We start from the raw sequence: 55886 nt of genomic DNA, 5'->3' as shown, positions 1-55886 counted from the left end.
GGCCGTGGCTGCTGCTTCAGCCGGCTGTCCCTCGTCCCGGGACAAGCATGTCCCAGCAGGTCAGAACCTTAGGGATCCCGACATCGCGGAAGCAACCGGGACAAGCTTGCGAAGGCTGACGCACCGCCACAAACTCTGAATCCCCGGCTCGCCGGTGCGGTCGCCGGACGGCCGGCGCAGGCAGCATCCGAAAGCCGCGAACCGACCGCGAACCGACCGTGGCCCGCCTGTCGGCCCCTGGGAACACCACCCGACCCGCAGCCGGGACCGTCACCGCTCGCCACCCCATGGGGTGATGAGCGGGCCTCGTCCAGTCGACGACTCCAAGGAGAAACCATGCGTTCCAAACTGAGGGCCCTCGCCGTGGTGGCCCTGCTGTTCACCGGCACCGCTCTGCAGGCCGCTCCGGCCGAAGCGTCGGTGATGCGCCCGCCCGGAAGCGGCGAGTCATGCACGTACTCGGTGAGTGGCGACGGCATGACCGGCACGGGCATCTGCAAAAACATCGGCGACCACACCATCGAGGTCAAATTCACCATCGTCTGCGGGTGGTCGCCCGACCTGGTCAGCGCTTGGTTGGCCATCGCGCCAGGGGAGAGCGACGGAGGCCGTGGCACGTGCGACGGCGGCACCGGCGTCGGCAGCATCGTGGCGGACATCCGTGACCTGTGAACCACGCGCACCGCACCGCATCCATCCGCTCCACCGCAAGGAGAAGAAGACCATGCGAACCCGACGGAGGGCTCTCGCCCTGTGGGCCGTACTGTCCCTGGCCACGGTCACGCAGCTCTCGCCGGCCGAAGCGTCGGTGATGCGCCCGCCCGGAGGCGGCGAAGCGTGCACGTACTCGGTGGGCTCGTCAGGGTACGAGGCGACGGCGGTCTGTAAGAACAACAACAACCACCCCATCGAGTTCCGGGCCGTCATCGTCTGCGGCCTGAGCTGGGACACGACCGGCGGGTGGGTCACGGTCCCACCGGGAAAGCGCAGGAGCTCCAGCGGTCTGTGCGATGCGTTCGGCACGGGCGTCGGCAGCGTTTCCGTGGACGTCCGGGACCTCTGAGCGCGCCTACGACAAGCCATGGGATTCAGGATTCAGGATCGGGAGAGGGAACATGAAGAAGTCGTTGCACCGAATCGCCCTGGCCGGCGCCGTCGTGGCGCAGGCCGTGCTGCTGGCACTGGCCGCGCCCGCGCCGGCCGGGGCGGAGACGGCCGCCGGAGGGCCGGCCCGGCAGCCCGCCGCCAGGGCGGGCACCCACGTCACGGTCAAGGCCGGCTGGGAACTGGCGCGGATCAGGGAGTACGCCCGAGGTGACTCGGCGATCGTCGGGGAGATCAAGCCCGGAGAGTCATGGCCGTGCTCCACAGGCGGGTGCGGATCCGTAAAGGGAGGTCACGTCACCGCCTGTGCCACCTCCAGCGACCAATGGCACGCCATCAAGTACTACGGCTACGTCAGGTACGTATCCGTCACCTGCGGCACCGCCATCTGACCGGCACACGCACCACCCACAAGGGTCCCGGGCCTCGTCCCGGGACCCACCCTCACGTGAGGAAACGAAGAGGAGAACACATGGCAGCCAGGTCCGGACGGAACGACTCCCGGTCGAAGGGGTCGGCACGGCCCGGAAGCGGGGACGGCGCGGCGTCTTCGCCGTGTCGGCGGTCGCGGTGCTGTGTACGGTCGTCACGCTCGTCACCTTGCTGTGCCTCAGCGTCTTCGGCGTGACCGGGTCCGAGGAGGTGGGCAGGGAGACCACACCACCCGCAGGCGGAGAACCCGTACCACCCGACCGGCCGGACGACCTCTTTGGCCGCCCGCACCGCCCGTTCCCCCACACCCGCTGCCTCCCCAGCCCGGGACCTACCGATGACGCGCCGACGCCGCCCCGGGACCAGCGACGCGGCCGCCGGGGGGCGTTCCCCTCCGGGGGCGGGGGCTCGCCCGGCTCGTCCGCCGTTCAGTCGCAGCAGTCGCAGCAGCACTTGCACGGGTTGCAGCAGCCACCGCCACCGCAGCAGCCGTCACCCGAGCCACTGCCGGAACCACCAGAGCCACCGGACCCATGGCCACCCGAACCCCCCGACGAGCCGCCCGAGTTGCCGCCGCCCTGGCCCCCGAACCAGCCGTCGCCCCCGGAACCGCCCCTGTCGGAACCTTCCCGGCTCGAGCCGCCGTTGCGGTTGCCGTCGCCGAACTGCACGGGCTCACCGTCATCCGGGCCGTCGCCCTCGTCGCAGGTACAGCAGTTGAAGCACAACCTGCAATCGCCGCGCAACCGGCGCCACTCGCCACACCGCCTGCACTGCCCCTCCGGCGGCCGACCCGAGGCCATCGACGCGCCCTCCGGGGCCGCGCCCGCAAGCGCCCCGACGCCGCAGGCCGTGCCCGTCCCGGTCTCCGAGGGCGTTTCCGTCGCCGTACGGCGTCCCAGCCAGGGCAGCATGCGCGGGCCCCGCGCCTGACGGCGGTGCTGGTGGTGACGATGCCGCGGGTCGAAGACCCGGTCGACGGCACGCTCCAACTCGACGCCCAGAAGCGCCTGTACCAGCCGTCCGTCGACGAACACGGCATCGGACAGGGCGAGTCGGATCCCCTGGACGGCGTCGTCGCAGAGCCGGCGCACCTCGGCGCGGTCCGCGCCGGTCACGGCGATCGGGTTCCACGCGCCGGACGCCTCGTCCGCGTCCAGGTCCTCCACCGCGTCCAGCAGATGCGCGAGTCGGCCGAACAGACGGCCGGCCTCCACCAGCGGTTCGGCGTTGCCCGCGCGGTCGGCGAGCACCGCGGTGTACGCGAAGGCGGCGGCGGTCGCCGTCTCCGTGGGCTCCGTGACCGTCAGCAGCGAGCCACCCGGGCCCGTCAACCGCTCGATCTCCGGCTGGCGTTCGACCGCCTCGAGCAGCACCGCGGTGTCGAAGCCGAGCCGTTCGCCACCCGCGGCGCCCGCACGGTCCCAGCCGTGGGCGATCCGGCGCGCCGCCCGCGCCACCGGGCGTCGCCCCAACAGGCCGTCGCCGTCGGCCACATGGTCACGCATCTTCGCCGCGGCCAGCACCAGCGACACCGTCGCCGCCAGCCGCGCGCCCTCGCCCTGTGCCACGTCCGCCGACCGCATCCCGCGCAGCGGGCACGGACCGGCGCCTCGCCGCCAGTCGCCAGTACGCTCCGACTGTGCTTCGGTCAGCACCGAGACGATCAGGCCGTCGTAGTTCGTGGCCACCCTCGCGAACTGCCCGTACTCGCTGCGCAACGCCAGACACAGCCCACACAGATGCGCCATCCACTCGGTACGCAAGCCCTCGCCCAGGCGATGACGGCATGGCCTGATGATTCCGAACACCGAAGTTCTCCCCCGTAGAAACAGCTACCCGGACACAGCCAGACGGACGGCTCCCTGACGCAAAGACCGCACATTCGGCGCGACCGTGCGTGACGTCAACCCCATGTGACGTGACGCGCGGCCGACATCCTAGATGGTCCCTTGCGAGGCGTGTCCGCTGTGCTCCTGACACCTGTCGAGATGACCGCGACGGAGGTCCACCGGCACCGGCTCAACCCGGTGGCGTGGCAAGTTGATCTGCGATGTCCCGCGGACCGCGACACGTCGCTTTCCCCCAAGCGACGGGCTCAAGGGCCCGCCTGACGTGGGTGGCAGCGGGCTTGCCGACGGGCACCGGCAGTCGTCACTCACAGTCGCGCCCTGCCCCCCCCCCCCCCCCCCCCCCCCCCCCCGCAGCCGACCGGACAAAGGTGCTGCCGGTGAGGGGCCGGGTGGCCTGCGAGCCTCAGGCTTCCTTCGGCAGGGGAGGCGTGGGTGTCCTCGCCCGCACCCGGCCGTCTTCACCACGACCACGCCGCGTCCGCCGGCGGGCTCGCACCCACCCCGCGTGTGGCTCGACGGCGAGGTCCGCCGGCGGCTCGATGTCCGATTCGAGGTGTCCGAGTAGCCATGGGGTGCGCCCGGTGGCGTAACTGGGCCGTAATCAAACGGCAGCCGCCATGTGATCGCAGCCACATTCAGGGGGATGAGTTACGGCCAGGCTGGCCAGTTCCAGAATGCCGACAGTGGTGGATAGTCGAACATAGTGGGCCCCCTTGTTCGGCGCTCAATCATCACACTGTGTACAGCGGCAAGTGGAAGATTGAGTTCCTTTCCGAGCTCCTCCACACTCTCGGTCGGCAAGATCTGTCCGAATCATGGAGCTCGGGGGAGCCCCTACATGGCGATTCACTCCATTCCGGTCATCAGCTACAGCGAAATACTTTCCGGCGACGTGACACCCGCACACGTCCTCGACACGCTGGCTGACACCGGCTTCTTCTATCTCTCCGACCTTGACCAGGTCATCTCTCCGCTGCTGTTCAAGTCGTTGCAAGACGTCTCGAAGAGCTTCTTCGACTCCACGACCGAGTCGAAGACGGAGTTCTACATCGGGGATTCCGACAATCACCGCGGCTACGTCCCCGTCACCGAACAGGGTGCGTACGGCGACGAATCCATACGGGCCTACGAGGCCTTCGACATCGGCTACGAGGCCGACCCGCTGCCGCCGAGTCGCAGCCTCGGGTTCGAGCTCGTGGGGCCGAACCGGTACCCCGCCCACATCAACGGCATGGCCGAGACCGCGGAGGCGTACTACGCGGCCAACTTCGCCATCTCCCGCCGGATCCTGCAACTCATCGCACAGGGTGTCGGGGAGCGCGAGGACTACTTCGACCCCTGGATCACCCGCCCGGCCTCACAGCTGCGCCTGATCCACTACATGCCCAACGACGTGCTCGTGAACAGCGGCGACACGTCCATGGGCGCGCACACCGACTACGAGCTCTTCACGCTCATCCACCAGACCTCGCCCGGCCTGCTGGCGTACGACCGCGCCTCGAAGTCCTGGCGCAGCATGCCCGTCTTCAAGAACACCCTGCTCGTCCTGGGCGGCGACATGCTCCAGTTCATCACCGGAGGGAAGGTGAAGTCGCTCCTGCACCGGGTCGTCACGACCGGCGAGGAGCGCTACAGCTTCCCCTTCTTCATGAATCTGGACTTCGAGACCGAACTGAGCGTCCTGCCGCAATTCGGGGACAGCGACGAGCGGATCGTCGTCGGACACCACCTGCTCGGTCAGCTCTACCGCGACTTTCCGTACATCAAGGAGCGCATCGACTCCGGAAAGTGGCTTGTCGATTTCGACATTCCGGACCGCAACGTATTCGAGCAGCTGTGACCCGCTCCGACACCCAGGAGAGTTTCTTCATGCAGGGCATCAGAGGGAAAAGAGTGCTGGTCACCGGCGGTGCGAGCGGAATCGGCCAAGCCACGGTCCGGCGGTTCGTCGAAGAGGGTGCGCTCGTCGCGATCTTCGACCGTGACAAGCGCGCGATCGACGAAACCGTGGCGGCGATCCCGCAGATCTCCGCGGCGATCACCGTGGACGTCTCGGACGACGTCGCCGTGGCCGCGGCGTTCCAGGAACTGGAAAAGACGTTCCCGCAGTTGGACGTGGTGATCAACAACGCCGGTGTCAGCACGCGGCACGAGAGCTTCCGCAGCATCACACCCGCCCATTGGCGCGCCGTGATCGACACCAATCTCAACGGGGTCTTCTACGTCGCGAGCGAAGCCGTCCGGCGCATGGACGAGGGCGTGATCGTCAACATGTCCTCGATCAACGGCCTCGCCGCGTTTCCCCACTACGCGGACTACAACGCCTCCAAGGCCGGCATCCTGGCGCTCTCGCGCACGATGGCGGTCGAACTCGCGCCACGGATCAGGGTGTCGGCGCTCTGCCCGGGGGCGGTGCTCACGCCCATGCAGCGAGCGGAGTACACCGACGAGATGCTCGACGAGGTCAACGCCAACATCCCGCTCGGCCGCCATGCCGACCCCTCGGAGATCGCCGGCTTCCTCGTCTACCTGGCCTCCGACGAAGCACGTTTCATGACCGGTCAGCACTACATCGTCGATGGCGGCGAGACTGCGAGGGCAGCGCTGTGACCCGTACCCACATACCCATGCCGACCGTCGACATCTCCTCCTGGTCGGAGGCGATCCGGCGCCACGCGGTACGCAGCAACCCCTACCGGGAGTTCGAGCGCGCGGCGGCGCACGCCGAGGAGGCGCTCGCCTCGCTGGAGCACGACGACGTCCGCGCCCTGCTCGAGTTCAAGCGGAAGGGCGGCCCCGGCGGACGCCTGCTCATACGCAACGGCGCGGTCGACCCCGACCTCATGCCCACCACGGAGTCCACGGAGGACATCGAGAACGGGAAGGGCACCTACTACAGCGAGTTCACGCTGATCATGCTCGGCAAGCTGTTGGGTGAACCCTTCAGCTACAGCCAGGAGCGGAACGGCGCGATCATCCACAACGTGCGCCCGGCCAAGCGCAACGAGTCCAACATCTCCTCGGACAGCTCGGCCGTCATCCTCGACCTGCACAACGAGAACATCTACCACCCGGTCCAGCCCGACTACCTGATGCTGAGCGGGCTGCGGCGCGACCCGGCCGGGGTCGCCAAGACGCTCGTGATCGGGGCGGACGAGATCCTGCCCCTCCTGAGCGCGGAGGACATCGCCACACTCGGCGAGTTCCAGTTCCGTACGAGCGTCGACTACAACTTCGGCAACAGTGACGCCGAGCGCGGCAACGGTCCCGCGATCCGTGTGCTGTTCGGCGACCCCGCCTCACCCATGATCGCGTACGACGACGAGTACATCGCCGGCACGAACCCCCGTGCCCAGGCCGCACTGGACCGACTGCGCTTGATCCTGCACGAGAACATGTACGCGGTCGACCTCGGGCCGGGCGAGACCCTGCTGCTCGACAATCTCAAGACCGTCCACGGCAGAACCGCGTTCAAGGCACGCTACGACGGGACCGACCGCTGGCTGCAGCGCCTGCTGGTCTCGCGCGACCTGCGCCGTGCGGAAATGCTGCTCGGCGCGTCACAGCGGACTGTGACGTGGAACTACGAGCCCGGGAAGTTCTATGGATACGTCGACTATCGATGACCGTGCCGCTCCTCTCGACCCGAAGGGCGAGAGGAGTCGCGACCGCGTCGCTCTGCTGGCGATCTTCGCGATCCCGCTGATCTGGGGCATCGGCTTTCCGCTGACGCACAACGCCGTGGCCGTGGTCGACCCCGGTCTGTACGCGTTCGCACGCTCACTGGTGGCGACGGTGGCCCTGCTTCCCTTCGCTCTCCCGGTCGCGCTGCGAGCCGGCCGCAAGGCTCTCCTCGGCGGGCTCGTGCTCGGCCTGTTCAGCGCGCTCAACATCGTCAGCCAGAGCTATGCGCTGCACTACCTCTCCTCGGCCAGTACGGCGTTCTGCGTGACGATGTGCATCGTCTTCATCCCGTTCGTCTCGGCCGCGCTCGGCCAGGGGTGGCCGTCGAAGGTGGACCTCGCGTCCGTGGTGGTCGGCGTCGTGGGCGCCTTCATCGTGCTCGGCCCCGACCTCGACGACATATCCGTCGGTTACCTGTGGGGCGGGCTCGCCGCCTTCGCCATCGCGATGACCATCTCGATCATCGGAAAGCTGACGTCCGAGCCCGAGTCCGGGCAGGTCGACCGGATGGCGCTGGGCTTCTTCCAGGTGCTGTTCGGAACCGTCGCCCTGCTCTACTTCCCGTTCCGGCGGGACCTCGCACCACTGACCGACACCAAGGTGTGGATCGCGATCGTCTTCATGGGGGTCATGTCGACCGCCGTGGCGATCTACCTCCAGACCCGTTTCCAGCGGCGCGTCGGCAGCGCGCGCACCTCGGTGATCTTCAACCTCGACCTCGTGTTCGCCAGCCTGTTCGGGCTCGTCAACCGCGAGTCGCTGAGTCTGTCGCAGATCTTCGGCGGTGCGGTCATCTTCCTCGCGTCGATGCTCGAAAGCCTGCGGGACATGTGGACGAAGGCGAGGGCGAGGGCGAAGCCGGGGCCGGAGCCCGACGGGAGTGCCGGTGGCGGGAAGGCCGTCCAGGAGGACGGGCGCACCCCCGCCAAGTCCGCACCGGACCAGGTGCCGTAGCCGGTACGGGGGTCCGGGGCCGAGCTGTCGTGACAGCTCGGCCCCGGACCCCTGCCTCACCATGAGGACGTCCGCGCGAGCGCGTCCACCCGGACGTCGACCTCCGGTGGGAATTCCGAGGAGGGGCGCCGTTCGCGGCGCACCGACCACCACGCCCAGACCCCCGGCAGCACCGCCGCGCCACGTTCACCCGCGTCGAACAGACCAACACCGACCGCACACGCGCCCTGGAAGAACAGCAGGCCGAACTCGACGCGGCTCGGGAGGCGAACCGCGACCTGACCCGAGCTCTGAACCAGCGCGGATGGCGTGCTCGAGCCGCTGACTCGGTCCCCGTGTCCGGGCACGGCCATACGGAGCTACGCCCGGACGACTGACCTGGCGCTCTGCCAGTTCCCGCTGGTCCGCGGCCTTCCCGCGGGGGATCGCGATGCACCCCTGCGGCGTGATCCTGTCCACGCCACGTTGCTGGACCGGCTTCCGGTGCAGCCGCCCCCGGGCGGCCAGTATCCGATGGTGCAGGCCGACAAGGAGGACGGCCGACCCGGGAGACTCCGGTCACGGTGGCGCCGTAGCGGACCTGTCGCCGAGTACGTCGGCCAGCGGCTGCAGGTAGTGCTCGGCCCCTTCTGCACCGGACGGGTACATCAAGCCGTCCGGCTTCACCCAGCCAGTCGGTGCGAGGAGCTTCTCGGCGGCCGGGTCCACGACCTCGGACCAGGTGGAGAACGACCGTACGTAGCCGCACTCGCGGACCGCGCTGCCGGCAGTCGGACCCGTCTCCAGGACGAGCGGCTCAAGGCCCCGCTCGGCGGGCTGGGCGGCGGCGGCAAGACCGGACGGGCCGATGCCCTACCGCGGAGAGGTCCTGGAGGGGCCGCTCCCCGTCAGGGCGATGCGCAGGTCGGCGACGGCCGGGGCGCCGTCGGTCGTGCCGTCGGCGTGGCGGTAGAGCCGACAGGACAGGCTCGGTGCGGCGCCGCTGTGGGCGAACGGGTCGACGCCGTCCACCAGGAGGGTGGGCGAGCCTGTCATGCGGTGCCGGACGGCCTCGTCCGCGTCCTGCACCTCGATCCATTCCACCGGCACGGTCCGGCCTTGGAGAGCTTCGGTGATCCGCTCGCGGATGAGCGGGGCGCTCGGGCAGTCGGGCACGGTCAGCACCGTGACGCGTGGTGTGTCGGAGTGGTTCACGGCGCTCTCTTTCCTGACGTGGTTCTTCTTGCTGTGTGTGGACGGTAGACCTTCCAGTGCGGTGGAAGGTCAAGAGCTAGCCTGGAGGTATGCGCATCGGGGAGCTCGCCGCGGTCTGCGGGGTGACGGCGAAGACGCTCCGGTTCTACGAGCAGGCCGGGCTGCTGCCCGCCCCGCCCCGTACCGCGGGCGGTTATCGCGACTATCCGGAGCAGACGGTGAAGCGGCTGGCGTTCATCCGTGATGCCCAGGGCGCGGGTCTGAGTCTGGCCGAGATCCGCTCCGTGCTCGCTCTGCGCGATGCCGGCGCCTCTCCCTGCGCCCACGTCACGGCACTCGTCGACCGGCATCTTCAGGACATCGAGCGGCGTCTGGCCGAGCTTCGCGCCACGAGGGCGGTGCTGCGTGGCCTGGCGGAGCGGGCCGCCGCGACCGATCCGGCCGACTGCACCGATGCCGAGGTGTGCCGGATCCTCACGGGGGCGACGAGCCGGGTCGAAGGTGAGCGTGGTCACTGAGGAGGCGAGTCGGGTCTGCCTAGCGTGAAGGCTCCTGGGGCATCCCGCCCCGTTCACGGTGAGGAGCGTGGCCATGCTGCGTGCGGTGTGGAACGGCAAGGTGATCGCGGAGGCCCCACGCACGGTGATCGTGGAGGGGAACCACTACTTCCCTCCCGAGTCGCTCGACCGGCAGTACGTCAGGGCGAGCAAGACCAGGTCGCTGTGTTTCTGGAAGGGGGTGGCCCACTACTACAGCCTTGAGGTCGACGGGCGGACGAATCCGAACGCCGCCTGGTACTACCCCAAGCCGAGCCCGCTGGCCCGGAAGATCAAGGACCACGTGGCGTTCTGGCAGGGCGTGCGCGTGGAGGGCGCTCCGGAGCGTGAACTTCCCGCAGAGGGCGGGAATTGACGGTGAACGTCAGTCAGCGGCGGGTGAGGTACCGGAAGGCGACGACTGCCTGGAGGGCTGCGGCCGGCCGCAGCAGGACGGGGCGTGGCCGTTCGGGCATCGAGCCGCGCCGCCCGGCGACGCCGGTGAGGGGGACGACGGGGAGCGCCCAGGCGGCGATGGCCGCCGTTCGTACGGTGCGGCTGGGCTCGCGGCGTGCAGGGTGAACGCGGCGTCGTCGCCGAACGGGGAGACCGTGCCCTGGCGGCGAGCCAGGCGTCCGTCGGCGAGTTCGAGACCGATCGCCAGCACCCCGGAGGCTCGGCCGGCTCCGCCGGCCAGCGCGTACAGGGCTCCAGGGCTCCGTGCAGGGCAGTGAGCTCGGCCGGGGCCCGCGGGCGGCGCACGGCCTGGTGCACCGATCGGCTGGCGGCGTGACCGGGGAAGCGTACGAAGGCTGCCGGGGCGAGGCGCCCTTCGCGCACTTCGCTCAGCAGCGCGTTCGTGGCGTCGCGTCGTCGTAGGTGTAGGTGTAGGTCACGTCCATCGGCATCGGCATCGGGCCGGCGATCGAGACCATGTCCAGCAGCCTCGGCGCTCGTACCCGGCGCCACTCAACACGCAGTCGATCCGCTTGCCCAGGAGATAGACCGTCCGCGCCAGCTCCGCCCCGACCCGAAGCCGCCCGCATCTGCCTGCCGCGTCAGCTCCGCCGTACGAATGCCCTGGGTCCACTCGGCGTCGTGGCGCCAGTCCGTCGCGTACCCGGCCACCTGGTCGCACGGCAGCGGGATCACCCGCTCCGCGGTCACGTCGATAGCCATGCGCAGCCCCGTTCCCTGAAGACAGTTCCATGGATCCATCACCGGCGCGCACCGGCAACCGGACGCCGAGGGGGATTACCGGCGCGTAGGTAAGGGCGCTCACATACCTGCCCACACCACCCGATCTAGCGTCGTCGGCGAAAGCGGAAGAACGACCCCACGGATGGGACGATCACCATGACCACGGCAGCACACGTCTCCCCCAAGATCGCTTCGATCCCCGTGCACGCCGTCTGGGGCGCCGCGGCCGGCCTCGTCGGCGGTGTCGGCATGGGCATCTGGATGTCCGCCTCCAGGCCCGTCATGGACACCGCGATGATCACGATGGTGGCCGGGCTGCTGGGCTCGACCAACGCCTTCGCGGGGTGGCTGATCCACCTCTCCATCGCACTGTTCGCCGGCACCACCTTCGGTATCGTGCTCGGCCCCCTCGCGCAGCGTCTCGCACCGGCCGTCGGCCTCGGCCTGGCCTACGGCGCGGTGTGGTGGACCATCGGAGCACTGTGGATCATGCCCGCCAACATGGGGATGCCGGTCTTCGAGTGGAACGACGTCACCTCCTCCAGCCTCGGCGCCCACCTTGTCTTCGGCCTGCTCGCCGGCGCCACGTTCGCGTTCATCGCCAGGGCGATGGGCAAGCGCAGCGGCCCGGCCCGATGAACAGCGAGGCGCCCGCGTCGTCCCCCAGCCCGGCCGCAGCTCCTCCAGGCGCGGCGCCGCGCCGTACAGGTCCGGTCGACGGCGCGGTGCCCTACTGTCTGGCCAGCAGCGCTGAGGCGCTGGCCAGCCCGGTGTGGGGCGCCGCACCACCACCGTGGGCCCCTGGACGACGCGAGGAGACGTACACCATGACCGACGCCGCAGCAGGCGACGAGGACGCGGAGCGGACCTGGTGCCTGGCCGAGGTCGACATCTTCTGCGACCTGTCCGAGCAGGAGATGGAAGCCATCGCCGCCGCGGCGCCGATGAAGACCTACCACGCCGGTGAGATCCTCTACTCGCCCACCCAGCCCTCCGAGGTGCTGTTCATCCTCAAGAAGGGCCGGGTCCGCGTCTTCCGGGTCTCCGCCGACGGCCGCGCGCTGACCACCGCGATCATCAGCCCCGGCACCATCTTCGGCGAGATGGTTCTGCTCGGACAGCACATGTACGACAACTACGCCGAAGCCCTCGACGACACCGTCGTGTGCGTGATGAACCGCGCGGACGTCAACCGGCTCTTGCTTGCCGACGCCCGCATCGCAGCCAGGATCACAGCGATCCTCGGCCGCCGCCTGGCCGACCTCGAACAGCGCCTGTCCGACAGCGTGTTCAAAACCGTCGCCCAACGTGTCGCCACGACGCTGACCACCCTGACCAGCGCCCAGCCCCCGGCAGGCCCGCTGCGGCCGGTCGGACGCCACCCGCAGATCGCCCTCACCCACGAACAACTCGCCGCCCTCGCCGGCACATCCCGCGAGACCTGCACCAAAGTGCTGCGCGAGTACGCCGACCACGGACTGCTCCGCCTCGCCCGCGGACGCATCACGGTCCTCGACCCTGAGCGCCTCCAAGACGCCGCCGGCTGACGTCACCATTCCATAAGGTCCCGGCCCACTGACCGCTCAAACCGCCACGACACGCAGGGCGATGAGGCGTGAGAGCTGGTGAGCGGACGCGTGACGAGAGCGCGTTGCCCCAGGATGAATATGAAGGGCACGGGATTTGGCCGGTGAGCACCTCAGCCGGCGAACCACCCGCGCACCCTGCCCGCGCCGGCGACCTACGTCATCGGCCGCGACGGCACGATCCGCTGGGCCTTCGTGAACACGGACTACGGACCTACAGACTACGGACTACACCGCCCACGCCGAACCGGCCGATATCCTGGCCGGGCGAAGCGACCTTGGCCGTGAGACGGCAATCCGGTCACGCCGACGCACAGTCGCCTCGCCGCGAGCCAAGGGAAACGACGTTCAGCGGGGCCTTGTGAACGCCGACCGCTCCGCCTCCCCCCGCGGACGGATGACGCACTCGGCCACGTGGTCGTTGACGAGCCCCATGGCCTGCATGAACGCGAAGACGGTGGTGGGCCCGACGAACTTCCAGCCCCGCTTCTTCAACTCCTTGGACAGGGCGACCGACGTCGGTGAGGTGGAGACCGTCTGCGGCGGGTCGACCTCGTCCGGGTCGGGTTCGCTGCGCCAGAAAAAGGCGGCCAGTGAGCCCTCCTCGGCAGCCAGATCGACCGCTCGGCGGGCGTTGTTGACGACGGCCTCGATCTTGCCCCGGTGGCGGACGATCCCCGGATCCTGGAGGAGCCGGTCCACATCGGCCTTGGTGAACTCCGCGACCAGGTGAAAGTCGAAGTCGGCGAACGCCCTTCGGAAGTTCTCCCGCTTGGCCAGGATGGTGCGCCAGCTGAGCCCCGACTGGAACCCCTCCAGGCTGATCTTCTCGAACAGCCGCCGGTCGTCGACGACCGGGTAGCCCCACTCAGTGTCGTGATAGTTCAGGAACTCGGGGGCGCCGCCGGCCCACCCGCATCGCGGGTCGCCGTCGGGGGCGATGAACACGGCCATGGGTCAGGCCGTCAGGAACGCGAGCCGGGGATCGGTGGTGTTCGGCGCGATCTCGATGATCTCGGCCGAGACCACTTCGTGGGCGACGAACGGATCGGCCGCGACCCGATCCCGCAGCTCGTCGAGTGTCGTGCGATGGGCCAGCACGGCACCGCCCTGGCCGGGCTGGAGGCTTCCGACCAACAGGAAGACTCCGTCCTCCACGCCTTGCCGGATCCACTCCTGATGTTCTGCCATGTGATCCGGGGCCTGGCTCTTGTTGGCCGCGAAGCGGAGCAGGACGACGAACACGAAGATCTCCTTCGACTGCTGGGTGGTGGAAGAGGTCGGGTTCAGTGCGTGGAGCGCGGTGTCGGGCCGTGCGCGAGGCGCTCCTCGAGCCAGGCATGGAGGCGATCGACCTCCCGCTGCACGAACCGTCCGTCATGGAAGGCGTTGGACAGGGTCGCCACGCCTTGGCTGAAGGCCAGGACGTGCATCGCGAGATCGTCGGCCTCGGCGGCGAAGCCGAGCTCCCCGAACTGTGCCCGGAGCCACGTCCGGAACAAGTCGAAGACGGCGACGGCCTGAGGGCGTGCGGGATGACCGAGTTTGGCGAGTTCGTTCGTGAGGGTCCCGACCGGGCAGCCGAAGTTCTGGATGTCGGCACCGTTGGTGATGACGATCTCCACGAACCGCCGCACCCGCTCAGCGGGATCTGGTTCGTCCCGATCCCACTCCGCGAGCATCGCGCGCGTGCTCTGGAGCCGGGCCTCGATGACCGCCCCTAGGATCTCGTCCTTGCTTTTGAAGTGGTGGTAGAAGTTTCCCCGCGAGATCCCCACCGTCTCGGCGATCGCCGCGAACGACGTGTGCTCGAAACCCTTCACGTAGAAAAGCCGGTTCGCAGCATCGACGATCTGCGCCCGCGTACCCGCGCGCTCAGCCACCACTTGTCCCCCACAGCCCTCACCCATCGCTGGGACGAGCGTCCTAGCGCTTGACGCAAGCTTAGGACAAGCGTCCTAGGCGGCGTCAAGGCAGAGCGGGAACAAGCCGTGTCGACAACGTCGTGAACCGCCGCACCTGGCACGGGAATGCCACGTGACGATCCGCGAGTGCACGCGGTCTGCTCCTGGGCGTCGTACGCGAGCGAGCGTCTGTCGCACCGGTGTCAGGTGCGAGCGGGCGCGGCAGCGTCACAGAAGACGTCGAACCGGTCGCACCAGATGCTGACGCTCGGGCACTTCGACCAGTCGAAGTCGGCGAGGAGCGGGTCACCACAGCTGCTGGAGCCAGAAGCCCACGGCATTCCCGTCGGCGCGGCGCTGCCGCGCCGGTGACGAACACCTACCCAACCTCCGGCCCGATCCCGCCCAGAGTTTCGGCCAAGGTCGCGATCGCGATCGCGTGAGGGCGTCCTCGGTGGCCACCGCAATCCAGCCGGCTGCACTCACGACATCCGCGAGCAGACACACTGTCTCCGCCGCCGGGTCCGCGTGCTCCTCGACACCGGGCCCCGCCGGCTCCACCAGCTCCGCGTGGACGACAACGCAGCCAGCGCCCCGAGGGACACTGCGCGCGGCGGGCACCAGCAGCCAGCCCGCAACTCGGCGACGGCGAGGAGGGCATCGAGCTCCTGGGCAAGGCCTTCGCTCGGGACCAGGCCCAGTTCTTCAGCCTCCTGCTGGAACTCGCCAACTACCACGCGGCTCCAGACACTCAACCCCGCGGCAGGCCCGCTCAGCGGATCGGCGTGCCTCCCACACAGAGTGCATTCCGCAGTCTTCACCGCCGTGCCGGCCTTCGCCGCGGCTGCCGGGTCGGCTTTCGCCTGCCTTGGTCATCCAGTCGGGGTCACAATCAACTGCTGCGCTGAGTTGGTTTGAGGCCCACGTGTGCGCCGCGCAGGAGAAGGCTGCCAGGACGATTTTCGGACCTCTCGTATCTGCTCGCGTCAACAACGCCTCAGCTGTCTCCTGCGTCACCCCCGTGTCCTGAGCGTCCAGCAGCAGGCGGTGGGGGACTTCAGTTACGCCTCCGACTTCGGCCGCTGGTGGAGTGGTACCACCCGCACCCGGAGTCCCGCGGGGACGCCCAACGGCTGGCGGAGGCCGTCGTAGGACTTGCCTTCGACGGCCTCCGCACCGCGGTTCAGCGGCTTTGCGCTGAGCTGCTAGGCGATCTGGTCGTAGTTCCAGTACCTGTCGAAGCGCGGCACCCAGATGGTGGGCCAGGGCACACCGGAGACGTTGCAGGCGCCGAGGGTCACGGGCGAGCGGCGGCCGGTGTCGTGCAGGCACTGCCCGGAGCCCAGCTCCTGGAACTCCCAGTGGTCGCCCTTCTCACCGCCCTGGAAGACCCACGTGAAGGTGGCGCAGTTCCAGCCGTCCGTCTGGATGAGGTAAGTACCGCTGTAGGCGCCGCCGCTCTTGAGGCCGAGGCAGCGCGCGCCGCCCCAGGTGCCGATCACGAAGTTGCCGTTGCCCACGCTGTGGAAGGTGAAGCGCTGGTGCAGCGCGCCCTTGCAGTCGAACGTCTGGATGATGGCACCGACGCTGGTGGACTCGCCCCGGATGTCGAGGCACTTCCAGCTGTACCCGGCCCGCACCTCGTAGATGGGCGCGTAGTACGGGGTGGTGCTGTAGCGGATCGTCGGGTTCTCGGCGGCCTGCGCGGACGCGGGCAACAGCATGACGAACAACGCTGTGAGAGCGGCTATGACCCCGCTGCCGAACCGGCGGAATTTTTGCGCCACGTTCTCTCCTGACTGAAAACAACTGACCGGGGACGAGCTTGACGCCGGAGAAGCTACCGAGATCCACTGAGCCTCCGGTACCCACCCTTTCAGGGGGGTGTGTTCACTGCGGAGGCTGTGGTGAGGGTGGGCTCGGGTCTGCAGCGTGCCCAGCGGTTCATGATGCTGGCGACCGGCCTGTATCGGGCCGGCCACCTGACGGCCCGCTTCGCGGCCGTGCTGCGGAAGGCGCCGCCGGGCGAGATCCTCCCTGGGCCGTGTTCGGCGGAATCCTCGCGTCCAGTGCGTGGCTGTACGGGAACGCGTACGCACGGGGCTGCTTCGACCGGCGCTGGGTGTGGGCCGACGTGCTGGTGACCGGGTGCTCGGTGCCGCTCCTTGTGTGCCTGGGGACCGGTGCGCGGTCGGGCGGCGGCTGGGTGCCCGGGGGCACCGAAGTGGCCGTGTACGGACGGCTGTTCCTGCTGGGCGGGTCGGTGAGCGCGGCGGCGGGCGTCGCTCTGGCGCCGCGACCGGCCGTGGGGGCCGCACTGCTCCTGCTCGGCACCACGCTGGCCGCGTACCTGTGGGTGATCGGGCCGGAGGCGGCTCCGGGGTCCGCGCCCGTCTGGCACCTCAACTCGGTGGTCTCTTCGGCCGTGATGGCCAGGGTCTTCTGGTGGTACCTGCCCCGCCAGGGCACCCAGCTGGACGAGGCCAAGGAGCGGGCGCTGACCGCCGAGGCCGCGCGGGCCCGGCAGGCGGAGCGGATCGCGCACCACCGGACCCTGCACGACACCGTGCTGACCACGCTGACCACCATCGCCGCCGGCCGTGTGGTCGCCGTGTCCGAGGCCCTGAACAACGTACGGTGTCACGCCGCGACCGGACAGTCCGAGGTCGACAGCCCTCCCGGCGAGGGCACCAGCATGCAGCTGCGGTGGCCCACGTGATCACCGTGGCCGTGGTGGACGACGACCGGATGCTGCGCGAGGGCCTGCGCTCCTGGCTGGCCGGGGTGGAGCGGTTACGGCTGCTGGCCGCGGTGGAGACGGTGGACGAGCTGCTCACGGTGGGCGGCCGGCCCGCCGACGTGGTGCTGCTCGACCTGGTGCTGCGCGACGGCTCCGTCCCCGAGGAGAACGTCCGACGGCTGTGTGCGGCGGGCAGCCGGGTGCTGGTGATCAGTACGGTCGCGGACCGGGCCCGGATCGTCGGGACGGTGGCGGCCGGGGCGGACGGCTACCTCACCAAGGACCACTCCCTGGAGACGCTGGTGGGCGCCGTGGAGACGGTGGCCGGGGGCGGTACGGCGCACTCCGTCGAGCTGGCCTTCGCCTGGGCGCACGACACCGGCCCGGCCCGGCCGCAGCTGGCGCCGCGCGAGCTCCAGGTCCTGCTCGACTACGCCTCCGGGCTCACCCTCAAGGCCACCGCGCGGCGGGCGGGCGTCAGTCCGAACACCGCCAAGTACTACCTGGACCGGGTCAAGGAGAAGTACCAGCGGGCCGGTCGCCCGACGTACACGAAGATCGACCTGGCCCTGCGGGTGCGCGAGGACGGGCTGGGCCCACAGGACCGTTCCCAGCACCGCCCTTAGAGGTCATCTCATTTGGTGGCTACGTGTGGGGAATCCGCGACAAGTTGAGCCATCTCGCGCAGGCGGTGCCAGTACTCAGGGGCGTCCGCTTCGCCGAGTACAGGTACGACCCGGTCTAGGCGGGCGATGCAGCGAAGCAGAATGCTTCGACCCCGCGCTTCGAGCTCGCCGCCGTTCTTGATCCACGTGAAAACACAGCCTGCGGTGTCCGAGTCCAGCATCACCAGGTCGAAGCCGGCCCGGTCCGCTCCAGCCAGTCTGGGAGGAAACGGCGATTCCATGAACTCTTGGTACAGGCGTGATACGGCCTCAAACACAGTCTCTTCGCTCACGCGGACCATCATGGCGCAGCTTTCACAACGCCTGGAGTCGTCTCGAGCCTGCGGTAGCAGATGAGGGTGCAGGCGATGCTGGTGAAGGCGAGGAAGTGGTCGGCTTTGCGTTCGTAGCGCCGGTGGAGGCGTCGGCAGCCGGCGAGCCAGGCCATGGTGCGTTCGATAGTCCAGCGATGGCGGCCCAGCCGCTGCGAGGACTCGACACCCTTGCGGGCGATGCGATGGGTGATGCGACGCTGGCGTAACCATCGCCGCAGGTGGGGGTAGTCGTAACCCTTGTCGCCGTGGAGCTTGCCCGGCTTGCGGGGGAAGCCCGCGGCCTTGATCCGACGTTCGGAGCGGCGCCGGGCCCGGTATCGCACTCAGCCAGCAGGAGCTCGGAGAGGAAGCCGAGGCAGGACATCTACTCTCGGCCGGCGGTCTCGACGAGTTCGGGGGACTGTTTCCGGATGGTCGGCAGCCGCAGCACCCTGGCCCCCTCGTCGTGCAGAGCACAACCACGGTCACGAAACAAGCATCCAGGTGCTCTCAGAACTCAGGTTCTGGTCCAACATTTGTGGAGCGGTGACGCTCAGTGTTGTTGAAGGCCTCTGTGTATGGTGACGTGCCACCACGACCGACAGGGGTGTCGGTGGGACGGTCGATAATGCCGGTCATGGCAGATCGCAGTCCGGTCCTCCGGATCATCACCTCGGCGGCACGGGAGTCCCTTAAGCCGCTTGGCCTGGCCCAGCGCGGGCGGTCGCGGCTGTGGATTGATGATCACGGCTGGTGGCTCGGGGTTGTGGAGTTCACCCCGCCGCGGATTGCTGGCAGCGGTCTGTACGTCGGTGCGATGTGGCTGTGGCACGACGTGGACCACCTGGCGTTCCACGTGGACGCAGTCCGGGTCGGCTCCGAGCTGTTTCGCACCGAGGACCAGTTCACGCCGCTGGCACTCGAACTCGGTCGGCAGGCGGCTGCGAACGTGACCGCCTTGAGGGAGAAGTTTCCGGCTCTGCCGGACGTCGCCCGATACCTGACGTCCAGGCCGGTGCGCCGGGGATTCTTCTGGGACAGCTTTGACTCCGGGATCGCAGCCGCCCTGGTTGGGGACCCGGCCACGGCCCGCGATCACTTCGAACGAGTCCTTCGAGAGGACCCGCTGGCCCCGTGGATGGTCGAAGCCCAGGAGAAGGCGCATGAGCTTCACGCGATCGCGGCAGATCGTGACGCCGTGACCGCCTGGGTCACGAGGGCCGTCGACTCATGCCGGAGCAAGCTGGGCCTGCAGCCCGTGCCGCTCGCGATGAGCTGAACGGACCCGCTCGTTGAGCGATAGAGCTGCGGTCAGGCAAGGAGGACTCGCTTCCGCAGCAGGCTGAAACCGGCCCGGCCGTACATTTGGCGCTTGATCATTTTGATCCGGTTGACGTGGCCTTCGACGACGCCGGAGCTCCAGGGCAGCGCGAGGCCGGCGGTGACGGCGGAGAGATCCCGTTCGAGGCCGTTGACGAAGGCGTGGAGGCTCGGCAGGCCGTCGGCGCGGACCGCCTTGATCCACTGCGGGAGCTGGTCACCACCCTGGAGCTGGGTGAGCATCTTCCCGAACGCGCGGACGTGCCCGCTGAGGGCATCCAGTTCGGGGCAGCCGGCGAGGACAGCCTTGAGCTTCAGGCGTTCGCTCTCCGGCAGGGTGTCGGGGTGAGTCAGGATCCAGCTGGCGATCGTGCGTGGGGACGGCGGACGGGCTGCCGGTGCGGTCGGGGATGCGCGAAACGGCTGGAGCTAGGCGCGGACGGCTCCGTAGCCGCCGGTGTAGCCGTGCGTCTTGACCTCTTCCCAGAGGGTCCAGGCGTTCGTGCAACCCTCGGCCCATCGCTCGTGCAGGGAGGGCTTGAAGTCGTCGAGCTTGGTCCTGCGGTTCTGCCACTGCCTCTGGAACACGTCTTCCGGCCTCGCGGCGTCGGCCAGCCGTTGGACGGTGCGGTAGGTCATGCCGAGCTGTCGCTGAATCGAGCGCCGGCTGCGGTCGGCGGCCAGCAGCGCGTGGACAGCGGCGTGCTTGGCGCGGGTGCGGTCGGAGAACCGGTGCCCGATGGGCCATGGCGACCCGCTCTCGGCCGGTGCCGGAGCCGGAGCCTTCTCCGGCACCGACTCGGCGAAGGTCGCGCGGAGGCACGAGCGGCGGCGGGAGACGCACCGCTCGGCCGCTTCGCCGAGGTTGCGCCAAAGGTGGAACCGGTCGGAGACCGTCCTGCCACAGGAAGGTCAGCGGAAAACCGCAGGTAAGAGCCGTGCACCCGCCTGGACCAGCTTCCACAACCCGGGCGCCGAGCCCCGGCCGTCCGGCATCTGACACCGACTCGGATCACCTCGCCATCGTCCTGCACGGACACCACTCTGATCCCCGGATCCGCCAGGAAGAGCAGCTCTTCCAGCCGGAGCAGTACCTCGCGCACAGCCCAGAACCATCAGCCCGAACGCGGTCAGCACCGGCAGTTTCCAGAGGATCTCGCGAGACCTCCCGGCAAGACCAACAGTCACAGGGAGTAGGCACACCACAGAAGTTGGACCAGAACCCTCAGCGACATCACTCTCCCATGGAAGAGGGCGCTATCCACGCTGAGCTACAAGCGCTCTCGCAACTCGCAAACAAGGCCAGGTCGGTGAGCGGGAGGGACGGGTAGCGGGTGAGGTGGTCCATCCAGGCGGCGAAGTCACGAGTTGGCACACTGCCGTCACTCCAACAAAAAAGTTGATCCAGGCCCGAGAGACACATCAGTGGCAGCGGCGAGCAGTCGGCCGACTGTGTTGTCACAGCGACGGCGGTCGCCGGTTGCCTCATCGACGAGAATCCTCACAGATTCTCCCTTTGGCCGACGTGCTGCGGGTCATGTCAGCAGTGGTGCATGGCAGGACCGGCCTCAAGTCTCCATAATTCCTTCGGATTTGTGCACAGCATGTGTCCAGCACCTTGACTGGCGTCATTTGACTGCCAGAGGATCTGGCGCACCATCAACCAGCGGAAGGCACCAGGTCTGATATGTCCATGCGCCGCATCGTCAGCATCGCCACCTCGACGGCCCTCGCAGTTCCGCTCGTCACGCTCACCGCAACACCCGCCCAGGCACTGACCTGCGACGGCGCCCACGTAGGGGTGTACGCCACCGTCCGCAGTGTCGGACCGGTCTACACGCCCACCGACGGGGGCTCGACCAGCATCAAGCTGGAGTTGAAGAACGAGCGCATAAGCGACTGGTCTCACGCCCTGATCACGCAAGGCTACCTGTCGGGCGCGTCGATGCGCGTCTGGGTGGAGCGGTCCTCGAACAATTCGACCTGGACCGCCTGTTCCAAGACTACGGGTTACAGGTCCTTGGAGGCCAACAACATCAACTACTACATGCGCGCCTGCATGGACTACCTGTACAACAGCACCCGGTACGGGTTCTGCACCAGCAGCTACTTCGACAAGGACTAGCAGCGCCGGGCTCCAGTTGCTGCGGCCCCGCAACCACCGGCGGGGCCGTTGTGCTGTGCTGGCAAACGGGTCCGCGCGCCGCAATCCCGGGGCACCTATTCGATGACCCTGCGCAGCCCGGGTGCTCGGCTCCAGCAGACCTGCGCGTCGCGCGATCCAGACCGCCTCGCCGTCCTCCTCCGCCGAGATCATTCGCGACCTCGCGATCCGGCAGCAACAGTCACGCGGCGTTGACGCACCACAGAAGTTGAGCCAGAACCAAAACTCAGCGACATCACTCTCCCGTGGAACAGGGTGCTCTCGCCCCTGGGCTACAGGCGCTCTCGTCACTCAGCAACGAAGCCAGCCGTGTACCGGTCCTGGTGAACGCGGTCCGTTCCTATTCCCAGGACCCTGGAGATCTGCGTGTCGTTCAGGCCCTGACTCTACAGCTGCACCACCTTCCGGGGCCGGGCTCAGCGGCATGGCGTCGATCGTGGGTACGACCAGCTCCTCCAGCGGATCGAAGTCGTCGGCAGCCCGCCGCTGGCAGGAGACCGCCACGACGAGCCCGGTGTCGTCCAACGGGTCCAGCCGCGCTTGGGCCCGCAGCATGTCGATCGCCAGATTCCTCGACGCCCTGCGGAAGTACGCCGCAAGCTGCCCCGCGGGACCCAGCTGGCCGTTCATGACCTTCCTCGCCCCCTCTAGGTACGGCCTCGTGGGCACCGTCCTCGCACGCCCGCCAGCCGCCGACCGTCGGCCTCATCACCAGGAAGCGCCGCACCGATCAATCTGCGCACACCTCCGGGAAGCCACCGATCCCACAACAGACCGGCCAGCGCAGCACTGTCCTCCAAGTGCTGCCACAACGGCGCCCACCCGTCGCAGTCCCGATCGTGCTTGGCCCAAAGCGTCAGAACCGGCCCACCAAGCATGCTCCGAAGGCCGGATCGACCCTCCCCCACACCCGTCATGCCAGATCAATTCAGGCAAGTCCTGGCGCAGGATGCCTATATGGCGAGACCGGACAAGATCTCTTCCGGATCTGTCGGTACAAGCGAGGAACCAGCGAAACCGTGGCCGTAAGATGATCGCTTTACACTGACACCCATGGGCCATACTGCCCCACATGTCCGCTCCCCGCACCCGCGGGGATGGTCCCACTTTGCGTAAGCCCGCGGGGTGCCGAGGGCCGACGAAGGAGCGCGAGCGGCATCGAAAGGCCGGCGAAGAGGGGTGTCAGACGGTCCGTTCGGCACCGTAGTAGCCGTGACCGGCTGTTCACTCTGCTGTGGCCGAAAGCACCGCGGGATACCGGGCTGGTCGAGGAGATCTTCGGCGCCCCCTGGACCGGCACACCGTCACCGGTCCAGGGTGAGGCAGCCGCGCCGATCGTCCCGAGCCTCGCCACTTCGCTTGCTGCCGTGCTTGACCAGCGGAAACTACTGGCGGAGCGGATCGAGGAACTGCTGGAGGCTCACCCTCTTTCGAAGACACCTCATGGTGCCAACTCGTCAAGGCACTGGCTGCGGTATTCGAACAGCGATTGCCCGTAGCGCTTCTCAATAGGTGTGGCTCCGGCCGCGGCTTACTGATCGTTTCAGAATGAAGCGCTTGGCCAGAGAGTTAGGCGCTGCGATGATGCGAACTCGACTGGGCGGTGGGGGACGGGGACACCAGATGACGCGGTGGCAGCTCTTGCAGGGAGACGTCCTGGTCGGTGAGCTCAGTGAGTACGGCTGTGATCAGCCGTTCTTCCTGGCGCGCTTCACCCCGGGACCTGGCTGGGAGAGCGTGAGGCCGTTGTTCGAGGCATGGGCGACCTACAGGGGCCCGGACCCGGATGGGCTCAGGTTCGTCTCCCTGGCCAAGCCGTTGCAGGATTTGGGGCTCACACTGGCTCCGGTTGACGGCCAGCAGACTCCGTTGCAGCTCTTCAAGGACTGCATGGTGCGTATCAATGGGGCTGAAGCCCACCTCCGCTACTGACCGAGCAATTGGCCGTTCGTGGGAGTCGGCGCAGGCATATGAGGCTGCAGGCCAGGTCGAGCAGGCCCTGGTGGATGTCAGTGCGTCGTTCGTAGCGGGTGCGGAGTCGTTTGAACTGGTGCAGCCAGGCGAAGGTGCGCTCGACGACCCAGCGCACCTTGCCCAGTCCGGAGCCGTGAGCGACGCCGCGTCGGGCGATCAGCGGTTTGATGCCGCGCTTCCACAGCAGGCGGCGGTACTTGTCGAAGTCGTAGCCCCGGTCGGCATACAGGCGCCGGGGCTTGCGGCGTGGACGTCCCCGCCTGCCCCGGATCGACGGGACGGCGTCGAGCAGCGGCAGGAGCTGGGTGACGTCGTGCCGGTTGCCGCCGGTGAGCGTGACGGCAAGCGGGGTTCCGTGCCGGTCGACGATCAGGTGATGCTTGGAACCGGGGCGGGCACGGTCGACGGGCGAGGGGCCGACGTGATCCCCCCTTTGAGGGCCCGGACATGTGATCCGTCCACGGAGCAGTCGTCCAGGTCCAGCAAGTCGGCGCGGCGCAGTTCGGTCAGCAGGGCGGCGTGCAGGCGTGGCCAGACGCCGGCCTCGGTCCAGTCCCGCAACCGGCGCCAGGCCGTCACCCCTGAACAGCCCACGGTCTCGGCCGGGACGTCGCGCCAGGCGACGCCGGTCCGCAGAACGTACATGATGCCCGCGAGAGCCGCCCGGTCCGGAACGCGAAGCCGCCCGGGATGCCGGCGGCGCCGTTCGGGGGCGGGCGGCAGCAGCGGGGCCACCCGCTCCCACAGGTCGTCAGGAACAAGATCAGCACGCACCCGGACACCCTGCCGACCAAGATCGGCAAGTGCAAGACCCGCAGCTCAACTCATTCTGAAACGATCAGTTAGACGTCGTTTCTTATGGCGGTTTCTGGGGCCATGGGCTATGCGGGGATACTGCTGTGGTGCTGTTGACGTGGATCGCCGAGGTGGCGTACGAGCCTCTGGTACTGGAGCCGGCTGACCGTCGGGTGGAGTGGGAGACCAACACCTGGTGGGTGAGTGCAGAGGACGAGGACAGGAGGTCGTTGTCCGTCTCCACGGTGGTGGCCGCCTTCGAGAGGACAGCGTCAGCCATCCAGGTCCGTATCCGCGAGCTGGGCTTTCCCGGGGTGGCGACGTTCTACGTGTGGCACGACGAGCAGGCCGGGCAGCTTCGGTGCTCGACGGGATCGGTTCCGGCGGATGCGTTGCCGTTCGACGGCGCCTACGCACTTTCTGACGGCCTCGGGCCAGTCATCGAGAGGTTCCTGGCCGACAGTGAGGCGGGCGCGGCAGAGTCGGAGGTGGTTCCCCTCCGGGTCTGGGCGTTCAGCGTTGGAGCAAGCTCACGCTGACCGGTTTTGCGCGTCCGCACGGACGAGACGGCGGTGGCAGATGAGGGCCGCGGAAATGCCCGCGAAGGCGAGGAAGTGCTCGGCCTTGCGCTCGTATCGCCGGTGCAGGCGACGGCAGCCGGCAAGCCAGGACATCGTGCGTTCCACGACCCAGCGATGGCTGCCCAGGCGTTGGGAGGACTCGACGCCGCGGAGGGCGATCCGCGGCACGATGCCGCGCTCGCGCAGCCATCGGCGCAGATGGTCGTAGTCGTAGCCCTTGTCGCCGTGCAGTTTGGCGGGGCGGCGTCGACGTGGTCCACGGCGTGAGCGGATCAGTGGGATGCCGCGAACCAGGGGCTCCAGGGCCTGGCTGTCGTGCAGGTTGGCGCCCGAGATCGCGAGTGAGATCGGCAGGCCGGTGCGGTCGCAGATCAGATGGATCTTCGATCCCTTCTTGCCGCGATCGGTCGGATTCGGTCCCGTCAGATGCCCCCTTTGAGGGCTCGGATGCTCACCGAGTCGATCGCGCACCTGGACCAGTCGAGCTGCCCGCGTGAGCCGAGCTCGTCCAGGATGACCCGGTAGAGACGGGCCCACACACGCTCGCGGCTCCAACGCGCGAACCGCTTGTACACCGTTTGCCAGCAAGCCCCGAAGACCGGCGGAAGCTGCCGCCAGGTGCAGCCCGACGTCGCCACGAACACAATCGCGGCCAGCACCTCACGATCCCCGGCCCGCCGACGTCCCCCACCCTGCGGCCGATGCACCACCGTCGGCGGCACCACCCGCCGAAACAGCTCCCACAGATCCTCCGGAACCAACTGCTCAACAAGACGGTCCACGCACCGTCAACGACCGTCGGACACCAAAGGAAACGACGTCTTAGAAGCCGTATTTCTATCGATCACGAGGACGGTTCTGATCGAACAGGGTGCCTGGTCGGGTGCCGTACGACCCCAGCTCCCTCTCCCGCGACGCGGCCAAGACCCTGCGCCAACTGTCAGAGGACCTTTACAGCGGCAAGGCCGAAATCGACGACCCCCGCAGGGCGGCCTCCTCCTGCACGACCTCCACAACCTTGCGCAACATCTGCCCCAGATCCTGCTGCAAACCTCAGCCGCCACCGACCGGATGGCCCGCGACGACGCCACCGCTGTCGCCCGTGTCATCAGTGAGGCCGCCACCACCGCCACCAACCTCGAAGACCAGCTTCGCCGGGTGCACAAAGCGGCAAGCGACGTCCGGGGGCGCTAGCACCAACGCCACCGGCCTGATCGTGTGTGAAGCAGTGACTTATGGGTGAGTTCGCGGTTGGCGGCGAGGAGGAAGGCCACTGGAGAGGACGCGATGCTTTGACGGCGTATCTGGAATCTACTGGCAACGTACGGCAGGACAGTGATGGCCACTGCCGCACTGGCAACGGTAAACTGTCCTCCTGCGGCAGCCACCCCTCCAACAATCGTGCCGGCAGCAGCGTTGATGTCAATCTTCAGGTCCATCGCCCCAGTGGTCGACTCGATACCCATCCCTCGCAATGCCCTGCGGAGTTCTTCGAGCTGCGGCTTGGTGACTCGTTCGTACAGGGACTCCAGGTGAGCCTGCGTAACCACTAAGTTCTCGACTGAGGCAATGATTTGCAGTTCGCTGGAGAGATCGGCGATGTGCTGACGGAAAGCGGTAAGCTCGGCCCGATAGCGTTCCCGGAAGTTGATCAGCTTCGCCAGAGGAATGTCCATCAACTGCCGAGGATAAATGACCGCTTGCAGAGCGACGTGCAGGTAGGCGCTATCAGCGTTCTCGAGTCCAATCGCTGGGTCCTCGTCGCTGAGCAGCATCTGGGGCAAGCGGTCCAACGCACCCATAGCGCGGTGCATGCGGGCGTCATCGGTGACGGGCGAGAGCATGTTGTGGCGAGCGATCGCGTCAGTCAACGCAGCAAGGTAGACAGAGCCGAGTTGGCGGCGAACGCCAATCGAGCAGCGATCGCCACGCTGGTTTCGTCGAAAGTCGTCAGCCAAGTCTGACGACACGAGCAACTCGCCGAGTTCCCAGCTAATCAGTGGGTCGTTGGGGCCAGCGTGTAGATCGTGTCGAGCCGACCCCACAACCAATACGTTGCTGGGAGCCATTGCCCAACGTTCATCGTCGTCGATCCGTGCATGTCGGCCGTATCGGTCCACAAGTTCCTTCCTGTGCACACTGATAGCTTCAGAGAAGACATCGGTGACCGTCGCCAAGTCGGTCACGCTGGGTACGATGTCAACAAGGAAATCGGTCTCGTTGCAGATTTGCCGAACCGACAGGGAATCGAGGTCCCGCGGTCCTTCGGGACGTAGACGCGCGATCTTGTCCCACATGAGCAGGGACAGCCTGACCCATTCCGGATCCTGGAAGTGTCTCCAGGGATAGCAAAGAGCGATAGACGACACCGGCACCTCCGTACTCTCTCCGCCTCTGGCCAGCCCAAGAGTATTGCCAGAAGAGGTCCTGTGCTGGGCCTTCCAACGTGCTTCCGTCTGAGCTCCACCGAGACTGTCTTCCTGCGTGACTGGGACAGCCAGACCGACTTGAGAAGCCGTCCTATCGATCACGAGGACGGTTCTGATCGAACAGGGTTCCTGATGGGGTGATCTTCCGGCTGTATGCGCATGAGGGCAGGGCCTCTCGGTAGCTCGGGGATGCGAATCTGACCGAGCAGTACCAGGAGGCCCTGTTGTCACTGGCTGGAGGGCCGGGGCGGGCAGCCCGAGGGCTACTGCCACCGCCAGATGCTGGACGCGATCCGCTACCTGGTCGCGGGCGGGATCTCTTGGCGGTCGATGCCCGCGGACTTCCCCCGCTGGGCCCGGGTCTATGACTTCTTCCGCCGCTGGCGCGAGAACGGGCTGGTCGCGGAGTTCCATGACCGGCTGCGCGGCTGGCTGCGGGAGCGCGAGGGGCGCGAGGCGGAACCGACGGCGGGGATCATCGACGCGCAGTCGGTGAAGGCCGCCGCGACGGTGCCGGCCGCCTCACGCGGCTTCGACGGCGGGAAGCTGGTCAATGGGCGGAAGCGGCACATCGTGACCGACTGCCTGGGCCTGCTGCTGGTCGTGGCCGTGACCGCCGCGAACGTGGGCGACCGCGAAGCGGCCACCGGCCTGCTGACCCGGCTGCGCGAACTGCACCGGGACATCTGCCTAGTCTGGGCCGACGGCGGCTACACCGGAGCCCTCATCGACTGGGCCCGCGAGAAGCTCGCCCTGACCGTGGAAGTCGTCAAACGGACCGACGATACGAAGGGGTTCGTGGTGCTGCCGAGGCGGTGGGTGGTCGAGCGCACCCTGAGCTGGCTGATGCACTCGCGGCGTCTGTGCCGTGACTACGAGACGTTGCCCGCGACCAGCGAGGCGGTGATCCTGTTCTCGATGATCACGCGGATGGGCCGCCGCCTGGCCCGGCCACGAGCCGCCGGCCAGCACTGAACGCCCCCGACGCCTCCTGGAGCAACCAGCCCCGCTCGGCCAGGCGTTTCGCCTTCGAGCGCACGCCCTCAACCTTCGCTGCTACCGCTGCGTCGATGCCCATCACGGCCGCGATGTCCTTGGCCCGCAGGGGTTCCAGACCCGGCCGGTCCTGCACCACATTCAAGATCCGCTGATTGTCCGGCGAGAGCACCGACGTCTCCAGCCCCTCCCGCCAAGGCGGCACCACAGCCCCCGGAACCGACGCGGACGCAGGCGCGGGAACGGGGGCGGGCACCGTTCCTCCCTCACCTTCGGCCTCCGTCGCGGCAGTGGTCTCGGCGGCGGATGCGGCCAGGGCGTCGACGAGCTCTTCGCGTGCGATCACCCGCCGGTCCAGCTCGATCTCACCACCTTCCAAGGCCGCAGCCGCACGGGCGGCCTCCTCCCGCAGGGCCTCTACCCGCTCGCGGGCAGACGCTTCCCGCGCTTCCAGCAACCCCAGCATCGACGCCATCGCGCACCCCTCGACGAACAAGCGGAAGCAGAACGCCGGATGTCTCCCTCACCCCGACCGAGACTATGCCTGACCAGCAGGAACCAAGCGATCATGTTCGGTTGAGATACGGCTTCTTACTCCAGGTAGAGAGCAGCCAGACGCGGCAGGCGGCGAGCCATCTCGTCTGAGTCAGAGAAGTCGAAGGCCCAGGCAGGGTCCAGCTGCGAGTAGCGGATGGTGGGTGGGCCCGCGGGAAGCTGATCACCTGTGGCCGTGATGTGCGCGTTCCAGGCGATGCCCAGCATGTCCTCCCCCTCAAGGTCGACGCGGCCGGCCGCGGCGGCTCGCACGATGGGGAGTTCCGCGAGGGCGTCAGGATCAGTGACTGCGCGCTCGAAGACCTCGCGGCCCTGAGCGATCAGCCAGCCGCGAAAGTAGTCGAAGCCGTCGTCGGAGCACCCGCCGTTGGCGATGTAGGCAGCGGCCCACAGTGGATTGCTGTAGGACTCGACCATCAGGTCCCACAGCACGTGCTCAGCGGCGACAATCTCCTCGACCGGCCGGTCGGCCAACAGCGAGGTCGCCTCGCGAGCGACCACTTCGCTTTCGTGTGGAACGATCGCCTGGTCGCGGGCTGCCGCGATGAGCTCCCAGAACTGCTGCTTGTTCATGGTGGCCGAGCATGCCACCTGCCACTGACAGAACAGGTTTCGACCGTTGGAGATCACACCGCCGCCTTCTCCGCCTCCCGGCACGGGAGGCGGAGAAGGCGACCAGTTCATCGAAGGGCGTGTGCTCCTGTAGGCAGCGAGAGAGCTGGCCGAGCATCCAGTTGAAGAGGTTGCACGGCACGGCCGCATGCCAGTCTCCGTGGACGTCACGTTGGCGCCGGTAGTCTGCCTTCGCCCCGGCTGATCCGTTGTGGGCCGCGAAGACCTACAGATAGCCCGCATGGTCGAGCCGGTCGTTCTTCACCCTCCGCCGGATGATGGCCAGATCGTTCCCCCCTCCCCCACCGAAGGGCGCACGCCACAGGCGGGCACAGGCGGCCTCGTCGAAGCCGTCACGGAGACCCCGGTACCGCCCCCATGGTGGTCGCGCGCACTCCGGCGGATAGAACTATGGTGTCCCACCACATACGCCGGTGACCAGCGTGTTTCTACGGTGTGGCGACACGAACACGTCCCCGTACAACGCCTGGAAGTGGTGCACATGGCCTCCCCCGCAGCGGCTCCACCCGCCGAATCGAACCTCAAGCGCATCGTCGCCGCGAGCCTCATCGGCACCACCATCGAGTGGTACGACTTCTTCCTCTACGGATCCGCCGCCGCGCTGGTCTTCAACAAGCTGTTCTTCCCCGAGTCCGACCCGCTGGTCGGCACGCTCCTCTCCTTCCTGACCTACGCGGTCGGGTTCGCCGCCCGGCCGCTCGGTGCGCTGGTCTTCGGGCACTACGGTGACCGGCTCGGGCGCAAGAAGCTGCTGGTGCTGAGTCTGCTGCTGATGGGTGGGGCGACCTTCGCGATCGGGCTGCTGCCGACGCACGCGACCGTCGGGGCCGCCGCTCCCGTGCTGCTGACCGCGCTTCGGCTGGTGCAGGGGTTCGCGCTCGGGGGTGAGTGGGGCGGGGCCGTGCTGCTCGTCTCGGAGCACGGGGACGCGAAGCGGCGCGGGTTCTGGGCCTCGTGGCCGCAGACCGGGGCGCCCGCCGGGCAGTTGCTCGCGACCGGTGTGCTGTCCGCGCTGACCGCACTGCTCTCCGACTCCGCGTTCCTGTCATGGGGCTGGCGCATACCGTTCCTGCTCTCCGGTGTGCTGGTGATCGTCGGTCTGTGGATCCGGCTCTCGGTCGACGAGTCCCCCGTGTTCAAGGCCGCCCTGGCCGCCGCCGAGCGGCGCAAGGCAGCGGCGGACCAGGTCGAGAAGATGCCGCTGGTCGCCGTGCTCAAGCACCACTGGCGCGATGTACTCATCGCGATGGGCGCCCGTATGGCGGAGAACATCTCCTACTACGTGATCACCGCGTTCATCCTCGTCTACGCGACGACCCAGGTGGGCCTGTCCAAGCAGACCGCCTTGAACGCCGTCCTCATCGCCTCCGCCGTCCACTTCGCCGTCATCCCGGCCTGGGGCGCGCTGTCGGACCGGATCGGCCGCCGGCCGGTCTATCTGATCGGTGCGGTAGGCGTCGGTGCCTGGATGTTCCCGTTCTTCATGCTGATCGACGCGGGCAACTTCGGCTCCCTGCTGCTCGCCGTGACCGTCGGCCTGGTCCTGCACGGGGCGATGTACGCCCCGCAGGCCGCGTTCTTCTCCGAGATGTTCGCGACCCGGATGCGCTACTCCGGCGCCTCCATCGGCGCGCAGTTCTCCTCGGTCGCCGCCGGCGCCCCCGCCCCGCTGATCGCGACCGCGCTGCTCGCCGACTACGGCACCTCGACGCCGATCGCCCTGTACGTGATCGCCGCCGCGCTTCTCACGATCGTCGCCATCGCCTGCGCCCGTGAGACCCGCAACCGCGATCTGTCGGAGGTCGAGGAGGACGCCCCGCAGGCCACGGCCGCGGTGCGCGCCGACGCCTGATCCCGCACCGCCCCGCGCCACCCCGCACGCACGGCGAAGGCGCCGGCCCCCCGGAAGGGGACCGGCGCCTTCGCCGTGTTCAGCGAGCGACCGCGGCCGACATCGCGTGCAGGCGCAGGGCCAGCTGGATCTCCAGGGCCCGGGCCGGGGACTGCCAGTCCGGGCCGAGGAGCCTGCCGATCCGTTCGATGCGCTGGGCGACGGTGTTCACGTGGACGTGGAGATCGTCCTTCGTACGGGCGGGGCTCATCCCGCTCGCGAAGTACGCGTCCATCGTGCGCACCAGATCCGTGCCGCGCCGCAGGTCGTACGCGACGACCTGGCCGATCGTGCGCTCGACGAAGCCCTCGATGTCCCTGGTGTCGGCGAGCAGCAGCCCGAGGAAGCCCAGGTCCTCGGCGGCGGCGCCCTCCCCCGAGCGGCGCAGCAGGCGCAGCGCGTCCAGGCAGCGGCGGGCCTCCTCGTACGCGGTGGCGACCTGGGAGGGCCGGGCGAGGGGGGACTCGACGGGGGCGGAGGCGCCCACCGTGACGGGTTCGCGCAGCGTGCCGCCGAGGTGTCCGGCGGTCTGCCGGGCCAGTTCGGCGGCGTTCTCCCCCGGGCCGAGCGGGAGCATCAGGACCGTCCCGCCGTCGCGTGCGGAGGCCAGGCCCCGCCGGGTGGCGGCCAGGTGCGAGGCGGCCGACCACAGCCGCTGCCGGTCCGCGCTCTCCCGTACGCCGGGGTCGGCGCCGCCACCGGCCCCGGCCCGGTCGATCCGGGCGGCGAGCACCACGTGGGGCGCGTCGACGTCGGTACGGAGGCGGGCGGCGCGTTCGCGCAGCCGGCGGCGGTCGCGGTCGGGGGCGTCGAGGAGGTCGTCGAGCAGTTCGCCCCGTACGCGCTGTTCGGCCTCTCCGGCCGAGCGGCGGGCTAGCAGCAGCAGGGAGGTCACGAGGGCGGCGCGCTCGAGGGTGCGCTGGTCGACGGGGTCGAGCTCGGGCTGACCGTGCAGGACGAGGGCGCCGAAGGTCTCGCCGCCGGCCGAGACGGCGGCGACCCAGCGGTCGCCCTCGCGCAGGGCGTGGCCGTCGGCGAGGAGTGCGGAGTCGAGTCCGTCCTCGATGAACTCGACGCGTCCGCCCAGGACCTCGGACACTGCCTCGGCGACGTCCGGGACCCCGCCGCCGCGCAGCACGAGTTCGGTGAGCCGGTCGTGGACCTCTGAGGCTCGTTCGATGACGCCGCTGTGTTCGCGGATGATGTCGTTGGCCCGTTCCAACTCGGCCAGGGCCGAGCGGGTCTCGGCGAGCAGGTTGGCGGTGTCGATGGCGACGGCGGCGTGGGCGGCGAAGGAGCCGAGCAGTGCGACCTGCTCCCGTTCGAAGACGCGGGCTCGCCGGTCTGCGGCGTACAGCACGCCGATGACCTGGCTGCCCAGGGTCAGCGGCACACCGAGGATGGCGACGAGTCCCTCGTCGCCCACCGCGGAGTCGATGGTGGCGGTGTGCTGGAAGCGGGCGTCGTCGAAGTAGTTCTCGGTGACGTAGGGGCGGGCGGTCTGGGCGACGAGTCCGCCGAGGCCCTCCCCCATGCCGAGCCTGACCTGCTGGAAGCGCGCCGAGACCGAGCCTTCGGTGACGCGCATGTACGTGTCCCCCGCGACCGGGTCGTTGAGGCTGAGGTAGGCGACCTCGGTGCCGAGGAGGGAGCGGGCGCGCTGGACGATCGCGCGGAGCACCGCGTCGAGGTCGCGCAGTCCCGCGAGGTCGTGGGCGGTCTCGAAGAGCGCGGAGAGCTCCGCCTCCCGGCGCCGCCGCCCCTCCAGCTCGGCCCGGACGCGCAGGGCGAGCTGCTTGGCCCGCTCGAGCTCGGCCAGAGCCTCGGGGCCCGTGCCGCTCGCACGGGCGAGCAGCACGGGCCGGTCGTATGCCTCCGTCGCGGCTCCTCGTGCGAGGAGTTCCAGGTAGGAGACCTGTTCTTCGGACATGGACACAGGGATACCTGCCGTACGGGTGGTCGCACCAGGGGCTGTGCGGCGGATCAGGGCCGGACAGGACGCGGCCGTCTGGTGCATGGGGTCTCCCCAGGCCCCCAGGGCCTGGGGGATGCAGCGAGGTGCCGTACTGGGGGCACCCCCAGGCGAAGCTCTGGGGAAGTCGCGGCCCCGGCCGAGATCCGCCGCACAGCCCCTGGCCCTGTGGAAAACCGCTAGTGCGCGGTCCAGCCGCCGTCGAGGGTCAGGGAGGTGCCGGTGATGAAGGAGGCCTGTGGGGTGCAGAGGTAGAGCACGGCCTCGGCGACCTCCTCCGGCTCGATGAGGCGCTTGAGCGCGGAGTCCTTGAGGAGGACCTCGGTCAGGACCCGCTCCGCGGGGATGGCGTGGGCCGCGGCCTGGTCGGCGATCTGTCGTTCGACCAGGGGGGTGCGTACATAGCCGGGGTTGACGCAGTTGGAGGTGACCCCGTGGGGGGCGCCTTCGAGTGCGGCGGTCTTGGAGAGCCCCTGCAAACCGTGTTTGGCGGCCACATAGGCGGACTTGAAGGCGGAGGCGCGCAGTCCGTGGACGGAGGAGAGGTTGACGATCCGGCCCCAGCCCTGGGCGTACATGTGCGGCAGGGCGCCCCTGATGAGCCGGAAGGGCGCCTCCAGCATGACGGTGAGGACGGTGTGGAAGACGTCCGGCGGGAATTCCTCGATGGGGCGGACGAGCTGCAGTCCGGCGTTGTTGACGAGGATGTCGGCTCCGGCGGCCGCGGCTTCGGCGGCGTCCAGGTCGGTGAGGTCCAGGGTCTGCGGCTCGACCGCGCCGGCGAGGCCGGTCGCCTCTTCGGCGAGTGCCTCAAGGCCGCCGGCCGCCCGGTCGACGGCTCTGACCCGGGCTCCCGCGGCGGCGAGGCGGAGCGCGCAGGCCCGGCCGATGCCGCCGGCCGCGCCGGTGACGAGCGCGGTGCGGCCGGCGAGGTCGAGCTGGACGGACCCGGGCGCGGGGGTCGGGGCGGGTGGTGCCGTGCCCTGGGCCGGCAGGGGACCTGATGTGGTGGGGGCGCTCATGCTCCGCACTGTATGAAGCGCCCCAGCCTCAACCGATGTGTTCCGGACCCATAGTTCAGCTGGTGGGCATGGGGTCGAACCATGTGGGTTCGTCGGCGAGCGCCTGCTCGATCCGGAAGTGCGAGAACCGCTTCATCTGCGGCAGGTCGTTCACGTCGAACCAGCCGACGTCGGTCGACTCCTCGTCGTTGACCTGGGCCTCGCCGCCGACGGCGCGGCAGCGGAAGGAGACGTCCATGAACTGGCACTGGTCGCCGTTGGGGTAGACGACGGGCTTGCGCAGGGTCTGGACGAGCACGACGCGCTCGACCTCGCAGCGTACGGCGGTCTCCTCGTACACCTCGCGGACGGCACAGGCCGCGGGCTGCTCGCCGGGTTCGACGATGCCGCCGATGATCGACCACATGCCGTTGTCGGCCCGTCGGCCGAGCAGCACCCGGCCTCGGTCGTCGAAGACGACGGCGCTCACGCCCGGCAGGAAGAGCAGCTGGTGGCCGGCGCTGGCCCGCAGGTCGCGGATGAAGTCTGGAGTACCCATGGCTCGACCCTAGACTCTCTTGGATCAAGGACCCAACGAGTTCGATCATGAACCGTCAGACGTCGCGGCTCCGGCGGGCCCGCACGGACCGCAGCGCCGACCAGCCGAGCCCGGCCGCCGCCACCGCCACCAGCAGCGCCTCGGGCAGGGTGCCCATCCGCGTCGCCGGGGTGAGCGAGGAGCGCAGCGGCACCTTGTCGACCAGGACGTCCGGGGTGAACATCTCCGTCTGCTGCACGATCCGGCCGTCGGGCCTGATGATCGCGCTGACGCCACTGGTGACCGGTACGACGACGGACCGGCTGTGCTCGACCGCCCGCACCCGGGACATCGCGAGCTGCTGGTAGGTCATCTCGCTGCGGCCGAAGGTCGCGTTGTTGCTCGGTACGGAGATGAGCTGGGCGCCGTGCGTGACGGTGTCCCGTACGGCCCAGTCGAAGGCCGCCTCGTAGCAGGTGGCGAGGCCGACCTTGGTGCCGGCGAGGTCGAAGACGCCGATCTTGTCGCCCGGCCCGAAGTCGCGGCTGACGCGGTCGACGTTGCTGTTGAAGACGCGGACGAAGGGCCGCATCGGGATGTACTCGCCGAAGGGCTGGACGTGCCGCTTGTCGTAGGTGGCGACGGGGCCCTTGTCCGGGTCCCACTCGATGAGGGTGTTGCGGAGCTTGCCCGTCTCCGGCGCGATGACGGCGCCGATCACGGTCGGTACGCCGATCTTCTCGACGGCCTTGCCGATGACGTCCGCCGCGTCGGGGTTGGCGTAGGGATCGATGTCGGAGGAGTTCTCCGGCCACAGGACGAAGTCGGGCTGCGGCTTCTTGCCCGCCTTGACGTCCTCCGCGAGTTCCGTGGTGCGGGCGGCGTGGTTGTCGAGGACCGCGCGCCGCTGCTCGTTGAAGTCGAGTCCGAGGCGCGGCACGTTGCCCTGCACGGCCGCGACGGTCGCCGTGCCGTCCTCCGCGGAGTCGTCGACGAGCGGCAGTGCGGCGAGGGCTCCGGTGACCGGGACGAGCACCGTGAGCGCGGCCGCGGCGAGCGGGCCGCGGGGGACGACGCCGGTCGCGCGGTAGGCGCGGACCTGGCGGATCACCTCGTACAGGCCGAAGCCGCAGAGGGCGACGGCGAAGCCGAGCACCGGGGTGCCGCCGACGGCCGCCAGGGGGAGGAAGAATCCGTCGGCCTGCCCGAAGGCGATCTTGCCCCAGGGGAAGCCGCCGAACGGGACACGCGCGCGTGCCGCTTCGGCGAGGATCCACACGGCCGCGGCGAGGACCGGCCAGCCGGGCAGCCGGGAGACGGCCGCGATCCCGAGTCCGGCCGCGGCGATGAACAGGGCCTCGACGGCGGACAGGGCGATCCACGGGAACCGGCCGACCTCGGCGCCGGTCCAGATCAGGAGCGGCAGCAGGAAGCCGAGACCGGCGAGGTACCCGAGGCCGAATCCGGCGCGCAGCCGGCGGCCGCGCAGCGTCCAGCCGAGCAGTGCGAAGGCGGGCAGCGCGAGCCACCACAGCGGGCGGGGCGGGAAGCTCAGGAAGAGCAGGGCCCCGGACAGCACGGCCGCGCCGGGTCGTACGAGGCGCCGGAGGCCGGTCGGGCCGGGCTCGGAGGCGGCGGCGGGGCCGGAGGCGTCGACGGGCGCGATCGTGGTGCTCACGTTGCGGAGTCTACGGCGCCTGCCTGGGACGGGAGGAGCCCGGCCCGCGCCATCCCCCTGTTCCCTTCGCGACCTTCGCGTACTTCCGCCGCGGTGTTCCCTTCTGCCGCAACGTTCCTGCGCTTTCGCTCCACAAACCCCGGCCACCCCGTTACCGTGTCCGCCAGACTGATCGGGGGGTCGACGGGGATGGCTGCACCTGCGGCTGAGGGGGCCGCCGTGCGCGAGCGTGGCCGGGCGCCGGATGTCGCCGGTGTCCTGGTCCTCGGTGCCTGCGTGCTGTGGTCGCTCGTCAGCGCCACCGGACGGGACGCGCGTCCCGAGGGGATCCTTCTCGCCGTGCTCGCGCTCGCCGCCGGCTACGCCTGCGGCCGGATCTCCGGCACGCTGCTTCCCGTCGCCGCCGCCACGGTCGCCTCCCTCGCCGCCCTCGGGCTCGTGCTGGCCTCCGGGCCCGGCATCCCGGGTGCCTCCCCCGCCGGCTCCCTGCCGCCGGGTCACACGGGAGCGGCCGCCGCGCTCCTCGTACTCGCCGCCGGTGCGGCCTGCTGCGCGGCCTCGGCGGCCGGTTCGGTGCCGGGCAGGCTCCTGCTGCGGGTCCTCGCCCTTGTGGTGGCGGGCGTGGCCCTCGCGCTGGGTTCCGTGGTCGGTTTCGTCGCCTCGCTCGGCGTCCTGCTCTGTTCGCTGGCCGCGGTACGGATGCGGCGCCGGTTCCTCGGGCTCGCGGGGCTCGCGCTGGCGACGGGGCTGGTCGTCGGGGCCTCGTGGGCGGTGGCGGAGGAGACGCTTCCCGAGGGGCTCACGGTCTCCCTGGAGGGCCAGCTGACCCGCCACCGGGTGCTGCTGTGGCAGGACGCGGTCGCGCTGACCAAGGAGAACCCGCTGCTCGGGATCGGACCGGACCGGTTCGGCGCGCTCAGCCCGACGGCCCGGGAGACGCTGTACGCGGACGGGACGCCGCATTCGGCCCCGCTCCAGCAGGCGGCGGAGCAGGGGGTGCCGGGGGTGGTCCTGTTGGGCGCGGCCTACGGCTGGCTGCTGTGCGGTCTGTGGTCCTCGCCCCGCACGACGGCGGTCGTCCTCACCGCCGCCGCGACGCTCGCCGCGCTCGCCGCCCTCGCCGCGGTCGGCAACGCGCTGAGTTTCACCCCGGTGACCGCGGGCGCCGGCCTCCTGGCGGGCCTGGCGACGGCCCGTGCCCCCTCGCTCCCCGACGGCTGACGGCGCACGCCACAGAGCCGTACGGAGGCACGACCGGCAGTCGCACCGCAGGGAGGCTCGCAGCCGACAGTCGCACCGCAGGCAGTCGCACCGCAGGCAGTCGCACCGCAGGCAGTCGCACCGCAGGAAGTCGCCGAGCCGGCAGTCTCCCAGCCGTGGAGGCGAGGAGCTCAGGCGCTCGTCGGCCCCGTCGGGGTCGGGGGGCGCAGCCGGTCGCGGATGACACGGACAGCCGCCTCGGCGTCGTCGACCGTGACCGTGAACGAACGGCCGTCGTCGAGCCTCAGGGTCAGGGCCTCGCCCCTCCGCACGATGACCGCCTTGCCCTTCTCCGGGCGCCAGCGGTATCCCCAGCCGCCCCACTGGCGGGGGGTGACCTTCGGGAGGTACTCGGCGCCGACCACGTGGGCGAGCAGGATGCGGCGGCGCGGCACTCCCATGTGGCCGCAGCGGACCTCCATGGCCCGGTCGTCCACCTTCACCTCGACATGGACGAAGGCGAGCGTGCCGAACAGCACCAGCAGTCCGGCCGCGACGCAGCCGATCACGGCCATCAGGAGCGGCGCGATGCCGGAGGTCCACGGTGATTCCACCGCCAGGGTGATGCCCAGGGCCATACAGGCGGCGCCGGCGGCCGCGGCCACCCACTGCAGGCGGTTGGTGGCACGGCCGGTCCAGACCTCGGGCAGCGGTGCGTCCATGTCCAAGGGCCGGGGGTGGCGGGGATGGTCCCTCATGGGTAGCAGCCTACTCACGTTCCGCTCATACGGCGCCTCGTCGACGCCGATCGGCGACCCGTCAGCGGGCGGGGGCCACGGCCCGGAGGAGTCGCCCTTCGGCATACCTCAGGGCGGCGGCCGGCAGCTCCGAGGTCCGACCGCTCAGCAGCACGGTCAGGCCGCCGGAACCGGTCGCGGCGGGCGCGGGCTCGGCGCCGATACGGCGCAGCGCCTGTGCGGCGACTGCCCCGGCAGAGCCGTGGAAAACCACCGGCGGCAGGTCGGCGGCCTGCACCGCGGCGCGGATCTCCTCGGCGACCAGCTCGTAGTGGGTGCAGCCGAGCACCAGGGCCCGTACATCGCGCGGGGTGAGGGCCGCGGCGGCCGCCACGGCACGCTCCACGGCGCCCGCGTCCGCGTGCTCCACGGCGTCGGCGAGCCCGGGGCAGGGCACCTCGGTGACCTCGGCCCCGTCGGCGAAGTCGCGGATCAACCCGCGCTGGTAGGGGCTGCCGGTGGTGGCAGGGGTCGCCCAGATGGCGACCTTGCCGCCGTCGGCCGCGGCGGGCTTGATCGCGGGAACCGTGCCGATCACCGGGATACGGGGCTCCAGCTCGGCCCGGAGCGCAGGCAGGGCGTGCACGCTGGCGGTGTTGCAGCCCACGATCAGCGCGTCGGGCTCGTGCGCCGCGGCGGCCCGGGCGACGGCCAAGGCACGCTCGGTGAGGTCCTCGGTGGTCCGCGGGCCCCAGGGCATCCCGTCGGGGTCGCTGGAGAGGACCAGATCGGCGTCGGGCCGCAGTCGGCGAACCGCGGCCGCTGCCGGGAGCAGGCCGATTCCGGAGTCCATGAGCGCGATCTTCACCCGGTCACCCTAGCCGACCACCCTTGCGTGGCCGCCGATCTGGGGCAGACTGCGGCGAATGAGCGCCATTGCCTGGATCGCCGTGGGTTCGCTGGCCGCCTGGGGGTGGCTGCTGCTGGGTCAGGGGTTCTTCTGGCGTACCGATCAGCGGCTGCCGCCCGCGCACGCACGCGTGGAGCCCGGGAGCTGGCCCCGGGTCGCCGTCGTCGTACCGGCGCGGGACGAGGCGGAGGTGCTGCCGCTGAGCCTGCCCTCGCTGCTCTCGCAGGACTATCCGGGCGAGGTGGAGATCGTGCTCGTCGACGACGGGAGCACGGACGGCACGGGGAAGCTGGCCGGTGAGCTGGCCGTGCGCTACGGCGGCGTGCCGCTGACGGTCGCCTCTCCCGGCGAGCCGGAGCCGGGCTGGACGGGAAAGCTGTGGGCGCTGCGGCACGGCATCGCTCTGGCACGCACGCGTGGCCCGGAGTATCTGCTGCTGACCGACGCGGACATCGCGCACGAGCCGGACAGTCTGCGCCGCCTCGTGGCGGCGGCGGTCGGAGCCGATCTGGATCTGGTGTCCCAGATGGCGCGGCTGCGGGTGGCGAGCTTCTGGGAGCGGCTGGTCGTACCCGCCTTCGTCTACTTCTTCGCCCAGCTCTATCCCTTCCGCTGGATCAACCGGCGCCGGCCCTTGGCGACGGCGGCGGCCGGGGGCTGTGTGCTGCTGCGGACGGAGACGGCCGAGCGGGCCCGGGTGCCGGAGGTGATCCGGCAGGCCGTGATCGACGACGTGTCGCTGGCGCGGGCGGTGCGCCGGGCCGGCGGGCGGATCTGGCTGGGGCTGGCCGAGCGGGTGGACAGCGTCCGCCCGTATCCGCGTCTGGCCGATCTGTGGCGGATGGTGTCGCGCAGCGCGTACGCCCAGCTCCGGCACAACCCGCTGGTCCTCGCCGGGACGGTCGCGGGGCTTGCCGTCGTCTATCTCGCTCCCCCGGTGGCGCTGGCGGCCGGGGTGTTCGGCGGGGACGCGGTCGCCGGCTGGGCGGGCGGGCTCGCGTGGGCGGTGATGGCGGGGACGTACCTCCCGATGCTCCGCTACTACCGGCAGCCGCTCTGGCTCGCCCCCACGCTCCCGTTCACCGCGCTGCTCTATCTCCTCATGACCGTGGACTCGGCGGTGCAGCACTACCGGGGCCGGGGCGCCGCCTGGAAGGGGCGGACCTACACCCGTCCCGAGGCGGCGCCCGACCGGTGAGTCACTTGCGGCCCGGAGTCCAGTTCATGCCCCAGCCGTACGCCTGGTCGACGGTCCGCTGCGGGCTGACTCCGCGCTGCGGTACGAGATAGCGGGCCTCGCGCCGGACGACGAGGTCGCCGTTCTCCCGGGTGAGGAGGGCGAGCGCGCAGACGGTGGAGGGGACGGTGCAGTCGTCGAGGGAGAAGTCGACGGCCGCGCCGTGCTGCGGCTGGAGGGTGACGGTGGCGTGCAGGTCGGCGAAGCTGCGGGCACCTTCGTAGATGGTCACGAAGACGAGGACGCGGCGGAGCTTGTCCTTGTGGTCGAGGTTGATGGTGAGGTTCTCGCCGGAGGCGCTGGCTCCGGTGCGGTCGTCGCCGTCCAGATGGATGTACGGGGCCTGGTGCAGCGACCCGAAGGCGTTGCCGAGCGCCTGGACGACGCCCTTGCGGCCGTCGGTCAGCTCGTACAGGGCGCACAGATCGAGGTCGAGGTCGGCGTGCTGGGCGACGGCGCGGCCGAGTTTGGCGGCCCAGCCGGTGAACTGCTTGCGCATCTGCCAGTTGAGGTTCACGCGCATGGCGCCGGAGGTGCCGCCCTGCTTGGCGAGGGAGACCGTCGGGGACTCCTTCGTCAGGGTGACCTTCGTGAGCCGCACCGGCTGGGCGGGCGCGGGCGCGGCGGGAGGCACCGGGGCCACGGCGGCCGCCGTGGCCGCGGGCGCCGGGGTCACGGCGGCCGGACGTGCCTGCGCCGCGGGGCGCTGCGGCTCGTCCACCGTGATGCCGAAGTCCGTCGCCAGTCCCTCGAGTCCCGAGCTGTAGCCCTGCCCCACGGCCCTGAACTTCCAGGCGCCCTGGCGCCGGTAGAGCTCGCCGAGCAGGAACGCCGTCTCGACGGTCGCGTCGGTGCTGTCGTACCGCGCGAGTTCCGCCCCGCCGGCCGCGTCCGTCACGCGGACGTACAGACCGGGGACGCGTCCGAAGTCGGCGCCGTCGGCCGAGGCCGCGAGGACGATCCGCTCGACGGCGGGTTCCACCCGCTCCAGGTCCACCACGAGGACGTCCGTCACGAGGCCATCGGGGCCTCCGGGCCGGCCCTTCCCCTCGTGCCGTACGGCTCCGGAGGCGTGCGCGGGCTGGTTGTAGAAAACGAAGTCCGCGTCGGAGCGCACTTTCCCCGACACAAGGAGTAGCGCCGAGGCGTCCACGTCCGGGACTCCGGCACCTGAACGCCAGCCCAATTCCACGCGCACACTGCGCGCCGGCACCGGAACATTGGCTCCTTTAAGCATGGACATGCTCGCCCCCATCGCGGCTCGGGTGCATCAAGATTTCTTTACGTCAAGCTAATGCCGGGCATGGCGGACGTGCCCGGGGCGACCCGTGGGTAACCCCTTCCGAGCTCGCCTTTTCAAGATCGACGCCTCTCCGGGCGACCGTTTTTGTCACGTTCGCTCGCATTGTGGATCGACGGTCACTCAGAACCCGTCAAACAACCCTCTAATCGGGCTCCCCAACCAGCACATCGTGGGCTTACCTTATGAGCCATGACCTCCCCCCGTTCCACCTACGGAGGCGGTTACTACACCGCGCCGTCGTTCCCCGACACCCCGATCTACGACTCCCTGGTCGCGGAGCGGGGCACGCCTCAGATCGCCCCGATCCGAGTGCCTTCCGCGTACGACACCGGCAACAGCTACCTGCCGGCGTTGCCCGCGGCCCTGCCCGCCCTCCCGGCGGCACCCAGCCCCGCCCCCGCCTACAGCGGCGGCGGCTCGTACGGCTACCCGCAGCCGTCGCAGCAGATGGCCCCCGTGCCGCTGCAGCACGCTCCGGCGCCGTACATCCCGCAGCAGCCCGCGGGTCCGCGCGGCTACCCCGGTGTCCAGCACCCGCAGCCCCAGCGTCCGGTGGCCACCGGGTACGAGGCGATGCGCCCGGCGGCCGCACGGCCCGCCCCGGCACCGGCTCCGTACCAGGACCCCTACAACCGCCCGTACCAGGGCCAGGGGTACTGACCTACTCCGTGCGCGGAGCGGCTGGCAGGATGGCGTCATGCCGATTCCTCGTCTGCGTTCCGTGCACGTCCACCCGGTCAAGGCGATGCGTGGGTACGCGCCCGCCGAGGCGGAGGTCCAGCCATGGGGACTGGCCGGTGACCGCCGTTGGACCGTCGTGGACGCTTCGGGCAAGGTCGTGACCCAACGCCGTCATCCGCGGATGGCGTTGGCCTCGGCCGAATCGCTGCCGGGCGGCGGCATCAGGGTGTCCGCGTCCGGCCGCCCGGCGCTGTCGATCGAGGTGCCGCGGCCGTCGTCCACGATCCGGGTGGAGGTCTTCGAGACTCCGGTGGAGGCGGTCCCGGCCGATCCCGCGGCCGACGCGTGGTTCAGCGAATACCTGCGGGCGGAGGTCCGGCTCGTCCACATGGACGAGCCGGGGCACCGGCGTCCGATCGATCCGGCGTACGCACTACCCGGTGAGACGGTGAGCTTCGCGGACGGCTATCCGCTTCTGGTGACCACCACCTCCTCGCTCGACGCCCTCAATTCGCTGATCGCCCAGGGGGATCACGCCGACGAGGGCCCGCTGCCGATGAACCGTTTCCGGCCGAACGTGGTCGTCGACGGGACCGCGCCCTGGGCCGAGGACCGCTGGACGCGGCTCGCGATCGGCGAGGTCACCTTCCGGGTCGCCAAGTCCAGCGGGCGCTGCGTCGTGACCACGACCGACCAGGGGACCGCCGAGCGCGGCAAGGAACCGCTGCGCACCCTCGCCCGGCACCGCAAGGACGGCAGCCGGCTGATCTTCGGCCAGAACCTCGTCCCCGAGCACACGGGCACCATCCGGGTCGGCGACGAGGTCAAGATCCTCGACTGACAGGTTCACCGACCGGTACGCACAGCTCCGCCACACGTCCGCCACAGGTCCGCGATCGCGTCACACTTCGCCGCGCCGACAGGCGGGGAACCCGCCCCCGGGGCAGACTCGTTGGGAGAACCACGGACAGCGAGGGGGTGTGGAGCGTGCGAGCAGCCACCGGAGTCTGGCGCTGGCGCCACAATCCCCTGCGCCGGCCCACGGATCTGATCGAGGCATGGGTCGCGCTCACGGCCGTCGTGCTGCTCGCGCTCGCCGTCCCGGCGGCCGGCTGGATCTCCGGCGCACGGACCGACGCCTCCCTGCAGCGCGCCGTCCAGACCCAGATCGAGCAGCGGCAGCCGACGACGGCCCGGGTGGTGCGGCTCGCCGCGACCCCGGCGCCGAGCCTCCAGAGCCCCGAGTCCGGGGGCGAACAGCAGCTCCGCCGCGCCGTGGTGGCACGCTGGACGGCGCCGGACGGCACGCCGCGTACGGGAACGGTGGCCATGCGGCGGGAGCTCGCCGAGCCCGGAGCCACCTTCACGCTCTGGACCGATCCGGGCGGGCGCCAGGTGACCCCGCCGATGCGGCCCGAGACGGCGCACGCCCACGCGATGATCGTCGGGCTCTTCACGGCGTCCCTGGCGGCCGTCTTCGTCGAGGCGACCAGGCGGCTGGTCGTACGACGGCTCGTACACCGGCGGTACGAACACCTCGACCGCGCCTGGGCCAAGGCCGGTCCCGACTGGGGGCGTACGGGCGCGGGCAGCTGACCGGGCAACCCCGCGGCGTCGCGCGCGCTACGGTGGGGCATCGGATCAGCGGCGACGCATGAGGCGGGGGCAGAGCACACCCATGGCACAGGGCACGGTCCAGGTGACGCACACCGGCACATCGCGGTGGCGGCGCCGCACGGGTGAGTACGCCTCCCTCGCCGCGGCCCTGGAGGCCGCGGGGGACGGTGACGTCCTCACCGTCGCGCCCGGCACCTACCGGGAGAACCTCGTCATCCAACGGTCCGTCACCCTGCGGGGGCCCGAGGGCGGTGTCGGTTCGGTCCGGATCGCGCCGGTGGACGGCGTGCCGCTGACCGTACGGGCGTCGGCGACCGTGCAGGACCTGCACGTGGAAGGGCAGGACTCCGCCGCTCCCGCGCTGCTCGTCGAGGACGGCACCCCGGAGCTGCTCGATCTGCGGATCGTGACGCGTTCGGCCGCCGGGATCGAGGTGCGCGGCGCGGCCAGGCCGACCGTCCGCCGCTGCACGGTCGACAATCCGGCGGGTGTCGGCATCGCCGTACTCGACGGCGCCGGCGGGGTGTTCGAGGAGTGCGAGATCGTTTCCGCGGGCCAGTCCGGGGTGTCGGTGCGCGGCGGCGCCCATCCGCGTCTGGAACGCTGCCGGGTCCATCACGCCTCCGGCGCCGGGATCACCGTCAACGGCGAGGGCAGCGCCCTGGAGGGCATCGGCTGCGAGATCTACGAGATCAAGGGCGCCGGGCTGCAGATCGCGTCCCGCGCCACCGCCCATCTGACCGACTCCTCCGTGCACCGCACCTCGGCCGACGGCATCACGCTCGACACGGACGCGGTCCTCACCCTCTCCGACTGCGACATCCACGACATCCCCGAGAACGCGATCGATCTGCGCTCGCGCTCCGTGCTGACGCTGACCCGCTCGACCGTGCGCCGCTTCGGACGCAACGGGCTCTCGGTGTGGGACCCCGGCACCCGGGTGGACGCCAACCAGTGCGAGATCCACGACAGTACGGGCGACTACCCGGCGGTCTGGATCAGCGACGGGGCGACCGCCGTGCTCGACGCGTGCCGGGTGCACGACGTGCCGGACGCGCTGTTCGTCCTCGACCGCGGCTCGCGCGTGGACGTCGTCGACAGCGATCTCTCGCAGGTGCGCAACACGGCCGTGTCGGTGAGCGACGGGGCGACCGCGCAGCTCGACGACTGCCGGATCCGGGAGGCGTCCACGGGCGCCTGGTTCCGGGACCACGGCAGCGGCGGGACGCTCGGCGGCTGCACGATCGACGCCGTGCAGACCGGGGTGATCGTCACCAAGGGCGCCGACCCGACGATCGAGCGGTGCACGGTGACCTCGCCCGCCGAGGCGGGGTTCTACGTCTCCGCGGAGGGGCGGGGCTCGTTCCACGGCTGCCGGGTGACCGGGAGCGGCGGCTACGGCTTCCATGTGATGGACGGCTGCCGCACCACCCTGCGCACGTGCCGTACGGAGCGCTGCGCGCGCGGGGGGTACGAGTTCCCCGACGAGGGACCCGTGGCGGAGGACTGCACGAGCGACGAGAGCGGGGTGCGGACGGCTTCGGCCGCCGACGCCGGGACCGTACTGACGGCGACGCAGCACGGAGGCCTGCTCGGTACGGTTCCCGCGCCGCGCTCCCCCGCCGCCGCGCCGCCCATGGCCCTGGCGCCCGCGGCCGTGGCGCCCCCCGAACCGGCGCCGACGGCACGCTCCTCGAAGGACGTCCTCGGCGAACTGGACGCGCTGGTGGGCCTGGAGAGCGTCAAGCACGAGGTGCGCACGCTCACCAACATGATCGAGGTCGGCCGCAGGCGGCAGGAGGCGGGCCTCAAGGCCGCCTCGGTGCGCCGCCATCTGGTCTTCACCGGCAACCCGGGCACGGGCAAGACGACCGTGGCCCGGCTGTACGGCGAGATCCTCGCCTCGCTCGGCGTCCTGGAGCGCGGGCATCTGGTCGAGGTCTCCCGCGTCGACCTGGTCGGCGAGCACATCGGCTCGACCGCGATCCGGACGCAGGAGGCGTTCGACCGGGCCCGCGGCGGGGTGCTGTTCGTCGACGAGGCGTACGCGCTGTCGCCGGAGGACTCCGGGCGGGACTTCGGGCGCGAGGCGATCGACACGCTGGTGAAGCTGATGGAGGACCACCGGGACGCGGTGGTGGTGATCGTCGCGGGCTACACGGCCGAGATGCAGCGCTTCCTGACCGTCAACCCCGGTGTGGCGTCCCGTTTCTCACGGACCATCACCTTCAGCGACTACGTGCCGGACGAGCTGCTGCGGATCGTGGAGCAGCAGGCGGAGGAGCACGAGTACCGGCTCGCGCCGGGCACGGACGAGGCACTGCGGAAGTTCTTCACCGAGCTTCCGAAGGGCCCGGCGTTCGGCAACGGTCGTACCGCGCGCCAGACGTTCGAGTCGATGGTGGAGCGGCACGCCGGCCGGGTCGCCGTGCTCGCCGAGGCGAGCACGGACGACCTGACCCTGCTCTACCCGGAGGATCTGCCCGAACTCCCCTGATCCGCCTGATCCGCCTGGTCGTCGGTCGCGCCGACGCGCTGGCGGGGCAGAGCGGGCGGCAACCGGTCCAGGAGTACGGAGCGTTCGGCGGCGAACGCCGGGTCGGCCTGGTAGTCGGAGTGGCCCAGGACCGGCTCGGGCAGCGGGTGGGCGGGGGTGCGGCCGTAGACGAGCGGGTCCAGCAGGACGGCCCGGTCGACGGCCGGCTTGTCGCCCTCGGCGGGCACCCGTACCGGCCCGCCTATCGGGTCGGTGGCCCGGTGGAGGTTGCTCCAGCAGTGGACCGTGCCGTACAGGGCGCGCAGCGGTCCGGGCCCGAAGTAGGCGGGGAACCAGCGCCCGTAGAGCCGCTCGAGCGGGGATCCGTAGGTCAGCAGCGCGACTCTGCGCCGGGTCGGGGGCGGCAGCTGCCAGACGGCGGCCGCGGCGAGCACGCTGCCCTGGGAGTGGCCGGAGATGACGAGCCGGCCGCCGGTGTGCCGGGTCCAGGAGCTCATCCGCCAGGTGAGGTCGGGGACGGCCCGTTCGGCGTAGCAGGGCGGGGCGAAGGGGTGCGCGGCGCGCGGCCAGAAGGTGCCGACGTCCCAGAGGATGCCGATGGTGCGGCGGGCGGAGGCGTCCTTGTAGGCGCGGCGGCCCCAGGTGACGAAGAGCAGGAAGCCGAAGCCGATCATCCAGGAGCCCAGGGACTGGGCGGTGGCGGCGGCGGACGCGACCGCGGGGTGGGCGCCGTCGAAGGCCCGGCCGGGAACGTTGCCGCTGAGCCAGGCGCCGGCCACGGCGCCGGCGCCGAGCAGCAGGGTGGCGCCGGAGACGATGCCGACGAGGGCGGGGGCGGCGTCGGTGAGTTCGGCGGTGGCCCGCCCGGCGGCGATCCTTCCGGTACGAACGGGGTCCGGGTCGTCGGTGCCGTACTCGGCCTCGACGACGGGTCCGAGGCGGCGCGCGGCGCGGGCGGTCCGTACGGCGAGGAAGACGGCCGGCGCGAGCAGCATCAGGAGCAGGACGGGGATGACGGAGGCCTGCCAGCTCAGCAGCACGGGCGGGGCGACGGGCGAGCCCGCCCCCATGCCGGGGGTGCCGGGTCCGTCCAGCCAGTCGGCGACGCGCTGGGCGACACCGCCGGACATCACGCCGCCCAGGGCGCAGGCGAGCATGGCGACGGCGGGGCCGCCGAGCCCGTACAGGGCGGTGCGGGGGTCGCGGTGGGGGCGGTGCAGGAGCAGGGCGACCGCGCCGAGCGCGACGACGAGGCCGCCCTGGGCCAGGGTCAGGACGCCGAAGGCGGCGTCGCCGGGCAGGGTGCCGGTGGAGCGCCAGTCGGGGCGGGACCAGCCGGCGTGCAGGACGGCGAGGGCGAGCAGGACGAGGGATGCGCCCGGGAGCCAGGAGACCAGTGCCCGTTCGAGCCGCAGGTCGAGGCGCTTCTCGCTGCGGCCGCGTCGGCAGACGACCCAGAGGACGACGGCGGCGAGCACGACGAAGCCGGACTCGAGGGCCCAGCCGAAGGCTTCGGGCGGCGCGCCGGGCGCGTCCCGGTCGTGTCGGGCGGCGGCGCCGGTGACGGCCGCGGCGACGGTCAGGAAGCCCGCGGCGGTGTGGGCGGCGCGCAGCCGGGCGACGAGGCGCCTGCCGTACCAGAAGCCGGGGCGGCCGAGGGCGGGGCGGGGTTCGCCGGGTTCGCAGAGCTCCTCGGAGTCGGCGCTCTCGGTGTCGGGGTTCTCGGTGTCGGAGGCCTCGGTGTCGGGGTTCTCGGTGTCGGAGGCCTCGGCGGGAGCGTCGTCGTACCCGGTGGGCGGGCGCTGGGCCTCGTACGCGCTCCACGTCCGGTTGGAGAGGTACCACAGCAGCCCGACGAGCGCGGCCGGGACGACGGCGGCGAGCGCGAGCCGGCGGCCGGGCTGGGACCACCAGCCGCCCCGTTCGGCCGAGAGGAAGCCGAGCCAGGAGCGGTCCTCGGCGCAGGCCGCCGAGCCGGCGCACTGCCAGGCCGTCAGATCGAGCGCGACCTCGCACGCGGCGGCGGTGAGCAGCACGGTGAGCGTGAGGGCCACGAGCCGCACGAGCACCCCGTACAGCCGGAGCAGACTGGGGCGCCCCTTGGCCGGCGGGCGCATCCAGTGAGCGAGATTGGCGACCATGAAGGGCAGGAGCAGCAGCCACAGGGCGCGGGCGCCGTTGCCGGAGGTGAGGTTGGACCAGCAGTACGCCTCGGGGACGGGCCGTTCGGCGTAGCGCTCGGGGTGGTCCTCCGCGTCGACGTCGTCGGTGCGGCGGTAGACGGCGGCGGTCGTGTCGCCCGTGACGCGTACCGTCCGCGGGTCGCCCAGCATGTCCTGCGGCGTGGCCCCGCCGACACCGTGGACGAGAAGTTCGAGCGCCGCGCCTCCGCTCTTCGGGGCAGGTGTGGCAGGGGACACTTCGGTGTCTCGCTCTCTGGGTGGGAGGATTCGACGGCAGGCAACAGGATCGCGGAAGGCCGTGCGCCCGTGCACGGTCTCTCACGGAATCCGACCTGCATCCCCCTGTTCCCTTCGGAAGGACCGGCCCCGGTGGTGAGCGACCATCAGAATCTCCTCGCGGAGCAGCGGCGCGCCCTCATTCTGGACGAGGTGCGGCGGCGCGGCGGTGTACGGGTCAATGAGCTGACACGGCGGCTCAACGTCTCGGACATGACGGTCCGCCGGGACCTGGACGCGCTGGCCCGCCAGGGTGTCGTCGAGAAGGTGCACGGCGGCGCGGTGCCGGTGGCCGAGACGAGTTCGCACGAGCCGGGGTTCGAGGCCAAGTCCGCGCTCGAGCTGGGCGCGAAGGAGGAGATCGCCCGGACGGCGGCGCGGATGGTGGCGCCCGGTTCGGCGATCGCGCTGTCGGGCGGTACGACGACGTTCGCGCTCGCCGGGCATCTGCTGGACGTGCCGGATCTGACGGTGGTGACCAATTCCGTACGGGTCGCCGATGTCTTCCACACGGCCCAGCACCCCGGGGGTTCGGGAGAGCCGCGGCCGGGTGCGGCCACCGTGGTGCTCACGGGCGGGGTGCGGACGCCTTCGGACGCGCTGGTGGGGCCGGTGGCCGACCAGTCGATCCGCGCGCTCCACTTCGATGTGCTCTTCCTCGGGGTGCACGGGATCTCGGTGGAGGCGGGGCTCTCGACGCCGAATCTCGCCGAGGCGGAGACGAACCGGCGCCTGATGCGGTCGGCCCGCCGGGTGGTCGTGGTCGCGGATCACACCAAGTGGGGGACGGTGGGGCTGAGTTCCTTCGCGCGGCTCGACGAGGTGGACACGCTGGTGACGGACGCGGGGCTGTCGCCGCAGATCCGGGAGGAGATGACGGAGCACCTTCCGGGCCTGGTGGTGGCGGGCGAGGACGAGGGCGAGGGCGACGAGGTGTGAGCCTCTTCCGTGTCGACCGCTCCTCGGCCCTGCCGGTCGAGGAGGTGTGGCGGCGGCTCACCGACTTCGCCGCGCACGGCCGGCAGGTTCCGCTCACCCGGGCCCGGGTGCTCTCCCCCGGGCCCACGGGTCTGGGAACCCGTTTCGTGGCCCGTACCGGTGTGGGGCGGCTCGCCGTCGACGATCCGATGGAGGTCGTGGGCTGGGAACCCCCGTCGGCGGGACGGCCCGGGCGGTGCCGGCTGGAGAAACGGGGACGCGTGGTGCTCGGCCGGGCCCTGATCGAGGTGTACGAGACGTCCGGCGGCACGCGCGCGGTGTGGGTGGAGGAGCTGCGGGTACGCGGGGTGCCGGGCCTACTCGATCCCGTACTGGCTCTGGCCGGGCGGTGGTTGTTCGGACGGGCGATGGACCGACTGCTGGGCATCTGACGGTGGGATTCTGACAGTACGTCAGCTAGGGTGTGCGCCACCCCAGATCCGCGCCTCGGGAGGTACGTCCATGGCACACCGACTCAGGCCCGTGGAGCTCGACTTCGTCACCTCCGCGCCCGTGCGCCTGGCGTTCACGGCCGACATGGCGGCCCCGCCCTCCGCCGTCTTCCGCTCGCTCGCGGTGGAGCTGGGCAGCATGCCCGCGTGGTTCACGGCCGTCACCTCCGCGACCCCGACCGGTGACGGCGCCGGGCGGGCGGTCCGGCTGCGGGGCGGGGTCGCGTTCCAGGAGACGGTCCTGGTCCGCGACCCGGACACCCGCTACGCGTACCGGATCGACGAGACCAACGCGCCGGGGGTGCGGGCCATGCTGGAGGAGTGGGTCCTCTCGCCCGTCGGCACGGGCACCCGGGTGCGCTGGACGATGGCGGTCGACGGCGCCGGCCCCTGCCTCCTCGCGATGCGCCTCGCCCGCCCGGGCGTCGGGAAGTCCTTCCGCGACGCGATGCGCCGACTGGACCGGCGGCTCACTCCGGCCAGGCTCCCGTCTCCAGGAACCGGTCGATAGCGGCGGCGTAGGGCGAGATGTCCAGGCCCTGTTCGGCCAGCCAGGCGTCCGAGTAGTACTTGTCGAGGTACCGGTCGCCCGGGTCGCAGATGAGGGTCACGACGCTGCCGGTGCGGCCCTGTCCGACCATCTCGGCGACGATCTTCAGCGCGCTCCACAGTCCCGTACCGGTGGAACCGCCCGCCTTGCGGCCGATCGCCGCCTCCAGCGCACGGACGGCGGCCACGCTGGCGGCGTCCGGGACCTTCATCATCCGGTCGATGGCGCCGGGGACGAAACTGGGCTCCATACGGGGCCGGCCGATGCCCTCGATACGCGAACCGCAGTCGGAGGTCGCCAGGGGGTCGTTGTTGGTCCAGCCGTCGAAGAAGCAGGAGTTCTCCGGGTCGGCGACACAGATACGGGTGTCGTGCTGCATGTAGTGCACATAGCGGGCGATCGTCGCCGAGGTGCCGCCCGTCCCCGCGGTGGCGACGATCCACGTCGGCTCGGGGTAGCGCTCCAACTTCAGCTGCTGGTACATCGATTCGGCGATGTTGTTGTTGCCCCGCCAGTCGGTGGCCCGCTCCGCGTAGGTGAACTGGTCCATGTAGTGCCCGCCGGTGCGCTCGGCGAGGGCCGCGGACTCCTCGTACATCTTGCGCGAGTCGTCGACGAAGTGGCACTGCCCGCCGTGGAACTCGATCAGCCGGCACTTCTCCGGGCTGGTGGTGCGGGGCATCACGGCGATGAAGGGCACCCCGATCAGCTTGGCGAAGTACGCCTCGGAGACGGCCGTCGAGCCGCTGGACGCCTCGATGACGGGCTTGCCGGGCCGGATCCAGCCGTTGCACAGGCCGTAGAGGAAGAGCGAGCGGGCGAGGCGGTGCTTGAGGCTGCCGGTGGGGTGGGTCGACTCGTCCTTGAGGTAGAGGTCGATGCCCCACTTCTCGGGGAGCGGGAAGCGCAGCAGGTGGGTGTCGGCGGAGCGGTTGGCGTCGGCCTGCACCTTACGGACGGCGTCCTTGAGCCACGCACGGTACGCCGGGTCGCTGCGGTCGACGTCGACGGTCACGGCGGCCCGCGGCGCGGTGCCCGTCGCGGCGCCCGTAGCGGCGCCTTCCACGGTGCGTGCCGCGGTGTTCTCCGTGGTGCTCATGCGTGCCTCTTCCCGGTCTTCCCCACATCGGCCCCCACTGATGACGATAACTCCCTCACCTGCGCAAACATTCGCTTTGGGGGTCCATAGGAGTCCCTTGCAGAAGGACCCCTGGTGCAGTCGCGGCCTGCCCGGCACACTGGTCGGAGCAACCGGCGCGAAGGGGGCGGAGCGACATGACGGAGCCCGAGTTCACGGCCACGGGCGTACGGATCGAGCGCTGGCCTCGCTCGCTGACACGAGCCGGCGAGGTCCGGATCGAGGACGGCCGGCTGTCTCTGCTGACCAGTTACGGCAGAGAGATCGACAGCGCGCCCGTGCGCTCGGTCCGGGCGGGACGGCCGTGGTTCGCCAAGCCGGACGAGACGGTGGCGACCGTGAACGGCACGCGCTACCGGCTGACCATGGACCGGCCCCGGGACCGCGCGTCGGGCCCCGGCCGCTTCCTCGAAGCGCTGAAGCGGGCGGCCAAGGAGTGATGACACGCCGGTGACCTGCGGCGGATCGCCGCGAGTTGCGAGCCGGTCACAGCTGGTTCACGCTGGAACCACCTCACCGAGGGTTTACCGGCGGTGACGCTGTGACCCAGCCCGCCGCCCTGCTGTACCGCATGACAGATCCGAATCTTCGTCTTCTTCCGGACCTACTTCGGGGAGTCGCAGCCGTGATCAGCGAGCCAAGCAGGCACTGCACGGTGGAGCTCCAGGCCCTGCCGTCGCGGATCGGTCAGGTCCGCAGAATCGTATCGGCGCATCTGCGCTACTGGCACCTCGATGCGTTGATCGACCATGCGGCGCTCGGTGTCACCGAGTTGCTGACCAATGTTCACCGGCACGCACAGCCGGACAAGATGTGCACCGTCGAGATCGAGCTGCTCCTCGACCGTCTCACGGTCTCGGTCCATGACCACGACCCGCGGATACCGGATGTCGACGTCAGGCCGGGGTCCAGGGACCTCGGCGACGTCGACGAGTTCGCCACCTCGGGCCGCGGCCTTGCCATCATCGAGGCGGTCAGCGAGAGCTGGGGCATCCGCCCGCACGGCGAGACCGGGAAGGTCGTCTGGTTCACCCTTCCGGCGCCGATGCCCGCGGCGACGGCCCCGTCCCGTTCGCACGCCGTCCACGGCGCGACCACCGAGGGCCCGTTCGTCGGCCACACCCGCTTCGGTGGCGCGCACGGCACGAGCCTCGAGGGTGTCCCCTTCGGCACGCCGACGGAACCGATCCTGACGCCGGCCGTCGCGCGCTCGGCCCTGGCGGGCTGAGCGGGGCCGCTGCGCGCGTCGGACCGGGGGATATCGGATATCAGATCTTGGATCTTGGATCTTGGATCCGATATACCCAATCCGATATCCCGGATCCGGGATCGCCCCGCCGACGCTGCCGACCCGTCCGTCACTCCGTCGCGATCGCTCGCAGGACGTCCAGACGGGCCGCCCTCCGAGCCGGACGCCAGGCGGCCAGGGCGCCCGCCGCGAGGCCGACCAGGGCGACGGCCGCGAGCTGCAACGGCGGTACGGCGAAGGCGAACGCGCTGTCGCTCGCTCCGTCGGACGCCTTGACCAGCACCCAGCCGAGGAAGCCGCCGAGGGCGAGCCCGCCGGCCGTGCCGAAGGCCGCGACCAGGACGGACTCCCAGCGGACCATGGCCTTGAGCTGGGCCCGGGTCTGTCCGACGGCACGCAGCAGGCCGAGTTCACGGGTGCGCTCGTGGACCGCGAGGGTCAGCGTGTTGGCGATGCCGAGCAGGGCGATCAGGACGGCGAGCGCGAGCAGCGCGTAGACCAGCGTGAGCATCATGTCGATGCCGCCCGCCGAGGACGCGGCGTACTCCTCACGGGTCTGCACCTCCGGATTGCCGTACTGCGCGGCGACGTTCTCCACGGCCGCCCGTCCGGCGTCGGCGGAGACGCCGTCCTCGAAGGTCACGGCGACGAGCGTGTCGGAGTCCTGGGCGCGGTGCGGGGCCCATGCCTCGCGGGTGACGACGTAGTCGCCCGCGAGTTCGGACTGCTCGTAGACAGCCTTGACGGTGAAGGTGCGCCGGCTGCCGTCGGTGAAGGCGAGTTCGGTCGTGCTGCCCGGGGTGAGCCCGGACCGGTCCGCCTCCGGGGCCGAGACGGCGATGCCGTCCGTGCCGAGACCGTCCAGCGTTCCCCGGACGTCGCCGAGGTCGAAGGAGCGGGCGAGCGCGGCCGGGTCGGTGACCGTGAGGGCTCGGCCCTCGCCGTCGACCTCCGCGACGCCCTGGCCGAGGCCGACGGCGCTCTCCACCTCGGGCAGCGCCGCCAGCGCCGGGGCCAGCCGCGGGCTGAGCCCACTGCCGCCCGCGCCGAACGCCGGTGTGCTGACGGCCACGTCACCGGCAAACGACCGCGAGACCGTCTGGTCCATCGTCGCCTTCAGCGAGGCGCCGAAGACCGTGAAGAGCGAGACGACGGCGACACCGATCATCAGCGCGGTGGCGGTGGCGGCGGTCCGCTTGGGGCTGCGCAGGGCGTTGCGCCGCGCGAGTCCGCGGTTGGCCCCGCGCAGCGGCCCGCCGAGGATCCGTACCGCGTACGAGGAGGCGACCGGCCCCAGGACGACGAACGCGGCGAGCGCGAGCACCGCGCCTGCGGACGCGAGCCACAGCGACGGCGTCGCGAGGACTCCGGTGAGCACCACGGCGACGGCCGCGATCAGCAGGCCGGACCCGGCCAGGGCGCGGACGCGCGAAGCGCCCGACTCGTCCACGGCGGTCTCCCGCAGCGCGGCGAGCGGAGCGGTACGCCCCGCCTTCACGGCGGGCAGCAGGGCCGAGCCGAGGCAGACCAGGAGCCCGACGGCGAACGGCAGTGCCATCGACAGGCCGCTGATCACCAGGGCGCCCTCGGGGAACGGGAAGCCGATCACCGGGAAGAGCGCCTGGAGTCCGGCCGCCACGCCGATGCCGCCGAGGAGTCCGGCCGCGGAGGCGACGAGGCCGACGGCCACGGCTTCGACGAGCGTCGAGGAGACGACCTGGCGGCGTGAGGCTCCGAGGGCGCGCAGCAGTGCGTTCTCGCGGGTCCGCTGGGCGACCACGATGGCGAAGGTGTTGTGGATCGAGAAGACGGAGACGAGCAGCGCGATCCCGCTGAACACCAGCAGGAAGGTGGTGAAGAGGGTGAGGAACTGCCCGGAGATCATCTCGGTGTTCTCCGCGGCGGACTGCTCACCGGTGATCGCCTCGACGCCCTCGGGGAGTACGGGCGCGAGCGCGTCGACCAGTTCCTGCTGAGACGTGCCGGGCCCGGCGCGCACGAGGATGCCCGCCGCGTCACCGGGCTTCGGCGTCAGGTACTTCTCGGCGTCGGCGCGGGTCATTCCGGTGTACGTGACCTGGGCCATGCCGTCCTCGCCGCCGAAGGTGGCGAGGCCCACGACGGTGACCTTGACCGGGTCGGGGGTGCGCAGGACCGTCGTGTCGCCGACGGCGAGACCGCCCGT

The 55886-nt window shown here is 70.3% G+C and carries 54 protein-coding genes and 3 pseudogenes (1 of these 57 running past the window's edge); 29 read left to right on the top strand and 28 right to left on the bottom strand.

Features of this window, described 5'->3' with window-relative positions; all coding sequences use genetic code 11:
* Positions 1–336: 336 nt before the first annotated feature.
* The 3 genes from FDM97_RS15385 to FDM97_RS15375 are packed head-to-tail and all read left to right on the top strand — an operon-like array spanning position 337 to position 1496.
* Positions 337–672: a hypothetical protein gene (locus FDM97_RS15385; protein ID WP_137990976.1), complete on the top strand. Its 336-nt coding sequence runs from the start codon at positions 337–339 to the stop codon at positions 670–672.
* Between the two features lie 52 nt (positions 673–724).
* Entirely contained in the window at positions 725–1063 is a 339-nt protein-coding gene (locus FDM97_RS15380) for a hypothetical protein (protein ID WP_137990975.1), read from the top strand.
* A gap of 52 nt (positions 1064–1115) precedes the next feature.
* The gene (locus FDM97_RS15375; RefSeq protein WP_137990974.1) at positions 1116–1496 is read left to right on the top strand and encodes a hypothetical protein; all 381 of its coding nucleotides are present in this window, start codon (positions 1116–1118) and stop codon (positions 1494–1496) included.
* A 468-nt stretch (positions 1497–1964) separates the two neighbouring features.
* Here FDM97_RS15375 and FDM97_RS15370 read toward each other — a convergent pair whose 3' ends face one another.
* Entirely contained in the window at positions 1965–3287 is a 1323-nt protein-coding gene (locus FDM97_RS15370) for a DUF5685 family protein (protein WP_432816218.1), read from the bottom strand.
* Positions 3288–4227: 940 nt separating this feature from the next.
* Here FDM97_RS15370 and FDM97_RS15365 point away from each other — a divergent pair.
* Genes FDM97_RS15365 through FDM97_RS15350 form a run of 4 tightly spaced genes read left to right on the top strand, consistent with a single transcriptional unit; the run spans position 4228 to position 8027 of the window.
* Entirely contained in the window at positions 4228–5229 is a 1002-nt protein-coding gene (locus FDM97_RS15365; RefSeq protein WP_137990972.1) for a 2OG-Fe(II) oxygenase family protein, read from the top strand.
* Positions 5226–5999, top strand: coding sequence for an SDR family NAD(P)-dependent oxidoreductase (locus tag FDM97_RS15360; protein WP_254705603.1), 774 nt, complete (start codon positions 5226–5228; stop codon positions 5997–5999). The genes FDM97_RS15365 and FDM97_RS15360 overlap by 4 nt, the downstream gene beginning before the upstream one ends.
* A gap of 17 nt (positions 6000–6016) precedes the next feature.
* Positions 6017–7015, top strand: a complete 999-nt coding sequence (locus tag FDM97_RS15355) for a TauD/TfdA family dioxygenase (protein ID WP_137990971.1) — start codon at positions 6017–6019, stop codon at positions 7013–7015.
* A complete protein-coding gene (locus FDM97_RS15350) occupies positions 6993–8027 on the top strand; it encodes a DMT family transporter (RefSeq protein ID WP_137990970.1) in 1035 nt (344 codons plus the stop codon). The genes FDM97_RS15355 and FDM97_RS15350 overlap by 23 nt, the downstream gene beginning before the upstream one ends.
* A 535-nt stretch (positions 8028–8562) precedes the next feature.
* Here FDM97_RS15350 and FDM97_RS36395 read toward each other — a convergent pair.
* A pseudogene (locus tag FDM97_RS36395) lies at positions 8563–8876 on the bottom strand (NAD(P)-binding protein); the annotation flags it as partial.
* Positions 8877–8879: 3 nt separating this feature from the next.
* Complete coding sequence (locus FDM97_RS15340) at positions 8880–9221, bottom strand: thioredoxin family protein (RefSeq protein ID WP_137990969.1); 342 nt, start codon at positions 9219–9221, stop codon at positions 8880–8882.
* Between the two features lie 89 nt (positions 9222–9310).
* Between FDM97_RS15340 and FDM97_RS15335 the strand changes: the two genes are divergently transcribed.
* Entirely contained in the window at positions 9311–9739 is a 429-nt protein-coding gene (locus FDM97_RS15335; protein ID WP_137990968.1) for a heavy metal-responsive transcriptional regulator, read from the top strand.
* Positions 9740–9812: 73 nt separating this feature from the next.
* Complete coding sequence (locus FDM97_RS15330) at positions 9813–10133, top strand: DUF427 domain-containing protein (RefSeq protein ID WP_137990967.1); 321 nt, start codon at positions 9813–9815, stop codon at positions 10131–10133.
* A 593-nt stretch (positions 10134–10726) separates the two neighbouring features.
* Here FDM97_RS15330 and FDM97_RS15320 read toward each other — a convergent pair.
* Positions 10727–10936, bottom strand: a complete 210-nt coding sequence (locus FDM97_RS15320) for an SRPBCC family protein (RefSeq protein ID WP_349775386.1) — start codon at positions 10934–10936, stop codon at positions 10727–10729.
* A gap of 177 nt (positions 10937–11113) precedes the next feature.
* Between FDM97_RS15320 and FDM97_RS15315 the strand changes: the two genes are divergently transcribed.
* Complete coding sequence (locus tag FDM97_RS15315) at positions 11114–11596, top strand: hypothetical protein (RefSeq protein WP_137990966.1); 483 nt, start codon at positions 11114–11116, stop codon at positions 11594–11596.
* Between the two features lie 188 nt (positions 11597–11784).
* Positions 11785–12504 (top strand): Crp/Fnr family transcriptional regulator, encoded by a 720-nt coding sequence (locus tag FDM97_RS15310; RefSeq protein ID WP_254705602.1) that lies wholly within the window; start codon positions 11785–11787, stop codon positions 12502–12504.
* A 387-nt stretch (positions 12505–12891) separates the two neighbouring features.
* Here the strand turns inward: FDM97_RS15310 and FDM97_RS15305 are convergent, their stop codons facing one another.
* The 4 genes from FDM97_RS15305 to FDM97_RS15285 all read right to left on the bottom strand — a co-directional run bounded on the left by FDM97_RS15305 (position 12892) and on the right by FDM97_RS15285 (position 16234).
* Complete coding sequence (locus tag FDM97_RS15305) at positions 12892–13497, bottom strand: DNA-3-methyladenine glycosylase I (protein ID WP_137990964.1); 606 nt, start codon at positions 13495–13497, stop codon at positions 12892–12894.
* A gap of 3 nt (positions 13498–13500) precedes the next feature.
* Complete coding sequence (locus FDM97_RS15300; protein WP_137990963.1) at positions 13501–13788, bottom strand: YciI family protein; 288 nt, start codon at positions 13786–13788, stop codon at positions 13501–13503.
* A 41-nt stretch (positions 13789–13829) separates the two neighbouring features.
* Entirely contained in the window at positions 13830–14426 is a 597-nt protein-coding gene (locus FDM97_RS15295) for a TetR/AcrR family transcriptional regulator (protein WP_175439128.1), read from the bottom strand.
* Positions 14427–15652: 1226 nt separating this feature from the next.
* The gene (locus tag FDM97_RS15285) at positions 15653–16234 is read right to left on the bottom strand and encodes an RICIN domain-containing protein (RefSeq protein WP_137990961.1); all 582 of its coding nucleotides are present in this window, start codon (positions 16232–16234) and stop codon (positions 15653–15655) included.
* A 257-nt stretch (positions 16235–16491) separates the two neighbouring features.
* Here FDM97_RS15285 and FDM97_RS15280 point away from each other — a divergent pair, with 257 nt between their 5' ends.
* Both FDM97_RS15280 and FDM97_RS15275 read left to right on the top strand, forming a co-directional pair.
* On the top strand, positions 16492–17166 hold the full coding sequence (locus tag FDM97_RS15280; protein WP_137990960.1) for a hypothetical protein: 675 nt from the start codon (positions 16492–16494) through the stop codon (positions 17164–17166).
* A complete protein-coding gene (locus FDM97_RS15275; protein WP_137990959.1) occupies positions 17154–17813 on the top strand; it encodes a response regulator transcription factor in 660 nt (219 codons plus the stop codon). Before FDM97_RS15280 ends, FDM97_RS15275 begins: the two co-directional genes overlap by 13 nt.
* A gap of 8 nt (positions 17814–17821) precedes the next feature.
* Here the strand turns inward: FDM97_RS15275 and FDM97_RS15270 are convergent, their stop codons facing one another.
* The gene (locus FDM97_RS15270; protein WP_137990958.1) at positions 17822–18145 is read right to left on the bottom strand and encodes a hypothetical protein; all 324 of its coding nucleotides are present in this window, start codon (positions 18143–18145) and stop codon (positions 17822–17824) included.
* A gap of 8 nt (positions 18146–18153) precedes the next feature.
* A pseudogene (locus FDM97_RS15265) lies at positions 18154–18514 on the bottom strand (transposase); the annotation flags it as partial.
* Between the two features lie 289 nt (positions 18515–18803).
* Between FDM97_RS15265 and FDM97_RS15260 the strand changes: the two are divergent.
* The gene (locus tag FDM97_RS15260; protein ID WP_137990957.1) at positions 18804–19445 is read left to right on the top strand and encodes a hypothetical protein; all 642 of its coding nucleotides are present in this window, start codon (positions 18804–18806) and stop codon (positions 19443–19445) included.
* Between the two features lie 32 nt (positions 19446–19477).
* On the opposite strand, the pseudogene FDM97_RS15255 reads toward FDM97_RS15260, so the two are convergent.
* Positions 19478–19864: pseudogene (locus FDM97_RS15255) on the bottom strand (ISL3 family transposase); the annotation flags it as partial.
* A 51-nt stretch (positions 19865–19915) separates the two neighbouring features.
* Positions 19916–20281: a hypothetical protein gene (locus FDM97_RS15250; RefSeq protein ID WP_137990955.1), complete on the bottom strand. Its 366-nt coding sequence runs from the start codon at positions 20279–20281 to the stop codon at positions 19916–19918.
* Between the two features lie 898 nt (positions 20282–21179).
* Here FDM97_RS15250 and FDM97_RS15245 point away from each other — a divergent pair.
* Positions 21180–21611, top strand: coding sequence for a hypothetical protein (locus FDM97_RS15245; RefSeq protein WP_137990954.1), 432 nt, complete (start codon positions 21180–21182; stop codon positions 21609–21611).
* 686 nt (positions 21612–22297) lie between these two features.
* On the opposite strand, the gene FDM97_RS15240 is transcribed toward FDM97_RS15245, so the two are convergent.
* A complete protein-coding gene (locus tag FDM97_RS15240) occupies positions 22298–22528 on the bottom strand; it encodes an HD domain-containing protein (protein ID WP_349775385.1) in 231 nt (76 codons plus the stop codon).
* 1022 nt (positions 22529–23550) lie between these two features.
* Positions 23551–24398 (bottom strand): IS5 family transposase gene (locus FDM97_RS15230; RefSeq protein ID WP_175439126.1). Its coding sequence is split into 2 segments (ribosomal slippage): positions 23551–24059 and positions 24059–24398, totalling 849 coding nucleotides; the frame shifts between segments, so codons are not numbered across the junction.
* Between the two features lie 125 nt (positions 24399–24523).
* Between FDM97_RS15230 and FDM97_RS15225 the strand changes: the two genes are divergently transcribed.
* On the top strand, positions 24524–24958 hold the full coding sequence (locus FDM97_RS15225; protein WP_254705601.1) for a hypothetical protein: 435 nt from the start codon (positions 24524–24526) through the stop codon (positions 24956–24958).
* Here FDM97_RS15225 and FDM97_RS15220 read toward each other — a convergent pair.
* Both FDM97_RS15220 and FDM97_RS15215 read right to left on the bottom strand, forming a co-directional pair.
* Positions 24950–25782 (bottom strand): IS5 family transposase gene (locus FDM97_RS15220; RefSeq protein ID WP_137990951.1). Its coding sequence is split into 2 segments (ribosomal slippage): positions 24950–25428 and positions 25428–25782, totalling 834 coding nucleotides; the frame shifts between segments, so codons are not numbered across the junction. The two genes, FDM97_RS15225 and FDM97_RS15220, sit on opposite strands and share 9 nt — an antisense overlap.
* A 408-nt stretch (positions 25783–26190) precedes the next feature.
* On the bottom strand, positions 26191–27297 hold the full coding sequence (locus tag FDM97_RS15215) for a DUF6236 family protein (RefSeq protein ID WP_137990950.1): 1107 nt from the start codon (positions 27295–27297) through the stop codon (positions 26191–26193).
* 366 nt (positions 27298–27663) lie between these two features.
* Between FDM97_RS15215 and FDM97_RS15210 the strand changes: the two genes are divergently transcribed.
* On the top strand, positions 27664–28404 hold the full coding sequence (locus FDM97_RS15210; protein WP_137990949.1) for an IS5 family transposase: 741 nt from the start codon (positions 27664–27666) through the stop codon (positions 28402–28404).
* On the opposite strand, the gene FDM97_RS15205 is transcribed toward FDM97_RS15210, so the two are convergent.
* Together FDM97_RS15205 and FDM97_RS15200 are read right to left on the bottom strand one after the other, a co-directional pair.
* On the bottom strand, positions 28352–28900 hold the full coding sequence (locus FDM97_RS15205) for a hypothetical protein (RefSeq protein ID WP_254705599.1): 549 nt from the start codon (positions 28898–28900) through the stop codon (positions 28352–28354). The genes FDM97_RS15210 and FDM97_RS15205 overlap by 53 nt on opposite strands.
* A 116-nt stretch (positions 28901–29016) precedes the next feature.
* The gene (locus tag FDM97_RS15200; RefSeq protein ID WP_137990947.1) at positions 29017–29553 is read right to left on the bottom strand and encodes a DUF4240 domain-containing protein; all 537 of its coding nucleotides are present in this window, start codon (positions 29551–29553) and stop codon (positions 29017–29019) included.
* 541 nt (positions 29554–30094) lie between these two features.
* Here FDM97_RS15200 and FDM97_RS15195 point away from each other — a divergent pair.
* Entirely contained in the window at positions 30095–31465 is a 1371-nt protein-coding gene (locus tag FDM97_RS15195; protein WP_175439125.1) for an MFS transporter, read from the top strand.
* A gap of 79 nt (positions 31466–31544) precedes the next feature.
* Here FDM97_RS15195 and FDM97_RS15190 read toward each other — a convergent pair whose 3' ends face one another.
* The 4 genes from FDM97_RS15190 to lnt all read right to left on the bottom strand — a co-directional run bounded on the left by FDM97_RS15190 (position 31545) and on the right by lnt (position 36693).
* On the bottom strand, positions 31545–33434 hold the full coding sequence (locus FDM97_RS15190) for a helix-turn-helix domain-containing protein (protein ID WP_137990945.1): 1890 nt from the start codon (positions 33432–33434) through the stop codon (positions 31545–31547).
* A 221-nt stretch (positions 33435–33655) separates the two neighbouring features.
* Complete coding sequence (locus tag FDM97_RS15185) at positions 33656–34498, bottom strand: 3-hydroxybutyrate dehydrogenase (protein WP_137990944.1); 843 nt, start codon at positions 34496–34498, stop codon at positions 33656–33658.
* A gap of 55 nt (positions 34499–34553) precedes the next feature.
* Positions 34554–35036: an NUDIX hydrolase gene (locus FDM97_RS15180; protein WP_137990943.1), complete on the bottom strand. Its 483-nt coding sequence runs from the start codon at positions 35034–35036 to the stop codon at positions 34554–34556.
* A 55-nt stretch (positions 35037–35091) separates the two neighbouring features.
* Positions 35092–36693 carry an apolipoprotein N-acyltransferase gene (lnt, locus tag FDM97_RS15175; protein ID WP_137990942.1) on the bottom strand — a complete coding sequence of 534 codons (1602 nt, stop codon included), beginning with the start codon at positions 36691–36693 and terminating at the stop codon, positions 35092–35094.
* A 219-nt stretch (positions 36694–36912) separates the two neighbouring features.
* Here lnt and FDM97_RS15170 point away from each other — a divergent pair, with 219 nt between their 5' ends.
* Positions 36913–37914: an O-antigen ligase family protein gene (locus tag FDM97_RS15170; protein ID WP_432816217.1), complete on the top strand. Its 1002-nt coding sequence runs from the start codon at positions 36913–36915 to the stop codon at positions 37912–37914.
* 170 nt (positions 37915–38084) lie between these two features.
* Here FDM97_RS15170 and FDM97_RS15165 read toward each other — a convergent pair whose 3' ends face one another.
* Positions 38085–38651, bottom strand: a complete 567-nt coding sequence (locus FDM97_RS15165; protein ID WP_137990940.1) for a hypothetical protein — start codon at positions 38649–38651, stop codon at positions 38085–38087.
* Between the two features lie 61 nt (positions 38652–38712).
* Positions 38713–39498 (bottom strand): glutamate racemase, encoded by a 786-nt coding sequence (locus FDM97_RS15160; protein WP_175439124.1) that lies wholly within the window; start codon positions 39496–39498, stop codon positions 38713–38715.
* Between the two features lie 58 nt (positions 39499–39556).
* Between FDM97_RS15160 and FDM97_RS15155 the strand changes: the two genes are divergently transcribed.
* Positions 39557–40738 (top strand): glycosyltransferase, encoded by a 1182-nt coding sequence (locus FDM97_RS15155; protein WP_137990939.1) that lies wholly within the window; start codon positions 39557–39559, stop codon positions 40736–40738.
* Between the two features lies 1 nt (position 40739).
* Here FDM97_RS15155 and FDM97_RS15150 read toward each other — a convergent pair whose 3' ends face one another.
* Complete coding sequence (locus tag FDM97_RS15150; protein ID WP_137990938.1) at positions 40740–42032, bottom strand: TerD family protein; 1293 nt, start codon at positions 42030–42032, stop codon at positions 40740–40742.
* Positions 42033–42269: 237 nt separating this feature from the next.
* Between FDM97_RS15150 and FDM97_RS15145 the strand changes: the two genes are divergently transcribed.
* The 4 genes from FDM97_RS15145 to FDM97_RS15130 all read left to right on the top strand — a co-directional run bounded on the left by FDM97_RS15145 (position 42270) and on the right by FDM97_RS15130 (position 46875).
* Positions 42270–42740 carry a DUF6643 family protein gene (locus FDM97_RS15145; RefSeq protein ID WP_137990937.1) on the top strand — a complete coding sequence of 157 codons (471 nt, stop codon included), beginning with the start codon at positions 42270–42272 and terminating at the stop codon, positions 42738–42740.
* A gap of 37 nt (positions 42741–42777) precedes the next feature.
* Positions 42778–43602, top strand: a complete 825-nt coding sequence (locus FDM97_RS15140) for an MOSC domain-containing protein (RefSeq protein WP_137990936.1) — start codon at positions 42778–42780, stop codon at positions 43600–43602.
* 146 nt (positions 43603–43748) lie between these two features.
* Positions 43749–44357, top strand: a complete 609-nt coding sequence (locus tag FDM97_RS15135) for an Rv1733c family protein (protein WP_137990935.1) — start codon at positions 43749–43751, stop codon at positions 44355–44357.
* Between the two features lie 82 nt (positions 44358–44439).
* The gene (locus FDM97_RS15130) at positions 44440–46875 is read left to right on the top strand and encodes a right-handed parallel beta-helix repeat-containing protein (RefSeq protein WP_137990934.1); all 2436 of its coding nucleotides are present in this window, start codon (positions 44440–44442) and stop codon (positions 46873–46875) included.
* Here the strand turns inward: FDM97_RS15130 and FDM97_RS15125 are convergent.
* Positions 46845–49295 (bottom strand): lipase family protein, encoded by a 2451-nt coding sequence (locus FDM97_RS15125; protein WP_137990933.1) that lies wholly within the window; start codon positions 49293–49295, stop codon positions 46845–46847. The genes FDM97_RS15130 and FDM97_RS15125 overlap by 31 nt on opposite strands.
* A gap of 135 nt (positions 49296–49430) precedes the next feature.
* Here FDM97_RS15125 and FDM97_RS15120 point away from each other — a divergent pair, with 135 nt between their 5' ends.
* The 3 genes from FDM97_RS15120 to FDM97_RS15110 all read left to right on the top strand — a co-directional run bounded on the left by FDM97_RS15120 (position 49431) and on the right by FDM97_RS15110 (position 51275).
* On the top strand, positions 49431–50273 hold the full coding sequence (locus FDM97_RS15120) for a DeoR/GlpR family DNA-binding transcription regulator (RefSeq protein ID WP_137990932.1): 843 nt from the start codon (positions 49431–49433) through the stop codon (positions 50271–50273).
* Positions 50270–50704, top strand: a complete 435-nt coding sequence (locus FDM97_RS15115) for an SRPBCC family protein (protein WP_137990931.1) — start codon at positions 50270–50272, stop codon at positions 50702–50704. Before FDM97_RS15120 ends, FDM97_RS15115 begins: the two co-directional genes overlap by 4 nt.
* A 70-nt stretch (positions 50705–50774) precedes the next feature.
* A complete protein-coding gene (locus FDM97_RS15110; protein ID WP_137990930.1) occupies positions 50775–51275 on the top strand; it encodes an SRPBCC family protein in 501 nt (166 codons plus the stop codon).
* On the opposite strand, the gene cds1 is transcribed toward FDM97_RS15110, so the two are convergent.
* Entirely contained in the window at positions 51235–52413 is a 1179-nt protein-coding gene (cds1, locus tag FDM97_RS15105) for an L-cysteine desulfhydrase Cds1 (protein ID WP_254705598.1), read from the bottom strand. The two genes, FDM97_RS15110 and cds1, sit on opposite strands and share 41 nt — an antisense overlap.
* Before the next feature lie 176 nt (positions 52414–52589).
* On the opposite strand from cds1, the gene FDM97_RS15100 reads away from it, so the two are divergent.
* The gene (locus FDM97_RS15100; protein WP_137990929.1) at positions 52590–52892 is read left to right on the top strand and encodes a hypothetical protein; all 303 of its coding nucleotides are present in this window, start codon (positions 52590–52592) and stop codon (positions 52890–52892) included.
* Between the two features lie 185 nt (positions 52893–53077).
* Complete coding sequence (locus tag FDM97_RS15095) at positions 53078–53680, top strand: ATP-binding protein (protein ID WP_137990928.1); 603 nt, start codon at positions 53078–53080, stop codon at positions 53678–53680.
* Positions 53681–53810: 130 nt separating this feature from the next.
* Here the strand turns inward: FDM97_RS15095 and FDM97_RS15090 are convergent, their stop codons facing one another.
* Positions 53811–55886, bottom strand: partial view of an ABC transporter permease gene (locus tag FDM97_RS15090; protein ID WP_137990927.1) — the 3' portion only. 486 nt of this gene lie beyond the right edge of the window; only the last 2076 of its 2562 coding nucleotides appear in the window; the start codon falls outside the window, past its right edge; the stop codon is at positions 53811–53813.

The organism is Streptomyces vilmorinianum, from assembly GCF_005517195.1.
GTDB lineage: Bacteria > Actinomycetota > Actinomycetes > Streptomycetales > Streptomycetaceae > Streptomyces > Streptomyces vilmorinianum.
This window is presented reverse-complemented; position numbering and strand designations above follow the sequence as displayed.

What these genes read in the sequence shown, in the direction of transcription:
- FDM97_RS15385 (WP_137990976.1), top strand. Translation starts at nt 337, where the DNA reads ATGCGTTCCAAACTGAGGGCCCTCGCCGTGGTGGCCCTGCTGTTCACC.
- FDM97_RS15380 (WP_137990975.1), top strand. Translation starts at nt 725, where the DNA reads ATGCGAACCCGACGGAGGGCTCTCGCCCTGTGGGCCGTACTGTCCCTG.
- FDM97_RS15375 (WP_137990974.1), top strand. Translation starts at nt 1,116, where the DNA reads ATGAAGAAGTCGTTGCACCGAATCGCCCTGGCCGGCGCCGTCGTGGCG.
- FDM97_RS15370 (WP_432816218.1), bottom strand. Translation starts at nt 3,287, where the DNA reads ATGGCGCATCTGTGTGGGCTGTGTCTGGCGTTGCGCAGCGAGTACGGG.
- FDM97_RS15365 (WP_137990972.1), top strand. Translation starts at nt 4,228, where the DNA reads ATGGCGATTCACTCCATTCCGGTCATCAGCTACAGCGAAATACTTTCC.
- FDM97_RS15355 (WP_137990971.1), top strand. Translation starts at nt 6,017, where the DNA reads ATGCCGACCGTCGACATCTCCTCCTGGTCGGAGGCGATCCGGCGCCAC.
- FDM97_RS15350 (WP_137990970.1), top strand. Translation starts at nt 6,993, where the DNA reads ATGGATACGTCGACTATCGATGACCGTGCCGCTCCTCTCGACCCGAAG.
- FDM97_RS15335 (WP_137990968.1), top strand. Translation starts at nt 9,311, where the DNA reads ATGCGCATCGGGGAGCTCGCCGCGGTCTGCGGGGTGACGGCGAAGACG.
- FDM97_RS15330 (WP_137990967.1), top strand. Translation starts at nt 9,813, where the DNA reads ATGCTGCGTGCGGTGTGGAACGGCAAGGTGATCGCGGAGGCCCCACGC.
- FDM97_RS15320 (WP_349775386.1), bottom strand. Translation starts at nt 10,936, where the DNA reads ATGGCTATCGACGTGACCGCGGAGCGGGTGATCCCGCTGCCGTGCGAC.
- FDM97_RS15315 (WP_137990966.1), top strand. Translation starts at nt 11,114, where the DNA reads ATGACCACGGCAGCACACGTCTCCCCCAAGATCGCTTCGATCCCCGTG.
- FDM97_RS15310 (WP_254705602.1), top strand. Translation starts at nt 11,785, where the DNA reads ATGACCGACGCCGCAGCAGGCGACGAGGACGCGGAGCGGACCTGGTGC.
- FDM97_RS15305 (WP_137990964.1), bottom strand. Translation starts at nt 13,497, where the DNA reads ATGGCCGTGTTCATCGCCCCCGACGGCGACCCGCGATGCGGGTGGGCC.
- FDM97_RS15260 (WP_137990957.1), top strand. Translation starts at nt 18,804, where the DNA reads ATGGCAGATCGCAGTCCGGTCCTCCGGATCATCACCTCGGCGGCACGG.
- FDM97_RS15245 (WP_137990954.1), top strand. Translation starts at nt 21,180, where the DNA reads ATGCGCCGCATCGTCAGCATCGCCACCTCGACGGCCCTCGCAGTTCCG.
- FDM97_RS15240 (WP_349775385.1), bottom strand. Translation starts at nt 22,528, where the DNA reads ATGCTTGGTGGGCCGGTTCTGACGCTTTGGGCCAAGCACGATCGGGAC.
- FDM97_RS15215 (WP_137990950.1), bottom strand. Translation starts at nt 27,297, where the DNA reads ATGTGGGACAAGATCGCGCGTCTACGTCCCGAAGGACCGCGGGACCTC.
- FDM97_RS15205 (WP_254705599.1), bottom strand. Translation starts at nt 28,900, where the DNA reads ATGGCGTCGATGCTGGGGTTGCTGGAAGCGCGGGAAGCGTCTGCCCGC.
- FDM97_RS15200 (WP_137990947.1), bottom strand. Translation starts at nt 29,553, where the DNA reads ATGAACAAGCAGCAGTTCTGGGAGCTCATCGCGGCAGCCCGCGACCAG.
- FDM97_RS15195 (WP_175439125.1), top strand. Translation starts at nt 30,095, where the DNA reads ATGGCCTCCCCCGCAGCGGCTCCACCCGCCGAATCGAACCTCAAGCGC.
- FDM97_RS15190 (WP_137990945.1), bottom strand. Translation starts at nt 33,434, where the DNA reads ATGTCCGAAGAACAGGTCTCCTACCTGGAACTCCTCGCACGAGGAGCC.
- FDM97_RS15185 (WP_137990944.1), bottom strand. Translation starts at nt 34,498, where the DNA reads ATGAGCGCCCCCACCACATCAGGTCCCCTGCCGGCCCAGGGCACGGCA.
- FDM97_RS15180 (WP_137990943.1), bottom strand. Translation starts at nt 35,036, where the DNA reads ATGGGTACTCCAGACTTCATCCGCGACCTGCGGGCCAGCGCCGGCCAC.
- FDM97_RS15165 (WP_137990940.1), bottom strand. Translation starts at nt 38,651, where the DNA reads ATGAGGGACCATCCCCGCCACCCCCGGCCCTTGGACATGGACGCACCG.
- FDM97_RS15155 (WP_137990939.1), top strand. Translation starts at nt 39,557, where the DNA reads ATGAGCGCCATTGCCTGGATCGCCGTGGGTTCGCTGGCCGCCTGGGGG.
- FDM97_RS15150 (WP_137990938.1), bottom strand. Translation starts at nt 42,032, where the DNA reads ATGGGGGCGAGCATGTCCATGCTTAAAGGAGCCAATGTTCCGGTGCCG.
- FDM97_RS15145 (WP_137990937.1), top strand. Translation starts at nt 42,270, where the DNA reads ATGACCTCCCCCCGTTCCACCTACGGAGGCGGTTACTACACCGCGCCG.
- FDM97_RS15140 (WP_137990936.1), top strand. Translation starts at nt 42,778, where the DNA reads ATGCCGATTCCTCGTCTGCGTTCCGTGCACGTCCACCCGGTCAAGGCG.
- FDM97_RS15130 (WP_137990934.1), top strand. Translation starts at nt 44,440, where the DNA reads ATGGCACAGGGCACGGTCCAGGTGACGCACACCGGCACATCGCGGTGG.
- FDM97_RS15110 (WP_137990930.1), top strand. Translation starts at nt 50,775, where the DNA reads ATGGCACACCGACTCAGGCCCGTGGAGCTCGACTTCGTCACCTCCGCG.
- cds1 (WP_254705598.1), bottom strand. Translation starts at nt 52,413, where the DNA reads ATGAGCACCACGGAGAACACCGCGGCACGCACCGTGGAAGGCGCCGCT.
- FDM97_RS15100 (WP_137990929.1), top strand. Translation starts at nt 52,590, where the DNA reads ATGACGGAGCCCGAGTTCACGGCCACGGGCGTACGGATCGAGCGCTGG.